Source organism: Paenarthrobacter sp. NPDC091669 (assembly GCF_044756725.1).
GTDB classification, from domain to species: Bacteria; Actinomycetota; Actinomycetes; order Actinomycetales; family Micrococcaceae; genus Arthrobacter; species Arthrobacter bambusae_C.
The window spans coordinates 288,358-330,048 of sequence record NZ_JBIVTK010000006.1 but is presented as its reverse complement, the minus strand read 5'-3'; the positions used below and the strand labels follow the sequence as shown (position 1 = coordinate 330,048).

The window sequence follows — 41,691 nt, the reverse complement described above, 5'->3', positions numbered from 1 at the left end:
ACAGTGCAACGGCCGGGCAACCACACCACGCATCAACGCAGCACGATCACCCGGCCCCCACACTCACACCAAAAAAAGAATCAGGCCCCGCCACCGGCAGAGAAAATATCCTGCGAAATCTTCTGCAACTGACCCCGCAACTGCTCCAGCTCTTCCTTGGCCTTATCCAACGCAGCCTTCGTCTCCGGCCACGTCGAACCACGGAACTCAGCAGCCAACGGACCATCCCACACATTCGGTTCCGACAACACACGACCCTGCGCATCCAACGCCGAAATCTGATCCGTAAACCCACCAGTAATAATCGACTGCACCTGACCGATAGCAGCCTTGGCCTGCTCAGTAGACAACACACGCGACATAGAACTTTCCTCCCAATAAGAACAATCGCAACACCCAAACCAAAACCAGCCCAGGCAACGCCCCCAAACTACCAACACCAACCAATAAATCCAACAAACAGAGAAATCATTGTGGAAAACCGAGTTGGCGCACCCGGAGGGTTGCTGAGAGACCTCGCGCGACCGGAGGAAGCCGAACCTCCTTGAGTGCCGGGAGATGGGCGACCTTCCTCACGCGCGGCCAACCGTCAATGACATACACCCCCTAACACCCTCCCGTGAGACCAACGTCACAAAACCGCGGGAATAACTTTTGCGCACGTAACATTTCTCAACGTCCGTTCGCTATGTTATTAGCCATGCACCTAACGTGTTCCGGTGAGCACCTCAACCAACACTTCCCCAGCAGCTGGCAAGAGCGGCTTCCGGCTCCCCAAGTGGGCCGGTTCCTTCGGCGTCCAGATCATCGCAGCCCTCATTGTGGGCCTCATCCTCGGCCTCATCGCCAAGTACACGGGCAGCACCAAGACCGCCCCCAACGGTTTGGGGGCTACTCTCCAGACGATCGGCTCCAGCTACGTCTCCTTGCTGCAGACCGCCGTCGTTCCCTTGATTTTCACCGCTGTGGTGAGCTCCATTGCCAACCTGCGCCAGGTCTCCAACGCTGCGCGGCTGGCCTGGAACACCCTGCTGTGGTTCGCGATCACCTCGCTGGTATCGGTGCTGATCGGCATCGGCCTGGGCGTGCTCCTGCAGCCGGGCGCCGCAACCGGCATCACCGAAGAAGCCAAGTACGCCGGCAAGACCGGTGACTGGTGGGCCTTCTTGATCGGTCTCTTCCCCAAGAACTTCCTGGGTCTTGGCGCCAGCTCCACGGTGACCGAGAGCGCCAACGCTGCCACCACCGTCAGCACCGCGGTCAACTTCAACGTGCTGCAGATCCTGGTCATTGCGATCGCGATCGGTGTTGCAGCGCTCAAGGTTGGCAAGCAGGCCGAAGCCTTCCTGACCTTCAACGCTTCGGCGCTGGCCGTCATCCAAAAGGTCCTGTGGTGGATCATCCGCCTCGCTCCGCTGGGCACCATCGGCCTGATCGGTAACGCTGTGGCCATCTACGGCTGGGACACCATCGGATCCTTGGGCAAGTTCACCGCCGCCATCTACATCGGGCTGGCTCTGGTGCTGTTCGTCCTTTACCCCATCCTGGTGCGCATTCACGGGCTCTCCATCAAGCAGTACTTCTCCGGCGTGTGGCCGGCCGTGCAGCTGGCGTTCGTCTCCCGTTCCTCGATCGGCACGCTGCCGCTCACGCAGCGCGTCACTGAACGGAACCTCGGCGTCCCCTCCGGCTACGCTTCCTTCGCCGTGCCGCTGGGCGCCACCACCAAGATGGACGGTTGCGCAGCAATCTACCCGGCCATTGCAGCAATCTTCGTGGCACAGTTCTTCGGCATCAACCTGGACTTCAGCCAGTACCTGCTGATCGTTCTGGTCTCGGTCCTGGGTTCGGCCGCTACGGCAGGTACCACCGGCGCCGTCGTCATGCTCACGCTGACCCTGTCCACGCTGGGACTGCCCCTGGCCGGCGTCGGGCTCCTGCTGGCTATCGACCCCATCCTGGACATGGGCCGCACCGCAGTCAACGTGGCTGGCCAGGCACTGGTCCCGGCCATCGTGGCCAAGCGTCAGGGCATCCTGGATGAGTCGCTGTACAACGCACCCCGCAACGGTGCCGCCTTCGCCGACGAGTACGCCGCCGACAAGGCGGCAGCCGAAAGCAACGAGCGCGAACTGGCCGACACCAAGGCGTAGCCTCAGCCTCTTTGGAAGTGCGCAAATCCCCCGGGGAGTTCTCCCCGGGGGATTTCCCCGTTAAAGGGGCCAACTCTGGATAGGCTCTGACCATGTTGATCGTCACTTCAAATGAAATCCCGGGCCACCGGATCGACGCCGTCTTCGGCGAAGTCATGGGCCTCACCGTCCGCTCACGGGACATCGGCTCGCAAATGCTGGCCGGCTTCCGTTCCCTCGGCGGCGGCGAGCTGCCCGAAATGACCAAGGCACTCTACGAAAGCCGCCAGGAAGTCATGGCACGCATGGTCAACGAAGCGCAGCAGCGAGGGGCCAATGCCATCGTCGCCATGCGGTTCGACACCTCGGAAATGGGCACCAACTGGACGGAAGTGTGCGCCTACGGCACCGCCGTCTACGTGCTGCCGCTCGGAGAGGGCGAGCCCGGAGCCACGGGCCAGTCGGTCTACCTGACCAAGACGGCCGCACAACAGCCCGCTCAGCCGGCACAGCCGCAGCAGTCAGCACAGCAGCAGCAGTTCACCCAGCCCCAGCAGCCCGCCCAGCCGCAGCAATTTACCCCACCAACTCCCCCGACCCAGCCTCACCAGTTCTAGTCGGATCAGCCCAAAGGTCCCGCCCTTCTTCGTTCTCTCGCCGTTCAACGGTGAGCTGAGCGAACGAGGGCGGAACTTTTCGCATGCCCATACGCCTCAAATTGCGCAGAGTGCAAACTTGCACTTAGTGTAAGTATGTGACTCAAACCAGTAGCCAGGAAGCTGCTGCGGAATCGTCTCCTTCCGAGCCCAGCGCCCCCTCCAGGCGCGAACTCAATAAGGCGGCCACCCGCAGCTCCATCGCTTCCGCAGCCTTGGACCTCTTGCGCAGCAACGGGTCCGGCAATTTCACCGTAGAAGACATCGCGGCCGCCGCCGGTGTCTCGCGGCGAACCTTCTTCAACTATTTCCCCAGCCTTGAGGCGGCCCTGGCCTCCGTGGCCGACGGCTTCATGGACCACGCCTTGGAGCAGTTCCGGCTCCGCCCGGCGGACGAGTCGATTCTCGAATCCGCTCAAGCGGCCCTCATGGCACTGGCCGATCCCATGTCCGTCGCCCCCATGGCCGAACTCTTCAGCCTGACCCAGGACAACCGCCAGTTGGCCCGCTCCGAGCTCGAAGCCTGGGAACACTGCACCGAGCAGATCATTGAAGCCGCCCGCAGCAGACTCGGCGCCGGCATCAGTGAGCTCCACCTCCATGCCTTGGCGGGCTCAGTGATCTCCTGCGGCAAGGCCGCCATGACCGTCTGGTTCGCCGATCGCGGCCCTGACCTCTCGGCGGAATCCCTCGCGGTACTTCGCCAGCACCTCATCGATGCGATGGGCCTCCTGGGCGCCGGCTTCGCGCCGCCGTCGGACGCGTCCGTCCCCACCTCCCCTTCCGCTCCAACCACCACAGATCGGTTCTGACATGGCCTCGTTCCTCTACCGTCTCGGCAAGTTTTCGTATCGGCGCCGCTGGCTGGTCATCTCCATCTGGCTGGCCGTCATGGTGGCAGTTGGCGGCTCGGCCGCCGCGTTCCACGGCACCATGTCCAACAACTTCACCATCCCGGGCACCGAAACCCAGCAGATGGCGGACAAACTCAAGGAAGCCCTTCCTGATTCCTCGGGAGGTTCGGCCAGCGTGGTCTTCGATGCCGGGGAAGGCGGATTCGACCAAGCCAAGAAGGACGCAGTGGCCGCTGCATTGACCAAACTTGAGGCCATGCCTGACGTGCAGGGAACGGTGAACCCGTTCACCACTCAGGAACAGTTGGACAAGTCCGCCGACGAAATCGCGGCCGGTGAAGCCAAGGCCGCCGAGGGCAAGGCACAGCTCGACGCTTCCCGCGCGCAGCTTGAAGCGAGCGAGGCCCAACTGGCCGGGGCCGAACAGCAACTGGCCGCCTCGGGCATGACACCCGCACAGATTGAAGCACAGATGGCTCCGCAGCGCGCCGAACTTGCGGCGGGCAAGGAAAAGCTCGACGCCGGAGCCAAGGAAGCTGCCGACGGCGCCGCCACATTGGCTCTGGGCAAGCGACAGCTCGAAGCCTCCGAAGGCCTCCGGTTTGTCTCCAGCGACAACAAAGCAGCGGTAGCCCAGGTCCAGTTCAAGACCTCCATCAACGCCGTTGACCCCGCCGTCCGCGAAGAGGTCCAGGAGATCGTCCATGGCGTCTCATCGGCCGACGTCACGGCCTACGCCAGCAAGGAAATCACCGAGGACGTCTCGGAGATTTTCGGGATCGCTGAAATCGTGGGCGTCGCAGTCGCGGCCATGGTCCTGATCCTGATGCTCGGAACTCTCATCGCTGCCGGGCTTCCTCTCCTGATGGCCCTGATCGGCGTTGCTGTAGGTGTCGGCGGAACGTTCGCATTGACCAGCGTGATCGACATGAGCTCCATCTCCCCGATGCTTGCCCTGATGCTTGGCCTCGCGGTTGGTATTGATTACTCCCTGTTCATCGTCAACCGTCACCGCACCCAGCTTCTGGCCGGCATGGACGCGGAGGAATCCGCTGCTTTGGCCACCGGTACCTCCGGTAACGCTGTGTTGTTCGCCGGCCTGACCGTCATCATCGCCTTGGCTGCACTGGTGGTTCCGGGACTTCCCTTCCTTGCCGTCATGGGTGTTGCGGCCGCAGCGACAGTGGCCGTCGCCGTCGTCGTAGCTTTGACTTTGACGCCCGCCGTGCTGGCCCTGATCGGCCGCCGACTCATCTCCAAGCGTGCTTGGGCCAAGGCTGCCAAGCACAACGCCGAGCCGGGCCACGAAGCAGCCGACCGTGAACGCGACGAAAAGCGCAGCAGCGGTGGTTGGGGCGGCATGGTCACGCGTCGTCCGTGGGTTGCCTTGGTGGCCAGCGTCGTCCTGTTGGGCGCTTTGGCACTGCCGGCTTCTCAGCTTCGGCTGGCACTTCCCGACGGCGGCTCCGAGCCGGTCGATTCGCAGGCCTTCAAGGCGTATGACCTCACCCGCAGCAGCTTCGGTGAAGGCGTGACCGGACCGATCGTCGTCGTCGGAGAATTCCCTGAAGGCCTCAGCGAAAACGACGCCAAGAACAAGCAGTTCGATGTTGCGGATCAGCTCCGCAGTGTTGAAAATGTCATTGCCGCTGTACCGATCGCACTGAGCGAAGACCGCCGCACTGCAGTGTTCCAGGTGATTCCCAAGGAAGGCCCGGCCAGTGCGGGCACCGTGCAGGTGGTGTCTGATCTCCGCGCAAAGGGTGCTGTGATCAGCGATGACCTTGACGTGAAAATCGGCCTGACCGGACAAACCGCGGGCAACATTGACGTCTCCAACAAGCTCGGCGCTGCATTGCCGCCGTACTTGGCGATCGTCGTCGGGCTGTCCTTGCTCTTGCTGCTGCTCGTATTCCGCTCAATCGTTGTGCCGTTGCTGGCCACGGGCGGATTCCTGCTGTCGCTGGCTGCTGCCTTCGGCGCCGTGGTTGCCGTCTACCAGTGGGGCTGGCTCGGAGGGATCTTCGACGTCGCCAATCCGGGTGCTGTCCTGAGCTTCCTGCCCATCATCCTCATCGGTGTGCTGTTTGGTCTCGCCATGGACTACCAGGTGTTTATCACCTCGGGCATGCGGGAGTCGTTCATGCACGGTGAGACTGCCAAGCACGCGGTACGCTCCGGTTTCAGCCACGCTGCAGCCGTGGTCACCGCGGCTGCAATCATCATGGTCAGCGTGTTCTCCGGCTTCATCTTCAGCCACCTCACCATGGTCCGGCCGCTCGGCTTCGCCATGGCCTTCGGTGTGCTGATCGATGCTTTCGTAGTCCGCATGACTATCGTCCCCGCCGTGATGTACCTCTTGGGCGAGAAGGCCTGGTGGCTGCCCAAGTGGCTGGAACGTGTTCTTCCGGACGTGGATGTTGAGGGCGCCAAGCTGGAGCGGACCGATCGTCGGAAGACCGAGGAACTGGTCCACTAACGCTCTTCCACATCCCAGCCGATATTCACGAACGCTCGCTCACTTGCTTGAGGCAAGTGAGCGAGCGTTCGGTTTAAGCACGCGGGACGTGAGAGAGCATCGTATTAGGCTGGGGACCGTGACCCGATTGATTCTCGCCTCCCAGTCCCCCGCCCGCACCAAGCTGCTCACGGATGCCGGAATCAGGCATGACGTCCTGGTCTCGGACGTCGACGAGGATGCTGTTCAGGCCAAGTACGGCGTGACGGACGCCCACGACACCGCACTATTGCTGGCACGCGCCAAGGCTGAGGCCGTCGCCGCCCTCCCCGAAGCTGAAGGTGCTTTGGTGATCGGCTGCGATTCGGTGTTCGAGTTCGACGGCGAGTCCCACGGCAAGCCCTACACTGCGGAAGTCGCACGGGAACGGATGCTGCGGATGAGCGGCTCGCAGGGAGTACTGCACACTGGACACTGGCTGGTGGACTGCCGGGACACCGCCGCGGACGCAGAAGAGGACGCATCGGAAACTGACACCCCCCAAGGTACAGGTGCCACGGTTGGAGCCGTTTCCAGCGCGGAGGTCCACTTTGCCCGAATGAGCACCTACGACATCGACGCCTACATCGCCACCGGCGAACCCCTGCACTGCGCCGGGTCGTTCACTATTGACGGCTTGGGCGGGGCCTTCATCCGCAAGGTCGACGGCGACCCGCACGCCGTCGTCGGGCTTTCCATCTCCACCCTTCGGGATCTGCTGGTCCACGCAAACGTGGGAATCACCGAACTGTGGGACAACGACGAGCAGTAAAAGCCGTTTGTAGCAACCCTACAAAGGAACATCGCCTCACACACGGAATCCCCCATCAATATGGGCGGAACCCTCACAATCACGCTAGGCTCCTCAAGGACAGAAGGAGTCAACAACTTGTCAGCTAACCCGGCGCAGCCCATTTCCAGCCCTCTTACCAAGGTCTTGATTGCCAACCGCGGCGAAATCGCGGTCCGCATCATCCGAGCCGCCCGGGACGAAGGCATTGCCTCCGTAGCGGTCTACGCCGATCCTGACCGTGACGCCCTCCACGTCCGCCTGGCCGACGAAGCCTACGCGTTGGGCGGCAACACCGCCGCTGAGTCGTACTTGGTGATGGACAAGATCATCGACGTCGCCAAGCAGTCCGGCGCCGACGCGATCCACCCTGGCTACGGCTTCCTGGCGGAGAACGCCGAGTTCGCTGCCAAGGTCATCGACGCCGGCATCACCTGGATCGGCCCCTCCCCCGAGGCGATCTCGGCCTTGGGCGACAAGGTCCAGGCCCGTCACATCGCCGAAAAGGTGGGCGCTCCGCTGGTCCCCGGCACGGCTGACCCGGTGGAATCGGCCGACGAAATCCTGAAGTTCGCCGAGGAATTCGGCCTCCCGGTCGCCATTAAGGCTGCCTTCGGCGGCGGCGGACGTGGCATCAAGGTTGCCCGCACCATGGACGAAATTCCCGAGCTCTACGAATCGGCCGTCCGCGAAGCCATTGCAGCTTTCGGCCGCGGCGAGTGCTTCATCGAGCGCTTCCTGGATGCTCCGCGGCACGTCGAGACCCAGTGCCTGGCCGATGCTTTTGGCAACGTCGTGGTGGTCTCCACCCGCGACTGCTCGCTGCAGCGCCGTAACCAGAAGCTCGTCGAGGAAGCCCCCGCTCCGTACTTGACCGAAGAGCAGAACAAGCGACTCTACGAATCCTCCAAGGCCATCCTCAAGGAAGCCAACTACCTTGGCGCCGGAACGTGTGAATTCCTGGTGGGCCAGGACGGTACCATTTCCTTCCTCGAGGTCAACACCCGCCTCCAGGTGGAGCACTGCGTGTCCGAGGAAGTCACAGGCATCGACCTCGTCCGCGAGCAGTTCCGCATTGCCCGTGGCGAAGCACTCGGCTACGACGACCCCGAGGTCCGAGGCCACTCCTTCGAATTCCGCATCACAGGCGAAGACCCGGGCCGCAACTTCATGCCTGCCCCCGGCACCATCACCACCCTGAAGAACCCCACCGGTCCCGGCGTCCGGATCGATTCCGGCGTGGAGCAGGGCGACGTCATCAGCGGCAACTTCGACTCCATGCTCTCCAAGCTGATCATCACCGGCGCCACCCGCGAACAAGCGCTCCAGCGTTCACGCCGGGCGTTGGAGGAAATGGTGGTTGAGGGCATCCCCACCGTCATCCCCTTCGACCTCGCAGTGGTCACCGATCCCGCTTTCGCCCCGGCGGAAGGCCCGTTCAAGGTCCACACCCGCTGGATCGAAACCGAGTTCGTCAACAGCATCCCGGCATGGTCTGCCAACGCAGCAGGCGCTGAGGCGCCCGACGCCGGTGAGCGCCAGCGCGTCGTCGTCGAGGTTGGCGGCAAGCGCCTTGAGGTGGTTCTGCCGTCCGGACTGGGTGGCGGTGTCGCGGCAGTTTCCCGCGGTTCGGGCACCAAGTCCGGCAAGTCCAAAAAGCGTTCCCGATCAGCTGGCGCCACGGCTGCCGCAGCAGGTGGCAACGCGCTGACCTCACCCATGCAGGGCACCATCGTCAAGGTGGCCGCTGCTGAAGGCGACGAAGTGGCTGAGGGCGACCTGATCGTGGTTCTGGAAGCCATGAAGATGGAGCAGCCCCTCACCGCCCACAAGGCCGGTACCGTACGTGGCCTCGCTGCCACGGCCGGCGAGACTGTTGCCGCCGGCGCTGTCATCGCCACCATCGAGGACTAAGGCAAAATACCCCAAACACGACGGCGGCTCCGCACCAATGGTGCGGAGCCGCCGTCGTTAAGAGGTGTACTTAGGCGACGTTGTTCTCGTAATCCATGTCCTTGGTCTCGCGCGTCAGCCAGAGCGCGATGAAGGTCACCACTGCGGCGGCGGCCATGTAGGCGCCCACCAGCCAGGTGCTTCCATTTGCTGCAGACCAGAGCGCAATGGCCACGAACGAGGCAGGAGCTGCACCGATCATGGAGGACAGGTTGTACGCCACAGCGGATCCGGTGTACCGGACGTTGGCCGGGAACAACTCGGGAAGGATCGCTGCCATGGGCCCGAAGGTCAGGCCCATCAGGGTGAAGCCCACAATGAGGCCAACCATGGCCGCCGCCTGGCCGGGACCGAACATGGTGAACCAGAGCGCACCGAACACGAAGATGCCGGCGGTGACGCCCAGCAGGAACTTACGCCTGCCCCACTTCTCAGCGAGCGGCCCGGAGACCACGGTGAAGATGCCGAAGAAGACGACGCCGATGATCAGCATCCAGAGGAAGTCGGAGCGAGTGATGCCCAGGCCGGGGACGAATGCGGCAATCTGGTCGGCCGTCATGGGCTTGCCGGCTTTTTCAGCCGCCGCCTGTGCACCGGCCAGGGTGGGCTTGGTGCCGTAGGACAGGGTGAACGTGGTCATGATGTAGAAGAGCACGTAGGTGGCAAACATGATGAACGTACCGGCCACCACCGGACGCCAGTGGCTCTTGAGGGTGGCTGCGAGGGGCAGCTTCTGCACCTTGTCCTGCTCGATCACCTTGGTGAACGACGCGCTCTCCACCAGCTTCAAACGAACATAGAGGCCCACGACCACCAGGACGGCACTGAGGATGAACGGAACCCTCCAGCCCCAGGCCAGGAATTCTTCGGCACTCAGGGATACGTTCATCCAGATGAAGATGACGTTGGCGATGATGAAGCCGATGGGGGCGCCCAGCTGCGGGAACGTTCCGTAGATGGCACGCTTTCCCTCGGGTGCGTTCTCCGTGGCCAGGAGTGCTGCGCCGGACCATTCGCCGCCCAGAGCCAGGCCTTGGAAGAAGCGCAGGATGACCAGCATGATCGGGGCAAGGATGGCCCAACCCGGCATGGAGGCTGTGGGCAGGAGACCAATGAGGAACGTGGCGATGCCCATGGTCAGCAACGACGCCACCAAGGTGCCCTTGCGGCCGATCTTGTCACCAAAGTGACCGAAGACCACGGCGCCGATAGGCCGCGCGAAGAAGGCAACGCCAAAAATGGCGAACGCACTGAGCAGCGCATTGATGTCAGTGGCGTCCGGGAAGAAGAGCTTCGGGAAGACGAGTACCGACGCGGTGGCATAGGCGTAGAAGTCGTAGAACTCGATCGTCGTGCCGATCAGGCTCGCGAAGATCACCTTGCCCCGCGAGTTCACTGGCTTAGTGGACTCGCCTTCCTTGGATGGTGCGGTGGAAGACATATATTTGCAGCTTTCTTTCACGCCGGCCGAAGCCCCGAGAGACTCCCGGCGAAGGAATATTCGAGAGTTCAATAATAGTTCCCGCTGTCCATTGACTGGACAACCAAGTCCAACATGCGGACCCACAGAAAAATCCCACCCTGTGGTCCGCGCCACACTACCTCACCGTCGCCTCACGCGCCGGTGACCCCGCCGATAGGGAAATGTCACAGGCCGTTTACAAACGGCGCCCGTCCACGAAATGCGCGAAACCTACCTTGGAAGAACAACGTCCCCCACCAAGGAGGCACTCCGTGACTGTTGATCGCTCCGCAGATGAACTGGCCCCCGTCCAGTCCACTGCCACCGCCGTCCCCGCCCTTGAACACCGCCCCGGCCGCTGGATTGCCAACTGGGATGCCGAGGACAAGGGCCAGTGGGAAGCCGAAGGCCGGTCCATCGCCAAGCGCAATCTCTACTGGTCCATCTTCGCCGAATTCCTCGGATTCGTCGTCTGGCAACTGTGGTCCATCGTGGTGGTCCAGCTGCCCGCAGCCGGCTTCCGATTCGATACCAACCAGATCTTCTGGCTCATCTCCATCCCCAGCCTCGTAGGCGCCACGCTCCGCATCCCCTACACGTTCATGGTTCCCAAGTTCGGTGGCCGGAACTGGACCATCGTCTCAGCACTTCTCCTCCTGATCCCCACCACGGGCCTTGCCATCTGTGTCTCCAACCCGGAGACACCCTTCGGAGTCATGCTCCTCATGGCAGCCCTCGCCGGCTTCGGTGGCGGCAACTTCGCCAGCTCCATGGCCAACATCACCTTCTTCTACCCCGCCCGCGAAAAGGGCTGGGCGCTGGGCCTGAACGCTGCCGGCGGAAACCTGGGTGCCGCCGTCGCGCAGCTTGTTGTCCCGATCGCCATCACCCTGCTGGCCGCCGGAACCGTCAACCTGCCCATGGCAGGCATCATCTGGATTCCCTTCATCATCGTCGCCGCCTTTGGCGCCTACAAGTACATGAACAACCTCACCAGCGCCAAGGGTGATGTAGCGGGCTCGCTGGCTGCCCTCAAGGAACCGCACCTGTGGATCATGGCGTTCCTGTACATCGGGACGTTCGGCTCGTTCATCGGTTTTGCGGGCGTCTTCCCCAAGCTGATCAAGGACTACTTCCCGGACTTCACTTCCATCCATGTTGGCGCAGTGGCACTCTCCCTGGCCTTCCTCGGCCCCCTGGTTGGGTCCCTGGCCCGCCCCTACGGCGGACGCATGGCCGACCGTATGGGTGGCGCCCGCATGACCATCGCCTCGTTCGCCTCCATGGCCATCATCACGCTGACCATGATCTGGACGCTGCCGCTGAAGAATTTCTGGCTCTTCCTCACCTTGTTCCTGCTGCTCTTCCTGGCCAGCGGGTTCGGAAACGGTGCCACGTACCGCATGATCCCGGTCATCTTCGCAACGTCCAGCCGGGCCGCCCGAGCAGGAGCCCCGAGCGCCACCACGGCGCGGCTCGCCTCGTCCTCGCTGGGCCTGATCTCCGCGATAGGTGCGTACGGCGGCTTCGTGATCCCGCAGGTTCTGAACGCTTCCAACTCGGCCAGCGGTTCCTACACCCCGGCGTTCTACGGATTCGTTGGAGCCTACGTCCTCATGCTCGCCGTCTGCTGGGTCTGCTACATCCGCCCTGCCCGGAAGCGCAACACGATCGGACACATCTAGATGCCCAACGGCGCCGATACCCACTGCCCCTATTGCGCGCTCCAGTGCGCCATGACGCTGACCCCGGCTGCACCTGCAGTGCCGGGAGCAGCGGCAGGGCCCGCGCCGGAGTCGGAACCCGCCAAAGTCGAGGTTCCCCTGGAAGTATCCGGGCGCGACTTCCCCACCAACCGGGGCGGGCTGTGCCGCAAAGGCTGGACATCGGCGTCGTTGTTGCATCACAACGGGCGCGTCACAGAACCCATGCTCAAAGGCTCGGACGGCGTCCACCAGCCGATCTCCTGGGACCAGGCCCTCATGCTCATCACCGCAGCGGTCAAGGAAACCCAACAGCAGTACGGGAATGACGCCGTGGGAGTTTTCGGCGGCGGCGGCCTCACCAACGAGAAGGCCTACCTGCTGGGCAAGTTCGCCCGGCTGGCACTGCGTACCTCGCGGATCGATTACAACGGCCGGTTCTGCATGTCCTCCGCTGCTGCGGCAGGCAACCGCGCCTTCGGCGTGGACCGCGGGCTGCCCTTCCCGGTCACGGACCTCGATGCCGCGTCCGTGATCCTCATGCTCGGTTCCAACGTTGCCGAGACCATGCCTCCGTTCGTCCAGCACCTGCAGGGCGCACGGGACGCCGGTGGACTGATCGTGGTGGACCCCCGCCGTTCGGCCACTGCCGCGTTCACGTCCGACGGCGGCGGCCTCCACTTGCAGCCGACGCCCGGTACCGATTTGGCTCTCCTCCTGGGCATCAGCCACGTGGTGGTTCACGAAGGCCTGGCCGACGCCGCGTACATCGAGACCAACACCAGCGGTTACGCGGCCGTGGTGCGGAGCCTTTCTGCGTTCTGGCCGGAACGGGTCCAGTCCATCACCGGTGTCCCGGCCACCCTCATCCGCGAAACCGCCCGTCGCTTGGCGCAAGGAACCCGCGACGGCGGCAGCTACATCCTCAGCGGACGTGGTGTGGAACAGCACGTGGACGGCACGGATACCGCGACGGCGGCGATCAACCTCAGCCTCCTGTTGGGCCTGCCCGGCTCTGCACGCAGCGGCTACGGCACGCTCACCGGGCAAGGCAACGGACAGGGTGGCCGCGAACACGGACAGAAAGCCGACCAGCTCCCGGGCTACCGCAAGATCACCGATCCCGCCGCGCGCGCCCACGTCGCCGGAGTATGGGGCGTCGACGAGTCGCTCATCCCCGGTCCCGGCCTGCCCGCCGTCGAACTTCTCAAGTCCCTTGGACAGCCCGACGGCGTCAAGTGCCTTTTCGTGCACGGTGCCAACGTGGTGGTCTCGGCGCCTGACACGAACGCAGTAATCCGAGGACTTCGCAGCCTGGACTTCCTGGTGGTCTGCGATTTCTTCATGTCCGAGACAGCTGCTGAAGCGGATTTGGTTTTGCCTGTCACGCAGTGGGCCGAGGAGGAGGGCACCCTCACCAACCTCGAGGGCCGCGTGATCCGACGTCGCCGGGCACTGACTCCTCCCCCGGGTGTGCGCAGCGAGTTGTGGCTTATGGCGCGGCTGGCAGAGCTCCTTGAGTCCCCTTCAACGTTCAGCGATGATCCCGAGACCGTCTTTGAAGAGCTGCGCCTGGCATCCGCAGGTGGACTGGCCGATTACTCAGGCATCGACTACGCCATGCTGGACCGGGGCGAAGCTGCCTACTGGCCCTACCCTGCGGGCAGCACCGGGACTCCGCGATTGTTCGCCGACGGATTTGCCCACGCCGATGGCCGGGCCGTCATGGTTCCGGTTACTCCTTCCAAGCGGGCTGTTCGTTCGTTTGCGGACGATTCCCTGGCCTTGGCAACCGGCCGGCTCCTGGAGCACTACCAGTCCGGCGCCCAGACCCGCCGCGTGAGCGAACTCCTGGCTTCCCAGCCGCAGGCCCGACTCCTCATTCATCCGGGTACAGCGGCTTCGCGGGGCATTGCCGACGGCGACTACGCCGCAGTGACGAACGAACGCGGTGAAGTGCTCTGCCGGGCCGAGCTCAGCACCACGGTCCGCCCCGATACTGTGTTCCTGCCGTTCCACTTCCCCGGCCAGGAAAACGCCAACCGCCTCACCGAAGCGGCCACAGATCCCATCTCCGGCATGCCGGAATTCAAGACCAGCCGGGTATGGGTCCGGCGGGCAGTCTCCACCCAGGAATTGGCCTCGTACGCAGTTCCTGCCGGGACGCGACTGCCACTGCACGTCAAGGAGGCATCATGAGCGAGCGCATTGTCGTAGTTGGATTCGGACCAGTGGCAGCACGGCTCATTGACGAACTGCTCCCCGCAGTCCGCGCTGGGCTGGTACAACTGCTGGTGGTGGGTCAGGAGACCGAAGCTGCCTACAACAGGGTCATGGTTGCTGAGCTCGGCGTGGGGCGCACCACGGCTGAGGCGTTGGCGATGGCCGATGCGTCCGAGTTGACGTCCGACGGCGTTGACGTCCGTCTGGGTACCAAGGTCAAAAGGATCGACCGCGCCCGCCAGCAAGTTGTCCTCTCCGACGGCACCTCTGAACACTACGACCGCCTGGTCTTTGCCACTGGCTCCCGTCCTGTCATTCCCAACCTGACCGGGCTCAACCCCGATCCCTCCCGGCCCGTCCTTCCGGCCGGAGTCACAGCTCTGCGTGATCTGAGGGACGCTGCCGTGCTCCGCGCAGCAGTTGCCGACGGCAAGCGCGTGGTGGTCCTGGGTGGCGGGGTGCTGGGTTTGGAAACCGCGCTGGCGGCCTCGGAAGAGGGCGCCCAAACCACGGTGGTCCACAACGGACCGTTCCCCCTGGGCCGCAGTATTGACCGCGGCAGTGGCTCCGTCCTTACCAACAGCCTGCGGGCGGGCGGCGTCCGGATGGCCGGCAATGCCCGTTCCACAGGCATTGAAACGTCCGGTCCTGACGGCAGCTTCTCGGCGCTGTTGTTGGATGACGGCTCAGCGATCGACGGCGACCTGTTGGTCTTGTCATGTGGTGTCCGTCCCCGGATCGAACTGGCAGAGGGCTGTGGACTTCCTACCGGCGCCGGCATCCTGGTGGACCACCACCTCCGGACCTACCATGAACCCCACATGTTCGCGATCGGCGACTGCGCTGAAGTGCGCTGCCCGGACGGTTCCTGCGTCGAGTGCCGCACAGCCCCTGGCCCGTCCGGCCTCGTGGGCCCGGGGTGGCGGCAGGCCGAGTGGTTGGCCGAGTACCTCGTGGTCCTTGCCCGGGACGGCCAGGCCGCCGCGGATGCCATGGAACCGCTGCCCATCGAGAAGCCCGGGGTGGTGGTCCTGAAAGCACGGGGCATCAACCTGGCCGTGGCGGGCGACAACCAGGCGGATCCTTGGGATGAAGAGTTACTGGAAGCCGGTGCGGCTTCGGGACGTGCCCGCCGGCAGATCTCCCAGTGGGCCGATCCCGAACACGGCCGCTACGTGAAGATGACCACCCGCGGCGGGGTGCTGGAAGGCCTCGTTGCCGTGGGCATGCCCCGGACGGCTGCTGAGCTGGTGGTGCTCTTCGAGCGCGCCTCGGAACTGCCCGCCGACCGCTCACTCCTGCTCCGGCTCGATGGTCCCGACCAAATGGACAACGGCGCCACCAACAACGATCCCCAGCGGACCGTGTGCCGTTGCGCAGGGGTCAGCGCAGCCAGTATCGAGGATTCGGTCCTGGACGGCTGCAGCACCGTGGGCGAAGTTTCCAAGGCCACCCGCGCCGGAACGGGCTGCGGGGGCTGCCATGGGGACATCAAGGGGATCATCGAAAAACACTTCCAAGCGGCTGCCGCCTGAGGGCGCTTGACCAGCCCGTTGCCAGGGGCACGAATTCGCTGAAAGCCTGCGAACTCGCTGTGACGGATCGGGTGGTCTCGCATGTTTCCGGCGTGCTCGCGTTCGCCCCGCCTTCCCCACCTTTACTCGAGTCCAGCCGTGAGCTGGGCTTGGAGCCTGCCGACGCAAAGGCCTGCCGCTGGCCGAGGCCATCGCTGCGTTGTAAGTCTACAGAGCAGGAACGCCCGTTTCGATGGCTCGCTGCACGGTAGACGGTAGGAATCGTCGAGTGCGCAGCGGACCGTCGAAGCGGGCGTCCGTAATCGCTAAGAGCTACATGTGCACGTGCAGGCGCCGTGCGGCTTCCGAGATGGATCCCGTGAGGGACGGGTACACCGTGAAGGCGCTGGCGACGTCGTCCACGTGGAGCTTCTGCGTGACGGCCACGGAGATCGGGAAGATCAGTTCCGACGCGTTGGGGCCCACCACAACGCCACCGATCACGGTGCCGGAGCCCTTGCGGGCAATGATTTTGACGAATCCGTCCTTGGTGTTGCGCATCTTGGCGCGGGCATTGCTGAGCAGGGACAGCATCACAACATCGCCCTGGTACTTCCCGGACGCGAGGTCGGCCTCGGACACACCCACTGAAGCAATTTCAGGGGAGGTGAAGATGTTGGACGCCACCTGGTTGAGCTTGAGCGGCTTCACGCCGTCGCCCATGAAGTGGGCAATCGCGATGCGGCCCTGCATGGCTGCGACGGACGCCAGGGCGAAGACACCCGTGCAGTCGCCGGCAGCGTAGATGTTGGGGGCTGTGGTGCGCGAAACACCGTCCACCTTGATGTGCCCGGACTCCGTGAGGGTCACGCCGGCTTCTTCAAGGCCGACGCCGGCCGTGTTCGGGATGGAACCAACACACACCAGGCAGTGCGTACCGGTGACGATCGATCCGTCACCCAAGGTGACCTTGACGCCGTCGTCCGTTCGCTCCACCGCGTTGGCGCGGGACTTGGACAGAACGTTGACGCCGCGACGTTCGAAGACGCCTTCCAACAGCTTGGCGGCATCGGTGTCCTCGCCGGGGAGGACTTGGTCGCGGCTGGAAATCAGGGTGACTTTGGAGCCAAGGCCGTTGTAAGCGGAGGCGAACTCGGCGCCGGTGACACCGGATCCCACCACGATCAGTTCTTCCGGGAGCTCGTCCAGGTTGTAGATCTGGGCCCAGTTGAGGATGCGTTCGCCGTCGGGCTTGGCTGTGGGGAGTTCGCGCGGGTGGGCGCCGACGGCCAACAGGATGGCGTCAGCATCAATGGTGCGGGTGCCTTCGAGGGTCAGGACCTCGATGGTGTTGTTGTCCAGGAGCTTGCCGGACCCAATGACGATCTCCACGCCCAGGCGCTCCAGGCCGGCACGGATGTCCTCGGACTGTCCGCGGGCAAGGTTGAGCACGCGGTCGTTGATGTGCTTGAGGTCGGCGCGGGGCTTCGAGGCCGTGCCGTCGCCGTCGAACTTCACTCCGAGCTCATCCGCCTCACCGACGCGGGTCATGAGGTCGGCGGTGGCAATAAGGGTCTTGGAAGGCACGACGTCGGTCAGCACGGCAGAGCCGCCAAGGCCTGCCCGCTCAACAATGGTGACGTGGGCGCCGAGTGAGGCGGCCACCATGGCAGCTTCATATCCGCCCGGACCACCTCCCAGGATCGCGATACGGGGGGCACTGAAGTCAACTTGGGTGGTCACAATCCTCAATTCTCGCTCATTGCCGCGTCGGCTGCCACTCAGCCCACCCTCACCAGCCCGCGGGTCCCTATCAAAGTCCTGGGGCCGCAAGGTAGCTTGTACCAGTGAGTAACACTGAGCTGATGAACACAGACCCCTTTGAGGCCGCGAAGGCCGCCGCAGACTTCATCGCCGCGGAGACCGGCGTCGAGTCCCATGACGTAGCCCTGGTGCTCGGATCCGGCTGGGCGGAGGCCGCCGACCTCATCGGCGAAACTACCGCCACCCTGAACGCGTCGGAGATCCCCGGTTTCCACAAACCGGCAGTGGTGGGCCATGTTGGCACCATCCGCTCCGTCCTCACCAAGGAGGGCAAGCGCGCGCTCATCCTCGGGGCGCGGACCCATTACTACGAAGGCCGCGGCGTACGGTCCGTAGTCCACGGCGTACGCACCGCAGCCGCCGCCGGCTGCAAGACCCTGGTGCTGACCAACGGTTGCGGCGGGCTCAACGAAGATTGGACCCCCGGCACTCCCGTCCTCATCAGTGACCACATCAACCTCACCGCAACCTCACCGCTTGAGGGTGCCACATTCGTTGACCTCACCGATCTCTACTCCTCGCGCATCCGCGACCTCGCCCGTGAAGTGGACTCCTCCCTGCAGGAAGGCGTGTACGCACAATTCACCGGACCGCACTACGAAACACCGGCGGAGGTCCAGTACGCCAAGCGGATCGGCGCAGACTTGGTGGGCATGTCCACGGCGCTGGAAGCAATCGCCGGTCGCCATGCAGGAATGGAAGTTTTCGGCATCTCGCTGGTCACCAACCTCGCAGCCGGCATCAGCCCGGTTCCTTTGAGCCACGCCGAAGTCCTGGAAGCCGGGCAGGCAGCCGGCAAGCGTATCTCGAAGCTGCTGGCAGACATCATCGCAAAGCTCTAAGCCCGTCACGGAGAAACGGGGCCACCATTCCATGGTGGCCCCGTTTTGCTGTTTAAGAGGTGCGCGCTAACAATCTCCAGCGGGAAGTAAACGCACAGTAAATTCTCAGGATAAATCTGTTTTATGGCGCAACATTTGATCCTGCCCCCCACGATGTGGCACGCGCGCCCGTTGGCAATGTAAACGCTTGCGCAAATACCCGCCGGTAGCTCACATCGCCCGCTAAACACCGTTTGATGTCCGACCTAACACGTGTCTAGCGTGGAACGTGTTCCGGTAAGTCGACGTGCCGGGACCACCGCGGTGGAGGCCCACGAGGCTCCGCCGCACCTCGAAACGATGGCGTCCTTCGGTGACGCCTCCAGCGGATCGATGGACGCCACAGTTGCAGAGAACCCCCAACCGGGGGTCAGGGCATGCGCCCCACTCCACGAAGTCCAACACTCCGCGAGAAGAGTAAGCATGAACACGCACTCAACCCCTCAACGGCCGCGCCGCCGGCTGCGACAGGCAGTAGCCCTCGCAGTCGCTGCCAGCGTGGCCGGCAGCATCCTGCTGGTGACGCCGGCAGCGCAGGCGAACCTGCCGGCTGATCCGCCGTCGAGCACCATGCCGGCACCCACACCGGGTTTCCCGTTGCCTACCAACCACACGCAGCAGGCGTACGATCCCGCGGCGGACTTCACGTCCAAGTGGACGCGGGCCGACGCCAAGCAGATCATGGCCCAGAGCAATCCCAACGTTGCGCCCGGCCAGAACTCGATGAGCCCCAACGTCACGATGCCGGAAATCCCCAAGGACTTCCCGGCCATGAACGACGACGTCTGGGTGTGGGACACCTGGTCCCTCACCGACGAGAATGCCAACCAGATCAGCTACAAGGGCTGGGACGTCATCTTCTCCTTGGTCGCTGACCGGCATGCGGGCTACGGCTTCGACCAGCGCCACTGGAACGCCAGAATCGGCTACTTCTTCCGTAAGACCAACGCCGATCCCGCCAAGGACAAGTGGAACTACGGCGGACACCTGTTCCTGGACAACACCTCCATCGGCAACACGGAGTGGTCCGGTTCCACGCGCCTCATGCAGGGCAACAAGATCAACGTCTTCTACACGGCCACCACGTTCTACGACGTGGCCGAGCGGAACGCAGGCGGTGGCGGGATCGCTCCCGATGCCGCGATCGCCAAGGCCCTGGGTAACATCCACGCCAACCAGAACGGCGTGACTTTCGACGGTTTCCAGCACACCAAGCTCCTGGAACCGGACGGAAAGCTCTACCAGAACAAGGCGCAGAACCCCGGCTTCGCGTTCCGTGACCCGTACACCTTCGCCGACCCGGCACACCCCGGCAAGACCTTCATGGTCTTCGAAGGAAACACCGGCGGCACCCGCGGCTCCTACAAGTGCAAGCAGGAAGACCTTGGCTACGCCGCCGGCGACCCCAACGCCGAGACTTTGGCCCAGGTCAACAGCACCGGCGCTTGGTACCAGACCGCGAACGTGGGCCTGGCAGTCGCAGACAACAAGGACCTGACCAAGTGGAGCTTCCTCCCGCCGATCCTGTCCGCCAACTGCGTCAACGACCAGACTGAGCGTCCGCAGATCTTCATCCAGAACGAGAACGGCAAGAACAAGTACTACCTGTTCACCATCAGCCACCAGTTCACGTACGCAGACGGCATGCGCGGCCCCGACGGCGTCTATGGTTTCGTCGGCAACGGTGTCCGCTCCGACTACCAGCCGGTCAACAACAGCGGCCTGGCCCTTGGCTCCCCAACGGACCTGAACATGCAGGCCAACGCTCCGGAAGGTCCGGACCCGCGCCAGAACGGCCGGCAGTTCCAGGCGTACTCGCACTACGTGCAGCCCGGCGGACTCGTCCAGTCCTTCATCGACAACGTGGACGGCGTCCGCGGCGGTTCCCTGTCCCCCACCGTGAAGATGAACTTCAAGGCCGGCGTGACGCAGGTTGACCGCAGCTTCGGCAAGAACGGCCTTGGCCCGTTTGGCTACCTGCCTACCAACGTCCGCGTTGGCGGCGAAGGCCTCTACAAGTAGGCCGCAACACCCCGGCCCTCGGGCCCCGGCAGGGGTGCCGGTTCCAGAAGAATCGGCACCCTTGCCACCCCAACCCTCAGGATTCTCCCCATGACTTACCCCAGCCCCCACCTGTCCCGCCGCCAATTGCTGGCCGCAAGTGCCGCCGTCGTGGTCGCCTTCTCTGCCGCTTCCTGCACGCAAAGCCAAAGCCCGACGCCGGCCCCCACCCCGAGCGGGCACCGTCCGTCCCCTTCGGATCCATGGCGGCCTGTCGCACACCTGACGGCTGGCAAGAATTGGCTCAACGACCCCAACGGCCTCGTCTTCCACGACGGCACCTACCATGCCTTCTATCAGTACAACCCGCACGGAAACTCGTGGGGCAACATGTCCTGGGGCCACTCCACCAGCAAGGACCTGGTGCATTGGGAACAGCAGCCCGTAGCCATGGAGGCAAGCCCCGAAGAAGAGATCTTCTCGGGCTGCATCGTGATGGATACGAATAACGCGTCCGGCCTTGGCTCGGCGGAGAACCCGCCCATGGTGGCCCTCTACACCAGCGCCTACGGCAAGAACGGCGCCCTCCCCCAAGGCGCGCAGGCGCAATCGATCGCGTACAGCCTGGACAGCGGTGTTACCTGGCAGAAGTATCAGGGCAACCCTGTCCTGAACCTCGCCCCCACCAACAACAACTTCCGCGATCCCAAAGTCACGTGGTACGAGCCCGGCCGCTACTGGGTGATGACCACTGTGGTGGCCGACGCCCAGGTAGTGAAGATGTTCAAGTCCACGGACCTCCTCCGCTGGGAGTTCCTGAGTGACTTCTCCGGAGTCGGCGCCCAAGGTGGGCTCTGGGAAGTACCGGAGCTTGTGCAGATGGACGTGGAGGGCTCCACGGCCAGGAAGTGGGTCATGCTCCTGAGCATCAATCCCGGGGGCATCGCAGGCGGCTCAGGGATGCAGTACTTCGTGGGTGAGTTCGACGGAACCCGGTTCACTCCCGAAAACGCGGCTGCCGCTGATGCACCGCTTGAGGAATCGCAGTGGCTGGACCACGGCGCGGACTACTACGCAGCAAATTCCATCTCCGGTGCACCCGGGGACAAGCCCGTACTCCTGGGCTGGATGGGCAACTGGGACTACGCCCAGGATGTGCCCACCACGCCGTGGCGCGGTTCCATGGCCGTTCCCCGTGAGCTCACCCTGGTTCGGGGCGGGAAGCGGTTTGAGTTGCGATCGGCCATCGCCGGCGCCGCAAAGGAAACGCTGGAACGCTCCGGTGAAGTCAAGAGCAAAAACCTCACCGTCGGGTCCTCACTCCAGGACCTGGGTCCGGACTTCGGAGCCCGGTCGCAGCTGATTGAACTGGAGATGGACCTTGCTTCGGCCAAGGAGGCCGGTCTGATCCTCCGCCGATCCTCCGACGGCAACGCCGGCCTCCGTATCTCCTATGCCCCGGAAACACGCACCGTCAGGGTGGATCGGTCACAGGCCGGGACCAGCAACTTCTCGGAGAAGTTCAGCCCGTTCCATGAGGTTAAGCTGCAGTCCTCCGGCAACGATCGCGCCGTCCGCCTCACGATCCTCTTGGACTCATCCTCGGTGGAGGTCTTCATCGGCTCTGGAGAGGCGGTCATTTCAGACACCTTCTTCCCGGACTGGGATAACACCGGATCGTCAGCGTTCAGCACGGAGGGCGACACGGACTTCGCCATCGCTTCCCGAACGCTCTAGCGCCCGCTGAGGGGCGGGATCCCACCCTTTACAACCGCTCTTAGGGGTGGGATCTCACTCCTCGTTGCCCCTTCGCGGCTCATTGAGGATAGTTTTGACCCTATGACATCCAGCGATGCCGCATTTGAACAACTGCTCACCGACGCCCGCGAGTGGGCCTCCCAGGATCCGGACCCGGCGACGTCCGCTGCCCTGGAGGAGCTGGCCGACCTCGCCAGCGGCGGTGATGCGGGGGCAGCCCAGGAACTGGGCGACAGCTTTAGCGGCACCCTGCAATTCGGTACAGCAGGCCTCCGCGCAGCGCTCGGCCCGGGGCCGAACCGCATGAACCGCGTGGTTGTCCGCAGGGCCGCGGCAGGCCTGGCGGCCTTCCTCACCGAAACGGTGGCTGCCGCTGCGCCGGGAACCCGGCCGCGGGCCGTCGTCGGCTTCGATGCCCGCTACAACTCGGACATTTTCGCCGAAGAGACTGCGGCGATCTTCACTGCGGCAGGTATCGAGACGTTCCTGATGCCGGCAGCACTTCCGACGCCGTTGCTCGCCTACGCTGTCAGGAATTTGGATTGCGACGGCGGCGTGATGGTGACAGCCAGCCACAACCCGCCGCAGGACAACGGCTACAAGGTCTACCTGGGACGACACGCAGTGTCCGAGAGCGGGCGCGGATCGCAGATCGTCGCGCCGTACGACGCAGAGATCGCCGCCAGGATCCAAGCCGTGGGCGCCCTGGGTTCCATTGAACTGGCAGACAGTGGTTGGACAGTGCTGCCGACGGCCATCGCCGCCGACTACGAATCCGCCATGGCCGGCCTGGCGGATCGTAAACACTTCCCCGCCAGGGACCTCAAGATCGTGCTGACACCCATGCACGGTGTGGGCGGCGAAACAGCTGTCTCCGTCCTGAAGACAGCGGGTTTCACGGACGTCTCCCTCGTTGCCGAACAAGCCGAGCCGGATCCGGACTTCCCCACAGTCGCGTTCCCCAACCCTGAGGAGCCAGGCGCGCTGGACCTGGCCCTCGCGGCCGCCGCAGACGCGGGCGCGGACATCGTTTTGGCCAACGACCCCGACGCCGACCGGGCAGCGGTCGCCGCTTTGGACCCCTCGACGGGATCCTGGCGGATGCTCCGGGGCGATGAAGTGGGTGCGCTGCTGGGTGCCCACATTGTGGCCCGCATGGCAGTCAGTGAAGGCGAGGAACCCCGAGCCGGCGTCTTCGCCAACTCGATCGTTTCCTCGCGGTTGCTGTCGCGGATCGCCGCGGCAGCAGGCTACGCCCACGAGGAAACGCTGACGGGCTTCAAATGGATTTCACGGGTTCCCGGCCTCACGTACGGATATGAGGAAGCGCTGGGTTATTGTGTGGCACCGGACCTGGTGCGCGATAAGGACGGCATTTCAGCTGCAGTCCTTATCGCGGAATGTGCCGCCGCTGCCAAGGCCGAGGGCAAGACGATCTTCGACACCCTTGATGACCTCTATCTGGTCCACGGACTGCACGCCAGCGACCAGCTGAGCATCCGGGTCGCCGACCTGGGACTCCTGGATGCCATGATGAACCGCCTGCGGGTCAACCCGCCGGAAGCGTTCGGTGGCTCCGCCGTCGAAGTCTTCACTGACCTCGCCGAAGGAAGCGAAGCCTTGCCGCCCACGGACGGGCTCTTGTACCTCACTCGGGACCAAAGCCGGGTCATCATCCGGCCAAGCGGCACGGAACCCAAACTCAAGTGCTACCTCGAAGTCATACAGGCCGTGGACTCCGCAGCGGAACTGCCCGCTGCACGCCAAGCAGCACGGACATCCCTGGACGATGTCCTCAGGGATGTCCGCGAAGCATTGGGCCTCTAGGAAGCGGTTCCACAGCGGCTTGGCTTAGAGTTCAACCTCGACAAAGCCGTCGACCAAACGGGTGGCGAACACATCGAGCGTCAGGTCGGGGTTGGTGAAGCACTCCCCGGTTTCGAGGTCGTAGACCTCTTTGTGCAGCGGCGATGCGATGGTCGGCCGGCTTCCGCGGGATCCAATGATGCCGCGGGCCATGACGTTGGCCAGTGTCGCCGGGTCCTGCTGTGCCACAGCGAATACTTCGGTGGGCGTGGTGCGGAACAGGGCAACCTGGCGGCCGGCGATCAATGCCGCTTCGCCCCAGGCCACTTCGAGCTCATCCACCGGGCACACGACGTGCCACTCGCCGGTGGTGGTCAGGTCCTCGGCACGATCCAGAATTACGGTCATTTCAGCCCCTCTCACTGTCTCCGGGTGGTGGCTTTTCCCACCGTCACTCTCCCGGACCGGGCCACGCTTGCGGCCACTCTTCCACGCTAGGACCCAGGTGTTTCATCAGGGGTCCGGGTTTGTGTCCAACGCGTAAAAGAGACCTCACACCCCACGAAATGCGCTTGTGATGCAGAAGTTAAGATCACGAAACAAAAGGGAAACTGAAGCGAAACTGCCCGTCCCTAGGCTGGAACCACAAGTTGCGACAGATCCGTCTGCAACATCTGCGAAAGGCCCACCAGTGACCGGACACACTTCAAGTACAGAGAACCCGCGCCGCGTCGTCGTCGTCGGCGGCGGTCCCGCTGCCCACCGTTTCGCTGACGCCATGGTCAATCGCGGTCTTGAAGGTTGGCAGGTTACGGTGCTGACCGAAGAGGCGCACCTCCCCTACGACCGCGTAGCGTTGAGCAAAGCCCTCACGGAAACCGACGTTGACCTCACCTTGGGGGAAGCGTCCATGTGGGACCACGAGGCATTGACCCTCAAGACCGGCGAGCGCGCCGTCAAGATTGACCCCGCGGCCAAGAGCGTCCTCACCGCGGCGGGAAACAAGTACGAATACGACCACCTGGTCGTAGCTTCGGGCTCGGACGCTGCCCGTCTCCCGATTCCCGGGGCTGAACACACCCATGTTTACCGCACGCTCGAAGACGTGTGGGCAATTAACAAGGCCATTGCCGGGCTGCGCGAAAAGCTGGGCCGCAAGGTCAACGCCGTCACCATTGGTGGTGGCCTGCTGGGACTTGAGTCCGCTGCCGGTACAGAGCAGTTGGGCGCCACTCCGATCGTCATCAACGGCGCGCCCTGGCTCATGAATACACAGTTGGACGAGGGAGCCGGGCAGTCGCTGGGTCGCCTGATTGAGGCAAAGGGCTTCGAAGTCCACGGTGGCGTCTTCCCGTCGGAGGTAGTGACGGACGACGACGGCAACGTCACCGGTGTCCTCATGGCTGATGGCCGCACCATTGATGCCGACCTCGTGATTGTTGCCATCGGCGTCAAGCCCCGTGATGATCTCTTCCGCGCCGCAGAAGGCGAGGAACAGCTCTTCAGCCTTGGCCAGCGCGGCGGCGTGGTCATCAACGACTTCTGCGCCACTGAAGTGGACGGCATCTGGGCCATCGGCGAGGTGGCCAACTTTGAAGGCATGTGCCTTGGCTTGGTAGCACCCGCCAACACCATGGCCGAGATCGTTGCGGACCGCCTGCATGGTGGCGAAGCGACGTTCCCCGGCTTTGATACTGCCACCAAGCTCAAGTTGTCCGGGGTGGACGTTGCGAGCTTTGGTGACGCGTTCGCCCGGACCGAGCACTCGCTGGAAATCGTCTATGCCGACCCCGCACGCGGCGTCTATCAGAAGATTGTCACCACAGACGATGCCAAGACCCTCTTGGGCGGTATCTTCGTGGGCGACGCTTCCCCCTACATGAGCCTCCGCCCGCTGCTGGGTCGCGAACTCGCGGCCGAGCCCGGTGCATACTTGAGCGCCGCCGGTGGCGGCGAAGCTCCCGAGACCGAACTGCCGGATGACGCCATCCTGTGCTCCTGCAACAACGTTGCGGCCGGGACCATCCGCGACACCATCAACGGATGTGGAGCCTGCGAAGGCAACGCTCCCGTCCAGGAACTCGGCGAGCTGAAGGGCTGCACCCGCGCCGGCACGCAGTGTGGTTCTTGTGTCCCCATGCTGAAGAAGCTCCTCGAGGGCGAACTGACGAAGTCCGGCATCGAGGTCTCCAAGGCCCTGTGCGAGCACATCAGTCTCTCCCGCCAGGAGCTGTTCGATGCAATCCGGGTCCTGGAACTCACCTCCTTTGAAGAGATCATGGCCAAGTACGGCACCGGTGCGGGCTGCGATATCTGCAAGCCGACCATCGCCTCCATCCTGGCCAGCCAGCACTCGGCCTACGTCCTGGATGCCGGCCGCGGCTCCCTTCAGGACACCAATGACCGCGCCTTGGCGAACATGCAGAAGGACGGTACGTACTCTGTGGTCCCCCGCATCGCCGGTGGTGAGATCACCCCCAAGGGCCTGGGCGTCATCGCCGCAGTTGCCGGGAAGTACAACCTGTACACCAAGATCACCGGCGGCCAGCGCATTGATATGTTCGGTGCCCGCCTGGAGCAGCTCCCGGACATCTGGAAGGAACTGGTGGACGCCGGTTTCGAGTCCGGCCAGGCCTACGGCAAGAGCCTCCGCACAGTGAAGTCCTGCGTTGGATCCACATGGTGCCGCTTCGGTGTCCAGGATTCCGTGGCCATGGCCATCGCCTTGGAGCTTCGCTACCGCGGCCTCCGCAGCCCGCACAAGCTGAAAATGGGTGTTTCGGGTTGCGCCCGCGAGTGTGCCGAAGCCCGCGGCAAGGACGTGGGCGTCATTGCCACGGCCGATGGCTGGAACCTGTATGTCGGTGGCAACGGTGGGGCCACTCCGGCCCACGCCCAGCTGCTGGCCAAGGACCTGGACGACGAAACCCTGCTCAAGTACATCGACCGCTACCTCATGTACTACATCCGCACCGCTGACCGCCTCCAGCGCACCGCACGCTGGCAGGAAGAGCTCGACGGCGGCATCAAGCACGTCGAGGAAGTAGTGGTCAAGGACTCCCTGGGCATCGCCGAAGAGCTTGAAGCCGCCATGGCCAAGCACATCGACACTTACGAGGACGAGTGGGCCGAGACCTTGAAGGACCCGGAGCGCCTCCGCCGTTTCCGTTCCTTCGTCAACGCCCCCGACCAGAAGGACGAGTCCATCTCCTTCGTTCCGGAGCGGGGCCAGATCCGTCCGGCTACGAACGAGGAAAAGGGCGGCGTACTCATCGCTTCCACCATCCCGGTCCGCAGCGAAACCGTCGGCGCAGGAAATTAGGGGTTCACCATGCAGCTCACCATTGATCTCACCGGCCGTGACGTCCTTGTCACGGGATCGGAAAAATCTGCCCGCCAGGCCGTCCGCCGCTATCAGAGGGCCGGTGCCAACGTGTACCGGCTGAGCACCCCGGAAGGTGTACCGGGCGACGGTCAACTTCCGGAGCGCCCGTTCCTGGTGGCGGTAGTGGACGACGGCAAGGCCGGTTGGCTGCCGCTGGTGGAACGATGCCGCGACGCCGGTATCCCTGTCGCGTTTGAGCCCGCACCCGGCGCGGACGGCCAGGTGACCTTGGTGGGCGGAGGTCCGGGAGCCCTGGACCTGCTCACCGTTGGCGCCGTGGACGCCCTGCGCGATGCCGATGTGGTGCTTTACGACCGTCTGGCACCGTACCAGGAGCTGGCCGAGCTGACCTCGGCCGAACTGGTGGATGTTGGTAAGCAGCCGGGCCTGCACAAGGTGACGCAGCGTGACATCGAGAAGCTCATGGTGGAAGCTGCGCTGCTGGGCAAGAACGTGGTCCGGCTCAAGGGCGGCGATCCGTACGTCTTCGGCCGCGGCGGCGAGGAAGTGGCCGCCTGTGTTGCGGCCGGCGTCCCGGTACAGGTGATTTCCGGTGTCACCAGCGCCATCTCCGTCCCAGCCGCGGCCGGGATCCCGGTCACGCACCGCGAAGTCAGCCACATGTTCACCGTAGTGTCCGGCCATGCCCCCTTGACCGAGAAGGAACACACCCACCTTGCCGGCCTTGGCGGCACGATTGTGGTCCTCATGGGCATCGGTACCCTTCCCCAGCTTGCAGCAGGGCTGCGCCGGGCAGGCATGAATGCGGACATGCCCATGGCCGTGGTGGAGCGCGGCTACCGCCCGGGGCAGCGCACCACCATCGCTGATCTGGGTACGATCGAAACAGCTGCCACAGGCTGCAGCAACCCGGCCGTGCTGGTCATCGGCGAGGTGGTCCGGGTGGCTGAAGCCAACCGCAATCACGCAGAAGCATCCGCTGAACTGAGCCGCCTCGCGGCTTCGCTCCTTGAAGCCTGAAGGTAAAAACACATGACTGTTGCACGCGCCATCGAAGTCCACGACGCCACTGCCGCTCCGGAAGTTTCCGAAGCGGTCGATGCGCCGCTGGACGGATTCCGGATCGGCGTCACCTCGCACCGCCGCTCCCGCGACCTCATTGAGGCGCTGGAGCGCCGCGGTGCGAGCGTGTTGCACGCCCCCGCCCTGAAGATCGCCCCTGTGCAGGAAGACATGGTCCTCATCGAGGACACCCGCACCATCATTGCTGCCAAGCCGGACATCTGCATCGCCACCACCGCCTACGGCATGCGCCGCTGGTGCGAGGCTGCCGACTCCTTCGGCATCGGCGAGCAACTCCTGGAAGCCCTGTCCGCCTGCCGCATGTTCGTCCGTGGCCCCAAGGCCCGCGGTGCCGTGCGCGCTGCCGGTCTTGCCGACGTCGGAATCAGCAGTGACGAAACCACCGCCACGCTGGTGGATATGCTGCTGGCCGAAGGAGTGCGTGGCAAAACCGTGGCCGTGCAACTGCATGGGTATACCGATGTCCGCCAGCTGGAACGGCTCCGTATGTCCGGCGCCACGGTCCTGACGGTGACCCCGTACCGTTGGGTGAAGCCAGACGGTGAAGACAAGCTGCCGCGCCTGATCGAGGCAGTGGTGGGCGGCAACCTGGACGTACTGACGTTCACCAGCGCTCCAGCCGTAGACGCCATGTGGAGCACAGCCCACGAAATGGGCCTCTACCGCCAGCTTATCGAAGCCCTCAAGGGGCCCGTCACTGTTGCCGCTGTGGGGCCGGTCACCGCACAGCCACTGGTCGACGCCGGGCTGACGCCACTGATTCCGGACCGTTACCGCATGGGCGCCCTGATCCGGTTGGTGACCGAACACTTGTCCCTCAACCATGTACGCCGGTTGGAGACCAAGAGCGCCACTATCGAACTGCGGGGGCGCTGCCTGCGGATCAACGGTGAGGTGGTTGACCTGGCACCGGCTCCCCTGCTGCTCCTGCGGGCACTGCTCGGAGCGGGCGGAGCAGTGCTGTCCCGGGAAGCGCTCTCGGACCTGTTGGACCTGCGCGGATCCGTGCATGCCCTGGACATGACGGTCAGCCGCCTGCGTTCCTCCCTGCCGGATGGCAAGCTCGTGGAGACCGTAGTGAAGCGCGGTTACCGGCTGCGGGCGTAGGTTCCCTGCCTCCACGAGGTGGTTTCCTCCCACGTCAGGCCGCCTTCACCAAGGGCAGTTCGTCCCAGTTGGTGGTGTAGCGGGGGCTGAGCATGTCCCGTTTCATGGACCAGTCCGGTCCTCCCTTGATTCCAGCGTGCCCCAAACCGATGGAGCCGCGGCCGTACCGCTTGCTCACTTGCTCCAGCAGGGGGCCGATGCCACGCTCTTCGTGCCGGTTCTCGAAGGTCTCCAACGGTTTCTGGTTGCCGCTGGGGCGGAGGTCGGTAACCATGATCCCGGCCTTGGCGTATCTCACGCCTTCCTGGATCCTTGGAACCAACGCATGCGCGGCCCTGGTCAGCAGCACAGGGTCCGAGGTGGGCATGGGCAGTTTGACGTTAACGGTGGGAAACGACTTGTCGTTGGGGTTGTAGACCGAGGTGGCAGCAAAGGCCGTCAACAGCTTCGCTTGGAGGTCGTGTTTGGCCAGCCTGGCACTCGCCATCTGGCCGTAGACGCTCAGCACCTGCCGCAGCTGCGCCGCCGTCGTAATCGGTGTGGAAAAGGAGCGGGAGAAGATCAACTGATCCCTCCCGATCCTTTCCTCCTCCATCGGGATGCAGGGGGTGCCCTGCAGTTCCAGCACCGTGCGCATCATGACGATGGAGAACTTGTCCCGCAAAGCCACGGGGTCAGCCCGGACCAGGTCCAGGATGGAGAAGATCCCCATGGTATTCAGGCGTTTGGTCAGCCTGGTGGCAACACCCCAGATCTCAATCACCGAGAGCCGTGCCATCAGTGCTTCGCGGTGGGCTTCGGGGATCGAATCCCAGCGGCACACTCCCTTGAAGTCCGGATTGTGTTTGGCCCATTTGTTGGCCAGCTTGGCGAGGGTCTTGGTTCTGGCGATGCCCACGCAGACCGGAACCCCCACGTGCCGTTGGCACGCAGCTTTGATGGTTCGTCCCAGTTCCAGCAGGCCTTCCGGTTGACCTTTCACTCCGAGGAACGCCTCATCAATGGAGTAAACTTCCTGCCACGCCGAGTAGCGGGCCAGGAGTTCCATGACACGGGAACTGATGTCCCCATAGAGTTCGTAGTTGCTTGAGAGGGCGATGAGTCCCCATTCCTTGGCCCGTGGAGCAAGCTTGAACCACGGCTCCCCCAGCCCGATCCCCAGCTTCTTGGCTTCCGGAGACCTGGTCACTGCGCAGCCGTCGTTGTTGGACAGCACAATCAACGGCTTGCCCTCCAACGAGGGGTTGAACGCACGCTCCGCCGACGCATAGAAGCAGTTGATATCCACGTGGGCGATCTCCTGCATCTGATGCATGAGTGCTGGCTTGGACATCGCTCACCTCCGTTCGGCCTTAGCACCCGCGCTGCTGTTTCGAAGCAGGACACGCCGCGCATTCGAACATATATTCGAATACCTTTACTGTACTGCCAGGCACTGACAAGCTGGCGTCAACCGGAGAGCGGTATCAATCAGATGGTTACGTTGCGGGTGAGCGACGTTCGAGCAGGAGTGTGTCCCGCCATTGGCCGGCGGCGGGACCGTAGGTCATGCGGGCGATGCGGCTCCTGTTGCCGATAATCCGGAAACCGGCGGCTTTGTGGACCCGGAGGCTGGAGTGATTTTCCGGGAAGATGCTGGATTGGATGGTCCACACTCCACCTTGTTCGGTGGAGTCGATGAGTGCCTGCAAAATGGCCTTGCCCAGACCGAGGCCGCGGGCTTCGGCGGCAACGTACATGGAGTGTTCGACCACGCCAGCGTAGGCGGGCCGGGACGAGACGGCGGAGACGGCGGCCCACCCCAGAACGCCCTGCGCGGCGGTTTCGGCGACGAGGCGGTGCGCCTGCAGCCGGGAGGTGTTGAAGGATTCCCAATCAGGGGCCTTCTCTTCAAAGGTCGCGTGCCCTGTCTCGATGCCTTCCTGGAAGATCCGCTGCACAGCGGGCCAATCAGCCGGCTGCATGGGCCGGATATCAAAACCCTGGTTCATAGGGCAGCGAGGATCCCGGCAACGTCGTCCAGGGCTCCGGGGACGAGCGAGTAGTACGCCCAGGTGCCGCGCTTTTCGCGGTGCAGCAGGCCCGCCTCGACCAGGATCTTCAGATGGTGGGAGACGGTGGGTTGGCCCAGATCCAGCGGTTCAGTGAGGTCGCAGACGCAGGACTCACCGCCGTCGGCGGCTTTGACGATGGAGAGCAGTCGCAGCCGATTGGGGTCTGCGAGCGCTTTGAACACCACGGCCCGGCGCTGCGCCTCCTCCGCGCCGAGGGCAGGTGCAGCTGGCGGGCAGCAGGTGGTCTGCGTGTCCGGTTCGAGCAGGGGCAGCGAGGTCATCTACCTATTATGCCGCAACATTGACACCCATCAATGTTTAGCCCAGTGAGGCTACTGCCTGGCCCCTTCGGCGGAGTGAGGGATGACGACGTCGTCGGCCGCCCGGCCAGCATGCGGGAAGAGCACGAGCAGAATTCCAACGCCAACAGCAGCACCGAGGAGCTGGACGGCAAGGAATGGTGGGACGGAACCCGGCGCAATGCCGGCGAAGGTGTCGCTGAAGATACGACCGATGGTTACGGCCGGGTTCGCGAACGACGTCGAGGACGTAAACCAGTACGCCGCGCCGATGTAGGCACCCACAGCCGGGGCGGCCAAAGCGCCGCGCTTGGTGGCAGCAAGGGAGAAGATCAGCAGGACGAGGCCGGCGGTCGCGACCACCTCGGCCAGCAGATGCCCAGCCGTCGCCCGCTCCTTGGTGGAGATGGAGGTGCCGACCTCGAACATCGCGTTCGCGAGCACACTGCCACCGATGCCGCCGGCAGCTTGGGCCAGGATGTAGGGGCCGAGGTCAGGCAATGACAAGCCGGATCCGCTGCGCCGCCCAAGGAACCAGTCGGCCAGGGACACCACGGGGTTGAAGTGCGCGCCACTGACCGGTCCGAACACCAGGATCAATACCGTCAACCCAAGCACTGTGGCCGTGCTGTTCTGCAGCAACTGGAGACCAACATCATTGGGCGAAAGCTGGGCTGCGGCGATTCCGGAACCAACGACGATGGCAACGAGCAGTGCGGTTCCGAGGAACTCCGCGATGGCACGGCGCCACAGTGGCGGCTGGAGAGAAGTCATGCCAACAGCTTGACCCAAAGAATTAACTCAGTCAAAATTGAATCAATGAATATTGAAGCAGCCGACACATTACAGGCACGGGTAGCCAGGCACGCAGCCCTTGCCGATCCGGCGCGCTTGCGCATCATGGATCTGCTGACTCTGGGCGACTTCTCACCATCGGAACTGCAGGCCGAACTGGGCATGGCCGGCAACTTGCTCTCCCACCACCTCCGCACGCTGGAGGAAGCCGGCCTGGCAACCCGCCACCGCTCCGAGGCCGACAAGCGCCGCAGCTATCTTCGCCTCGCCTCAGGCGCCCTGGGTGGCCTCATTCCCGGGGCGGCGCATACAGCAAGCCGCGTCCTGTTCGTCTGCACCCGCAACAGTGCCCGCTCCCAGCTGGCCACCGCCCTCTGGCGGCAGGCCAGCGACATCCCCGCAGCCTCGGCCGGAACGCACCCGGCAAACCGCATCGCCCGCGGAGCCATCGAGGCCGCCCGGCGCCATGGGCTGGACCTGCCCGACATCGCACCGCGCACCATGGAAGAGGTTGCGGAGGAGGCCGACCTGGTAGTGACCGTCTGCGACAACGCCCACGAAGAACTGACCGGGCTCGGTGGGATCCATTGGTCCGTGCCGGATCCCCTTCGTTTGGACACGGCGGCCGCCTTCGACCACGCCTTCGATGACATCACCCGCCGCATCAACGACCTCGCGCCCCGCATCACCGCCGCCTAACCACCTGGCAACAGCTGCAATATTGACATTCATCAATCCATCGCCCGATACTCGCTATATCGATCATCATCAATGTTGATACGGAGAGCTTCCCCCTCGGGCGCACCGCTTCAAACCCACCACCGATCACTCAACGCGATTCCAGGAGAGAAACCCGTGAGCACCGAAACAACCAAGAAGCCCTCCGTCCTGTTCGTCTGCGTCCACAACGCCGGACGTTCCCAGATGGCCGCCGCGTTCCTGACCACCCTTGGCAAGGGCGAGATTGAAGTCCGCTCCGCCGGCTCCCAACCCGCAGACAAGGTCAACCCGGCCGCCGTCGAAGCCATGGCCGAACTGGGCATCGACATGTCGGCAGAGATCCCGAAGGTCCTCACCACCGAGGCCGTCAAGGAATCCGACGTCGTGATCACCATGGGCTGCGGCGACGAATGCCCATACTTCCCCGGCAAACGCTACGAAGACTGGGTCCTCGAGGACCCCGCCGGCCAAGGCGTGGACGCCGTCCGCCCGATCCGCGATGAAATCAAGACCCGCATCGAGGGCCTGATCGCCTCCCTCGTCCCGGCTGCCAAGTAACCCACATTTCCGAGTACCAGGAGGATCTCTCGTGAGCACCGCCGTCCAGACCGAACAACTGATCATCATTGGCTCCGGCCCCGCCGGATACACCGCGGCCATCTACGCCGCCCGCGCCGGCCTGAACCCGCTGGTCCTGGCCGGATCGGTCACCGCCGGCGGTGCGCTGATGAACACCACCGAGGTTGAGAATTTCCCCGGGTTCCCAGGTGGCATCCAGGGCCCTGAGCTCATGGATGGGCTCCAGGAACAGGCGGAAAAGTTCGGCGCCCGGATAGTGTTCGACGACGTCACTGACGTTGATCTGAAGGGTCACCTCAAGCGTGTGGTCACTGGAGGCGGCGAGACTCACGAGGCCCCGGCTGTCATCCTGGCCACCGGTTCTGCGTATAAGGAGCTCGGGCTTCCGGAAGAGAAGAAACTCAGCGGGCACGGCGTCTCCTGGTGCGCCACCTGTGACGGCTTCTTCTTCCGCGAACAGGACATCATCGTCGTCGGTGGCGGGGACTCCGCCATGGAGGAAGCGACCTTCCTGACCCGCTTCGCCAGGACCGTCACCGTCGTGGTGCGCAAGGATGAACTTCGCGCCTCGCGGATCATGGCCCAGCGCGCCAAGGACAACCCCAAGATCACCTTTGCCTGGAACTCCGCCATCACCACGATCCACGGCGACACAAAAGTCACCGGCGTGACCCTCACCGACACCCGCACCGGTGAAACCCGTGAACAGGACGCCACTGGGATCTTCGTGGCCATCGGCCACCTGCCCCGCACCGAGCTGGTTGCCGGACAAATCGACCTGGACGACGAGGGCTACATCAAGGTCGACTCACCCACCACGGTCACCAACCTCTCCGGCGTCTTCGCCTGCGGTGATGCCGTGGACCACCGCTACCGCCAAGCCATCACCGCCGCAGGAACCGGCTGCGCAGCCGCGCTGGACGCGGAACGCTTCCTTGCCGCCCTGAATGATGCTGACAGCATCGCCACGGCCCTGGTCGAAGAACCAACCCACGCCTAACCACTCGACACGCCACACCAACGGATGAAACAAGAGGACAGCATGGATTCAGCGAAGAACCTTCCCATCGCAGTGATCGGCGCAGGCCCGGTAGGACTGGCCACCGCGGCGCACCTGCTCGAACGCGGACTGGAACCGGTCATTTTCGAAGCCGGCCCCACTGCCGGCGCCGCGATCGAACAATGGCGCCACATCCGGCTGTTCTCCCCCTGGCGGTTCAACCTCGACGACGCAGCCGTCCGCCTGCTCGAACCCACCGGCTGGGAATCCCCCCGCCCCACCGCCTTGCCCTACGGCGGGGAACTCATCGACAACTACCTCACCCCATTGGCCGCCACTGCGCAGATCGCCTCCCGGCTCCAGACCGGCGCCCGTGTCATCGCCGTGACCCGGCAGGGCATGGACAAAACCCACGTCCGGGACCGCGACACCACCCCCTTCGTCGTCCGCGTCGAGCACGACGGCGGAGAAACACGGGACCACACCGTGGCCGCCGTCATAGACGCCTCCGGCACCTGGTCCACCCGCAACCCGCTGGGCACTTCCGGCCTGCCCGCCATTGGCGAGACCAGCGCAGCTGACAGGATTTCCTCGCCCCTGCCCGACGTTATTGGCCGCGACCGCGCCGCCTTCGCCGGCCGCCGCGCGCTCATCGTCGGCGCCGGTCACTCGGCCGCGAACACCCTGATCAACCTCGCCGACCTCGCCAAAGACGAGCCCGACACCCGCATCCTCTGGGCCGTCCGCGGCAACTCAGCCGAGAAGGTTTACGGCGGCGGGGACGCTGATGGGCTGCCTGCGCGCGGCCAGCTCGGCTCCCGGCTGCGCCGCCTGGTCGAAGCCGGCACCATCGAACTGCACACCGGGTTCGGCATCGCAGCCCTGAAAAACCTCGACTCGCACCTGAGCGTCGAAGCCGTCGATGGACGCACCATCGACGCTGACGTCATCGTCCCCTGCACCGGCTTCCGCCCGGACCTGGAGATCCTGCACGAACTGCGCCTGAACCTGGACCCCGCCGTTGAAGCGCCCACCGAACTGGGCCCGCTGATTGACCCGGAATTCCACTCCTGCGGCACCGTCCCTGCGCATGGCGCGAAGGTTCTGGCCCACCCCGAAAAGGACTTCTACATCGTCGGAATGAAGTCCTACGGCCGGGCCCCGACCTTCCTGCTCGCTACCGGCTACGAGCAGGTCCGTTCCGTCGCCGCAGCCCTCGCCGGTGACCAGGCATCGGCGGACACTGTCCACCTTGAACTGCCCGAAACCGGGGTCTGCTCCGCGGACGCCGGCACCAGCTGCGACGTCCCGGGTGCAGCCACGACGCAGGAGCCGGAGTCGGGGTGCTGCGCCGCGCCGGAACCGGCATTCGTCGGCTTCCCGACCGGGCTCGCACACGGCCGCTCCGTTACCACCAAGCAATAAGCCAGTCACCAATCCAACCATGGGAGCACTGTCATGACCGACCACCAGGAAACCATGCTCGGCCTGCAGGACAACACCGAAGTACTCCACCGCATCAGTGACCGGCTCGGCGGACGTTACGCAGGGATCTTCGCCGCAGAAACCGTCGAACGCTACGTCTTCGAGTCCTACACGGCCCTGGCCCGCACAGCGAAAGTCAGCGCCTACCTGCCCGCGACCACCGAACACTTCGCCAACGACAGGCTCCACGCCCTGGCCAAGTCCAAAGGCTCCGTGGCCTCCGAAGTCCCGGAAGTGTTGTTCGTCTGCGTCCAGAACGCAGGCCGCTCCCAAATGGCCGCGGCCCTGCTCACCGTCGAAGCCAAAGGCAAAATCCGCGTCCGCTCCGCGGGGTCCCTGCCCGCAGCAGAACTCGACGCCAACGTCGTGACAGTCATGAACGAGATGGGCTTGGACCTAGGCAAGGAATACCCCAAACCCCTCACTGACGACGTCGTCCGCGCCTCCGACGTGGTCATCACCATGGGCTGCGGCGACTCCTGCCCGATCTACCCCGGTAAACGCTACGAAGACTGGGAACTCACCGACCCGGCCGGGCAGCCCCTCGACACAGTCCGTGAAATCCGCGATGAAATCCACGACCGCGTGAAGAACCTGGTCACCTCACTCACGAAAGAAGCCGCATTCTAATGATTTCCGAACACCCCGCAGTCCTGTTCGTCTGCAGCAAGAACGGCGGCAAATCCCAGCTCGCCGCAGGCCTCATGCGCGACCTCGCCGGGGACGATGTCACTGTCTACTCAGCCGGCACCAAACCCGGTGCGGCGTTGAACACCCAGTCCGTGGAATCCCTGGCCGAACTGGGCATCGACGTCACCGGCGAGTACCCCAAACCCGTCACCGACGAAGTCCTCAACACCGTGGACTCCATCATCGTCCTCGGAACCGAAGCCAAACTCGACCCACCGGCCGGCAAACGCTTCGAAATCTGGGAAACCGACGAACCCTCCGAACGCGGCATCGAAGGCATGGAACGCATGCGTCTGGTCCGCGACGACATCAAAACCCGCGTCCAAGCCCTCTACAGCGAACTCACTTACAGCGGACTCACTCCAAACTAGCCCGTCAGGACTACCTCCCGGCGCATGAAGAAAGGCGCAAAGCCAGGAGATTCCCGACGCTTCCTACTTGTGAACCAGGTAGATGGCGCCTGTGGTGACGTCCTCTTCCAAGGCTTCCAGCGTGCGTCCGCGGGTTTCCGGAACCTGCGTGTAGATGAAGATGAGGGCCAGGATGCCTACGCCACCAAAGAGGAAGAACGTTCCGGTGATCCCGACGCCCGCCACGAGGGTTGGGAAGAACAGTCCCAGTAGTGCGTTGGCGATCCAGAGGCAGAAGACGGAGAGGCCGATGGCGAAGCCGCGGACATGCAGCGGGAAGATCTCGGACAGCATCACCCAGACGGCGATGTTGAGGAAGGTTTGCATGGAGCCGACAAACGCGACCACCAGGAACAGGATGACGAACGGGCGGGCGGCGTTCCCGACAGGCAAGACGATGGACGCGATGCCGATGAGGAAATGGCACACGGTGGTCAGGGTAAAGCCGAGAAGCAGCGTGGTGCGGCGGTTGACGCGCTGCATGAGCGTCAGGGCAATAATTCCACCCACCACGGCAATGACGCCGGGTGCGATGTTTGCGATGAGGGCCCCATTGGAGTCGAATCCCGCCTCAACAAGGACCGACTGGCCGTAGTACATGATGGAGTTGATGCCGGTCAGCTGCTGGGCCACACCTAAGCCGATGCCCACCAGGATAATGCGCAGGATCCATCTGTCCTTGAGCGCTCCCCATGAGGTGGCCTTCGAGGCCCTTTCCTCATCAGCCAAGTGCTTCACGTCGGCCATTTCGGCCTCGGCCCGGTCTTCGGAGCGAATCGTCTTGAGTACGACAAGCGCTTCCTGCGTGCGGCCCTTGGAGATGAGCCAACGCGGCGACTCGGGCATCTTCAGCATTCCGAAGAACAGGGCAATGGCGGGCAGGGCCGCAACTGCGAGCATGATCCGCCATACTCCCCCGAACTCTCCCCAGACATTGCCGATGATGGCGTTGACAACGAAGGCCGCAAGCTGGCCGATGACGATCATGAGCTCATTGCGCCCGGCCAAGGAGCCACGGATTTCGTAAGGTGCAAGCTCGGCAAGGAAGACCGGAACCACTGTGGACGCGCCGCCAACCGCCAGGCCCAGGATGACGCGGCCTACCACCATAACCTCGAAGCTTGGCGCGAAAACGCAGGCAACCGTTCCAGCAAAGAACAGGACTGCCAGCAGGATAATGGTCTTGCGGCGGCCCCAACCATCAGACAATCGACCCCCACCCATGGCTCCGGCGGCAGCTCCGAACAACAGTGAGCTGGTAACGATTCCCTCGGTCAGGGGCGTGAGGGCGAGGTCCACCGTCATGGGCCGCAGTGCACCATTGATGACACCGGTGTCGTACCCGAACAGGAGGCCGCCAAACGTCGCCACGAGGGCAACGAGGCCCAGGCGCTTTCTGTGCGGGCCGTTGGTCAGCGGTGGAAGCGAAACGCCGTTGGCGCCTCCCCGCTGCGTTTGCATAGCAGACATCAGGACTCCTTCGTCAGTGTGGTGCGGGTCATATCCACCCCCTTCAGCTCAAGACTAACGCGCGAAAGATTTAAATGTAAGGTCAAACTGACAAATGACCTGGATTTGATTTTTGACCCCATGGGAGGATGGGGACCATGGCTCTTGACCACCGGCCCCGCCCCGCCACCCAAAGTGATGTCGCCCGCGAGGTAGGCGTGTCCCGAACCCTTGTGTCCTTCGCCTTCCGCGGCGCACCGGGGGTCAGCGATGAAACCAAGCAAGCCATCTTCGACGCCGCAAAGCGCCTCGGCTACCGGCCCAACGCAGTAGCTGCCGACCTCGCACGAAAGCACCGGTCCGCCGTCGGCCTCTATCTGATGGACATACGCAACGAGGTGTACGCAGACATCCTTAGCGGCGTTCGCACGGCACTGCACCAGGACCGCAACCGGCTCATCCTGAGTGTCTCGCGGTCCGTTGACGGCGAGGACCAAGGGGCCCTGGAGTCTCTAATGGAGGCCCGGGTGGGCATCATCATCGCCGCCACCCTCCTGGATTCTGACGAACGCGCCCAAGAGTTGGCCAAGCTCGTGCCGCTGGTCAGCGTAACGCGCCGCATCGAGGGAGTGGACAGCGTCCACTCAGACGACGCTGCCGGCGCCCGGGCCGCCACTGAGCACCTCATCCGACTGGGCCACACGAGGATCGCGCACCTGGCCGGCCCCGCTTATGACGGCCACACCGTCCGGCGCGAGAGCTACGCAAAAACAATGCGCGACGCCGGGCTGAAGCCACTGACGCTGGCAGCCGAGGACTTTACACAGGACTCGGGCGAGCGCGCTGCCGCCAGGCTGCTGGGCATGGCAGACCGGCCTACGGCGATCTTCACCCACAATGACCAGCTCGCCCTGGGCGCCCGCGAGGCCGCCTACGCCGGAGGACTCTCGGTCCCCGCGGACCTGTCACTGGTGGGCTATGACAATTCAAGGACGTCCAGGCTGCACGGCATCGACCTGACCTCGATTGACCTTCACGCCGTCGAGCTGGGCCGAAGGGCCGGAGTCGCGGCACTTAACCGGCTGATGGACCCCGAAGCGCCCATCGCGGATGAACGCCTTCTGCCTGAACTCGTTGTCCGCAACTCCACCGCTCCACCCCGCGAAGGGTCCTGGCACCCATCACCCTGAACGGCGCCCACCTCGTGGGCCATCCTCGAAAGAGCGCTCCAGGGCAGAGCTGAGAACCGAAGGCGCCAGCCGGTCCAACAGGTCCACCGGCCTGCCCCCGCGCAGCGCCGCGCATCCGGTGACCATCCACGCAGCAAAGTAGTTATGTGGAATGCCCAGGGCCATGGCCCGGACAAACAACCCCATCACCACGGGGTGCAGGGACAGGTCTTCCCGGAACTGGAAGCCCGGACAGTACGTGCCTTCTGCGGAAAACACCCGCACCAGTTGTTGCATCACAGGGTCCGGATCCTCATGGATCTGCGCGAGCCGGCTCCGGACCTTCTCCAGGCTTGGCAGGCCGAACTCAGCGCCCATCCGCTCCCAAAGCCCGCTGGGAATGGGCCCTTGCTGATGGGCCGGACTCAGATGTGGTGCAGGCACGTGGTGGCAACTCCCCAGATAGTGAGTTCGGACAGTGCCGGGACGCGGATGTCCGGATACTTGGGATTGTCTGCTTGGAGGATCACTCCCGAAGGCGTCAGGCGGAGCCTCTTGATGGTCAGTTCACCATCGAGGACAGCCACGACGACGGACCCATCCTTAGGCTCGAGCGCACGGTTGACGATCAGCTCATCACCATCACTGATCCCGGCCCCTTCCATGGACTGCCCCGTCACCCTGACCACAAAAGTGCTGGTGACGTCCTTGATGAGGTGCTCGTTGAGATCGATCCGGCCATCAAAATAGTCCTGCGCCGGCGACGGATACCCGGCCGCCACCGGGAGAGGTGCCAGCAAAACTGACATCAGGGAAAAGCCCGCATCTATCACGCGGGGGCCGACTATCACGCCCACAACACACCTTTATTCGAATATATGTTCGATACTCGAGTGTACAGCGGATGACGGACATTGTGGTCACTCCACGAAGTCTGCTGAGGCGCAGGCCGGCGGAATGGAGGTATCCGCCGTTCACGCGCCTTGGCGAAGACAGGTACTTTAGGGAAGGTCAAGCGAAAGGCTGCTTGGCAGGAACTCAACAAACCACCGTCTTCGGCTGCAGGGTTCACTACCGCGGTATTGTCCTCAGCCGCCCTGCGCATCGCACATTGGAGAGCCATGACCGCCCGGAGCAAGGACGTCGCTGATGCGCTCAGCGCCGATGTCACACGCATCATCAAGGAACGCTACCCGGATGAACTGGCACGCGCGCAAGCCGTCCACGCACGCTCCGGGAAATTGGTTCTCGCGTTGATGTTCTCCACGGTCGCGCTGTGGTTCCTCGGTCCGGCCCTGTTCGTGAACGGCCTCATCAGCCCGCTGGTCGCCATCCTGGTGCCTGGGCTGCTGACCCTCGGTTTCCTCACGACCGTGATCGTCGCCATCGTCCGCAACAGGGCTGCGGCGCGACCCATCGTCGAATATGCGAAGCAGTGGGGTCAGAACGTC

Annotated in this window: 35 protein-coding genes (1 of these 35 only partly in view); 24 read left to right on the top strand and 11 right to left on the bottom strand. The window is 64.0% G+C overall.

Going from position 1 to position 41,691, the window contains the following annotated elements; genetic code table 11:
* Positions 1–80: 80 nt before the first annotated feature.
* Positions 81–362, bottom strand: a complete 282-nt coding sequence (locus ACIQLI_RS12640) for a pyrophosphorylase (RefSeq protein WP_400388797.1) — start codon at positions 360–362, stop codon at positions 81–83.
* A gap of 357 nt (positions 363–719) precedes the next feature.
* Here ACIQLI_RS12640 and ACIQLI_RS12635 point away from each other — a divergent pair, with 357 nt between their 5' ends.
* The 6 genes from ACIQLI_RS12635 (at position 720) to ACIQLI_RS12610 (ending at position 8,843) form a co-directional block, all read left to right on the top strand.
* A complete protein-coding gene (locus ACIQLI_RS12635) occupies positions 720–2,153 on the top strand; it encodes a dicarboxylate/amino acid:cation symporter (protein WP_400388794.1) in 1,434 nt (477 codons plus the stop codon).
* A gap of 92 nt (positions 2,154–2,245) precedes the next feature.
* A complete protein-coding gene (locus tag ACIQLI_RS12630; RefSeq protein ID WP_400388791.1) occupies positions 2,246–2,749 on the top strand; it encodes a YbjQ family protein in 504 nt (167 codons plus the stop codon).
* 137 nt (positions 2,750–2,886) lie between these two features.
* The gene (locus tag ACIQLI_RS12625; RefSeq protein ID WP_400388788.1) at positions 2,887–3,600 is read left to right on the top strand and encodes a TetR family transcriptional regulator; all 714 of its coding nucleotides are present in this window, start codon (positions 2,887–2,889) and stop codon (positions 3,598–3,600) included.
* Position 3,601: 1 nt separating this feature from the next.
* Positions 3,602–6,121 carry an MMPL family transporter gene (locus ACIQLI_RS12620; protein ID WP_400388785.1) on the top strand — a complete coding sequence of 840 codons (2,520 nt, stop codon included), beginning with the start codon at positions 3,602–3,604 and terminating at the stop codon, positions 6,119–6,121.
* A 118-nt stretch (positions 6,122–6,239) separates the two neighbouring features.
* Entirely contained in the window at positions 6,240–6,911 is a 672-nt protein-coding gene (locus ACIQLI_RS12615) for a Maf family protein (protein WP_400388782.1), read from the top strand.
* Positions 6,912–6,971: 60 nt separating this feature from the next.
* Complete coding sequence (locus tag ACIQLI_RS12610) at positions 6,972–8,843, top strand: acetyl/propionyl/methylcrotonyl-CoA carboxylase subunit alpha (protein ID WP_400388779.1); 1,872 nt, start codon at positions 6,972–6,974, stop codon at positions 8,841–8,843.
* A gap of 70 nt (positions 8,844–8,913) precedes the next feature.
* Here ACIQLI_RS12610 and ACIQLI_RS12605 read toward each other — a convergent pair whose 3' ends face one another.
* Entirely contained in the window at positions 8,914–10,323 is a 1,410-nt protein-coding gene (locus tag ACIQLI_RS12605; RefSeq protein WP_354229851.1) for an MFS transporter, read from the bottom strand.
* A gap of 293 nt (positions 10,324–10,616) precedes the next feature.
* Between ACIQLI_RS12605 and ACIQLI_RS12600 the strand changes: the two genes are divergently transcribed.
* Genes ACIQLI_RS12600 through ACIQLI_RS12590 form a run of 3 tightly spaced genes read left to right on the top strand, consistent with a single transcriptional unit; the run spans position 10,617 to position 15,805 of the window.
* Positions 10,617–12,029 carry an MFS transporter gene (locus ACIQLI_RS12600; RefSeq protein ID WP_400388776.1) on the top strand — a complete coding sequence of 471 codons (1,413 nt, stop codon included), beginning with the start codon at positions 10,617–10,619 and terminating at the stop codon, positions 12,027–12,029.
* Positions 12,030–14,246 (top strand): molybdopterin oxidoreductase family protein, encoded by a 2,217-nt coding sequence (locus ACIQLI_RS12595; RefSeq protein ID WP_400388773.1) that lies wholly within the window; start codon positions 12,030–12,032, stop codon positions 14,244–14,246.
* Positions 14,243–15,805: an FAD-dependent oxidoreductase gene (locus ACIQLI_RS12590; protein ID WP_400388770.1), complete on the top strand. Its 1,563-nt coding sequence runs from the start codon at positions 14,243–14,245 to the stop codon at positions 15,803–15,805. The genes ACIQLI_RS12595 and ACIQLI_RS12590 overlap by 4 nt, the downstream gene beginning before the upstream one ends.
* Before the next feature lie 312 nt (positions 15,806–16,117).
* On the opposite strand, the gene ACIQLI_RS12585 is transcribed toward ACIQLI_RS12590, so the two are convergent.
* Positions 16,118–17,527, bottom strand: coding sequence for an NAD(P)H-quinone dehydrogenase (locus tag ACIQLI_RS12585; RefSeq protein ID WP_207596878.1), 1,410 nt, complete (start codon positions 17,525–17,527; stop codon positions 16,118–16,120).
* Between the two features lie 122 nt (positions 17,528–17,649).
* Between ACIQLI_RS12585 and ACIQLI_RS12580 the strand changes: the two genes are divergently transcribed.
* The 4 genes from ACIQLI_RS12580 (at position 17,650) to ACIQLI_RS12565 (ending at position 24,075) form a co-directional block, all read left to right on the top strand.
* Complete coding sequence (locus ACIQLI_RS12580) at positions 17,650–18,450, top strand: purine-nucleoside phosphorylase (protein ID WP_354229861.1); 801 nt, start codon at positions 17,650–17,652, stop codon at positions 18,448–18,450.
* 462 nt (positions 18,451–18,912) lie between these two features.
* Entirely contained in the window at positions 18,913–20,511 is a 1,599-nt protein-coding gene (locus ACIQLI_RS12575) for a glycoside hydrolase family 68 protein (RefSeq protein WP_354229863.1), read from the top strand.
* 90 nt (positions 20,512–20,601) lie between these two features.
* Positions 20,602–22,227 carry a glycoside hydrolase family 32 protein gene (locus ACIQLI_RS12570; RefSeq protein WP_400388765.1) on the top strand — a complete coding sequence of 542 codons (1,626 nt, stop codon included), beginning with the start codon at positions 20,602–20,604 and terminating at the stop codon, positions 22,225–22,227.
* 102 nt (positions 22,228–22,329) lie between these two features.
* On the top strand, positions 22,330–24,075 hold the full coding sequence (locus tag ACIQLI_RS12565; RefSeq protein WP_400388762.1) for a phospho-sugar mutase: 1,746 nt from the start codon (positions 22,330–22,332) through the stop codon (positions 24,073–24,075).
* A 24-nt stretch (positions 24,076–24,099) separates the two neighbouring features.
* Here ACIQLI_RS12565 and nirD read toward each other — a convergent pair whose 3' ends face one another.
* Complete coding sequence (gene nirD / locus ACIQLI_RS12560; protein WP_354229869.1) at positions 24,100–24,462, bottom strand: nitrite reductase small subunit NirD; 363 nt, start codon at positions 24,460–24,462, stop codon at positions 24,100–24,102.
* A 283-nt stretch (positions 24,463–24,745) separates the two neighbouring features.
* Between nirD and nirB the strand changes: the two genes are divergently transcribed.
* The 3 genes from nirB to ACIQLI_RS12545 are packed head-to-tail and all read left to right on the top strand — an operon-like array spanning position 24,746 to position 29,590.
* Positions 24,746–27,376 carry a nitrite reductase large subunit NirB gene (nirB, locus tag ACIQLI_RS12555; RefSeq protein ID WP_400388759.1) on the top strand — a complete coding sequence of 877 codons (2,631 nt, stop codon included), beginning with the start codon at positions 24,746–24,748 and terminating at the stop codon, positions 27,374–27,376.
* A 9-nt stretch (positions 27,377–27,385) separates the two neighbouring features.
* Positions 27,386–28,420 (top strand): uroporphyrinogen-III C-methyltransferase, encoded by a 1,035-nt coding sequence (cobA, locus tag ACIQLI_RS12550; RefSeq protein WP_400388756.1) that lies wholly within the window; start codon positions 27,386–27,388, stop codon positions 28,418–28,420.
* A 12-nt stretch (positions 28,421–28,432) separates the two neighbouring features.
* Positions 28,433–29,590, top strand: a complete 1,158-nt coding sequence (locus tag ACIQLI_RS12545; protein ID WP_400388754.1) for a uroporphyrinogen-III synthase — start codon at positions 28,433–28,435, stop codon at positions 29,588–29,590.
* Positions 29,591–29,624: 34 nt separating this feature from the next.
* Here the strand turns inward: ACIQLI_RS12545 and ACIQLI_RS12540 are convergent, their stop codons facing one another.
* From ACIQLI_RS12540 to ACIQLI_RS12525, 4 genes are all read right to left on the bottom strand, one after another.
* Entirely contained in the window at positions 29,625–30,923 is a 1,299-nt protein-coding gene (locus ACIQLI_RS12540; RefSeq protein ID WP_400388751.1) for a Y-family DNA polymerase, read from the bottom strand.
* Between the two features lie 145 nt (positions 30,924–31,068).
* Positions 31,069–31,581: a GNAT family N-acetyltransferase gene (locus ACIQLI_RS12535; RefSeq protein ID WP_400388748.1), complete on the bottom strand. Its 513-nt coding sequence runs from the start codon at positions 31,579–31,581 to the stop codon at positions 31,069–31,071.
* Positions 31,578–31,925 (bottom strand): metalloregulator ArsR/SmtB family transcription factor, encoded by a 348-nt coding sequence (locus ACIQLI_RS12530; RefSeq protein WP_354229881.1) that lies wholly within the window; start codon positions 31,923–31,925, stop codon positions 31,578–31,580. Before ACIQLI_RS12530 ends, ACIQLI_RS12535 begins: the two co-directional genes overlap by 4 nt.
* Before the next feature lie 51 nt (positions 31,926–31,976).
* Positions 31,977–32,717, bottom strand: a complete 741-nt coding sequence (locus ACIQLI_RS12525) for an MIP/aquaporin family protein (protein WP_400388746.1) — start codon at positions 32,715–32,717, stop codon at positions 31,977–31,979.
* A gap of 45 nt (positions 32,718–32,762) precedes the next feature.
* Here ACIQLI_RS12525 and ACIQLI_RS12520 point away from each other — a divergent pair, with 45 nt between their 5' ends.
* From ACIQLI_RS12520 to ACIQLI_RS12495, 6 genes are all read left to right on the top strand, one after another.
* Positions 32,763–33,437, top strand: a complete 675-nt coding sequence (locus ACIQLI_RS12520; RefSeq protein WP_400388743.1) for a helix-turn-helix domain-containing protein — start codon at positions 32,763–32,765, stop codon at positions 33,435–33,437.
* 156 nt (positions 33,438–33,593) lie between these two features.
* Positions 33,594–34,016, top strand: a complete 423-nt coding sequence (locus ACIQLI_RS12515; RefSeq protein WP_400388741.1) for an arsenate reductase ArsC — start codon at positions 33,594–33,596, stop codon at positions 34,014–34,016.
* 31 nt (positions 34,017–34,047) lie between these two features.
* Positions 34,048–35,037, top strand: a complete 990-nt coding sequence (trxB, locus tag ACIQLI_RS12510) for a thioredoxin-disulfide reductase (protein ID WP_400388739.1) — start codon at positions 34,048–34,050, stop codon at positions 35,035–35,037.
* Between the two features lie 42 nt (positions 35,038–35,079).
* A complete protein-coding gene (locus ACIQLI_RS12505) occupies positions 35,080–36,462 on the top strand; it encodes an FAD-dependent oxidoreductase (RefSeq protein WP_400388737.1) in 1,383 nt (460 codons plus the stop codon).
* A gap of 33 nt (positions 36,463–36,495) precedes the next feature.
* On the top strand, positions 36,496–37,152 hold the full coding sequence (locus ACIQLI_RS12500; RefSeq protein WP_400388734.1) for an arsenate reductase ArsC: 657 nt from the start codon (positions 36,496–36,498) through the stop codon (positions 37,150–37,152).
* Positions 37,152–37,583 carry a low molecular weight phosphatase family protein gene (locus tag ACIQLI_RS12495; RefSeq protein ID WP_400388731.1) on the top strand — a complete coding sequence of 144 codons (432 nt, stop codon included), beginning with the start codon at positions 37,152–37,154 and terminating at the stop codon, positions 37,581–37,583. Before ACIQLI_RS12500 ends, ACIQLI_RS12495 begins: the two co-directional genes overlap by 1 nt.
* Before the next feature lie 63 nt (positions 37,584–37,646).
* On the opposite strand, the gene ACIQLI_RS12490 is transcribed toward ACIQLI_RS12495, so the two are convergent.
* The gene (locus tag ACIQLI_RS12490; protein WP_400388728.1) at positions 37,647–39,092 is read right to left on the bottom strand and encodes a sugar porter family MFS transporter; all 1,446 of its coding nucleotides are present in this window, start codon (positions 39,090–39,092) and stop codon (positions 37,647–37,649) included.
* 137 nt (positions 39,093–39,229) lie between these two features.
* Here ACIQLI_RS12490 and ACIQLI_RS12485 point away from each other — a divergent pair, with 137 nt between their 5' ends.
* The gene (locus ACIQLI_RS12485) at positions 39,230–40,261 is read left to right on the top strand and encodes a LacI family DNA-binding transcriptional regulator (protein ID WP_400388726.1); all 1,032 of its coding nucleotides are present in this window, start codon (positions 39,230–39,232) and stop codon (positions 40,259–40,261) included.
* Here the strand turns inward: ACIQLI_RS12485 and ACIQLI_RS12480 are convergent.
* Both ACIQLI_RS12480 and ACIQLI_RS12475 read right to left on the bottom strand, forming a co-directional pair.
* Positions 40,253–40,684, bottom strand: coding sequence for a hypothetical protein (locus tag ACIQLI_RS12480; RefSeq protein ID WP_400388724.1), 432 nt, complete (start codon positions 40,682–40,684; stop codon positions 40,253–40,255). The two genes, ACIQLI_RS12485 and ACIQLI_RS12480, sit on opposite strands and share 9 nt — an antisense overlap.
* Positions 40,666–41,097 carry a LexA family protein gene (locus tag ACIQLI_RS12475; protein WP_400388721.1) on the bottom strand — a complete coding sequence of 144 codons (432 nt, stop codon included), beginning with the start codon at positions 41,095–41,097 and terminating at the stop codon, positions 40,666–40,668. Before ACIQLI_RS12475 ends, ACIQLI_RS12480 begins: the two co-directional genes overlap by 19 nt.
* A gap of 264 nt (positions 41,098–41,361) precedes the next feature.
* On the opposite strand from ACIQLI_RS12475, the gene ACIQLI_RS12470 reads away from it, so the two are divergent.
* On the top strand, positions 41,362–41,691 hold the 5' portion of the coding sequence (locus tag ACIQLI_RS12470) for a hypothetical protein (RefSeq protein ID WP_400388718.1). Its footprint extends 102 nt past the window's final position; only the first 330 of its 432 coding nucleotides appear in the window; its start codon is at positions 41,362–41,364; its stop codon lies beyond the right edge, outside the window.

Bases quoted from the DNA above. Each gene is read 5' to 3' on its own strand.
- ACIQLI_RS12640 (WP_400388797.1), bottom strand. From the start codon at position 362: ATGTCGCGTGTGTTGTCTACTGAGCAGGCCAAGGCTGCTATCGGTCAG.
- ACIQLI_RS12630 (WP_400388791.1), top strand. From the start codon at position 2,246: ATGTTGATCGTCACTTCAAATGAAATCCCGGGCCACCGGATCGACGCC.
- ACIQLI_RS12620 (WP_400388785.1), top strand. From the start codon at position 3,602: ATGGCCTCGTTCCTCTACCGTCTCGGCAAGTTTTCGTATCGGCGCCGC.
- ACIQLI_RS12610 (WP_400388779.1), top strand. From the start codon at position 6,972: ATGGGCGGAACCCTCACAATCACGCTAGGCTCCTCAAGGACAGAAGGA.
- ACIQLI_RS12605 (WP_354229851.1), bottom strand. From the start codon at position 10,323: ATGTCTTCCACCGCACCATCCAAGGAAGGCGAGTCCACTAAGCCAGTG.
- ACIQLI_RS12595 (WP_400388773.1), top strand. From the start codon at position 12,030: ATGCCCAACGGCGCCGATACCCACTGCCCCTATTGCGCGCTCCAGTGC.
- ACIQLI_RS12590 (WP_400388770.1), top strand. From the start codon at position 14,243: ATGAGCGAGCGCATTGTCGTAGTTGGATTCGGACCAGTGGCAGCACGG.
- ACIQLI_RS12580 (WP_354229861.1), top strand. From the start codon at position 17,650: ATGAACACAGACCCCTTTGAGGCCGCGAAGGCCGCCGCAGACTTCATC.
- ACIQLI_RS12575 (WP_354229863.1), top strand. From the start codon at position 18,913: ATGAACACGCACTCAACCCCTCAACGGCCGCGCCGCCGGCTGCGACAG.
- ACIQLI_RS12570 (WP_400388765.1), top strand. From the start codon at position 20,602: ATGACTTACCCCAGCCCCCACCTGTCCCGCCGCCAATTGCTGGCCGCA.
- ACIQLI_RS12565 (WP_400388762.1), top strand. From the start codon at position 22,330: ATGACATCCAGCGATGCCGCATTTGAACAACTGCTCACCGACGCCCGC.
- nirD (WP_354229869.1), bottom strand. From the start codon at position 24,462: ATGACCGTAATTCTGGATCGTGCCGAGGACCTGACCACCACCGGCGAG.
- cobA (WP_400388756.1), top strand. From the start codon at position 27,386: ATGCAGCTCACCATTGATCTCACCGGCCGTGACGTCCTTGTCACGGGA.
- ACIQLI_RS12545 (WP_400388754.1), top strand. From the start codon at position 28,433: ATGACTGTTGCACGCGCCATCGAAGTCCACGACGCCACTGCCGCTCCG.
- ACIQLI_RS12540 (WP_400388751.1), bottom strand. From the start codon at position 30,923: ATGTCCAAGCCAGCACTCATGCATCAGATGCAGGAGATCGCCCACGTG.
- ACIQLI_RS12535 (WP_400388748.1), bottom strand. From the start codon at position 31,581: ATGAACCAGGGTTTTGATATCCGGCCCATGCAGCCGGCTGATTGGCCC.
- ACIQLI_RS12530 (WP_354229881.1), bottom strand. From the start codon at position 31,925: ATGACCTCGCTGCCCCTGCTCGAACCGGACACGCAGACCACCTGCTGC.
- ACIQLI_RS12525 (WP_400388746.1), bottom strand. From the start codon at position 32,717: ATGACTTCTCTCCAGCCGCCACTGTGGCGCCGTGCCATCGCGGAGTTC.
- ACIQLI_RS12520 (WP_400388743.1), top strand. From the start codon at position 32,763: ATGAATATTGAAGCAGCCGACACATTACAGGCACGGGTAGCCAGGCAC.
- ACIQLI_RS12505 (WP_400388737.1), top strand. From the start codon at position 35,080: ATGGATTCAGCGAAGAACCTTCCCATCGCAGTGATCGGCGCAGGCCCG.
- ACIQLI_RS12500 (WP_400388734.1), top strand. From the start codon at position 36,496: ATGACCGACCACCAGGAAACCATGCTCGGCCTGCAGGACAACACCGAA.
- ACIQLI_RS12495 (WP_400388731.1), top strand. From the start codon at position 37,152: ATGATTTCCGAACACCCCGCAGTCCTGTTCGTCTGCAGCAAGAACGGC.
- ACIQLI_RS12490 (WP_400388728.1), bottom strand. From the start codon at position 39,092: ATGTCTGCTATGCAAACGCAGCGGGGAGGCGCCAACGGCGTTTCGCTT.
- ACIQLI_RS12485 (WP_400388726.1), top strand. From the start codon at position 39,230: ATGGCTCTTGACCACCGGCCCCGCCCCGCCACCCAAAGTGATGTCGCC.